49 protein-coding genes (2 of these 49 only partly in view) are annotated in these 57671 nt (G+C 60.0%); 20 read left to right on the top strand and 29 right to left on the bottom strand.

The features are described from left to right. Both cmk and rpsA read left to right on the top strand, forming a co-directional pair. Positions 1-554, top strand: the 3' portion of a protein-coding gene (cmk, locus tag N2599_RS18800; RefSeq protein ID WP_027511943.1) for a (d)CMP kinase. 91 nt of this gene lie to the left of the window's left edge; 554 of the gene's 645 nt are visible here — the last part of the coding sequence; the start codon falls outside the window, past its left edge; the stop codon is at positions 552-554. 175 nt (positions 555-729) lie between these two features. After that, on the top strand, positions 730-2430 hold the full coding sequence (gene rpsA, locus N2599_RS18795) for a 30S ribosomal protein S1 (protein WP_022713201.1): 1701 nt from the start codon (positions 730-732) through the stop codon (positions 2428-2430). Between the two features lie 74 nt (positions 2431-2504). Here rpsA and N2599_RS18790 read toward each other — a convergent pair whose 3' ends face one another. From N2599_RS18790 to N2599_RS18780, 3 genes are all read right to left on the bottom strand, one after another. Next, positions 2505-4004: a hypothetical protein gene (locus N2599_RS18790; RefSeq protein ID WP_027511944.1), complete on the bottom strand. Its 1500-nt coding sequence runs from the start codon at positions 4002-4004 to the stop codon at positions 2505-2507. A 230-nt stretch (positions 4005-4234) separates the two neighbouring features. Next, entirely contained in the window at positions 4235-4861 is a 627-nt protein-coding gene (locus N2599_RS18785) for a ribonuclease D (protein WP_027511945.1), read from the bottom strand. An 84-nt stretch (positions 4862-4945) separates the two neighbouring features. Next, positions 4946-5755, bottom strand: coding sequence for a MerR family transcriptional regulator (locus tag N2599_RS18780; RefSeq protein ID WP_027511946.1), 810 nt, complete (start codon positions 5753-5755; stop codon positions 4946-4948). 204 nt (positions 5756-5959) lie between these two features. Here N2599_RS18780 and N2599_RS18775 point away from each other — a divergent pair, with 204 nt between their 5' ends. Together N2599_RS18775 and N2599_RS18770 are read left to right on the top strand one after the other, a co-directional pair. Beyond that, entirely contained in the window at positions 5960-7240 is a 1281-nt protein-coding gene (locus N2599_RS18775) for a 4-aminobutyrate--2-oxoglutarate transaminase (protein ID WP_027511947.1), read from the top strand. A gap of 20 nt (positions 7241-7260) precedes the next feature. Beyond that, entirely contained in the window at positions 7261-8742 is a 1482-nt protein-coding gene (locus tag N2599_RS18770) for an NAD-dependent succinate-semialdehyde dehydrogenase (protein ID WP_027511948.1), read from the top strand. Between the two features lie 46 nt (positions 8743-8788). Here N2599_RS18770 and N2599_RS18765 read toward each other — a convergent pair whose 3' ends face one another. Further along, entirely contained in the window at positions 8789-8998 is a 210-nt protein-coding gene (locus N2599_RS18765) for a SlyX family protein (protein WP_027511949.1), read from the bottom strand. 168 nt (positions 8999-9166) lie between these two features. On the opposite strand from N2599_RS18765, the gene uxaC reads away from it, so the two are divergent. After that, positions 9167-10582: a glucuronate isomerase gene (gene uxaC, locus N2599_RS18760; protein ID WP_027511950.1), complete on the top strand. Its 1416-nt coding sequence runs from the start codon at positions 9167-9169 to the stop codon at positions 10580-10582. Then, positions 10579-12033 (top strand): mannitol dehydrogenase family protein, encoded by a 1455-nt coding sequence (locus tag N2599_RS18755; RefSeq protein ID WP_027511951.1) that lies wholly within the window; start codon positions 10579-10581, stop codon positions 12031-12033. Before uxaC ends, N2599_RS18755 begins: the two co-directional genes overlap by 4 nt. A gap of 107 nt (positions 12034-12140) precedes the next feature. Here the strand turns inward: N2599_RS18755 and N2599_RS18750 are convergent, their stop codons facing one another. The 7 genes from N2599_RS18750 to N2599_RS18720 all read right to left on the bottom strand — a co-directional run bounded on the left by N2599_RS18750 (position 12141) and on the right by N2599_RS18720 (position 20861). Beyond that, positions 12141-14591, bottom strand: a complete 2451-nt coding sequence (locus N2599_RS18750; protein ID WP_027511952.1) for a GcvT family protein — start codon at positions 14589-14591, stop codon at positions 12141-12143. A gap of 1 nt (position 14592) precedes the next feature. Further along, on the bottom strand, positions 14593-15468 hold the full coding sequence (locus N2599_RS18745; protein WP_027511953.1) for a phosphotransferase: 876 nt from the start codon (positions 15466-15468) through the stop codon (positions 14593-14595). 69 nt (positions 15469-15537) lie between these two features. After that, positions 15538-16614, bottom strand: a complete 1077-nt coding sequence (locus N2599_RS18740) for an ABC transporter ATP-binding protein (RefSeq protein ID WP_027511954.1) — start codon at positions 16612-16614, stop codon at positions 15538-15540. A 21-nt stretch (positions 16615-16635) separates the two neighbouring features. Then, the gene (locus tag N2599_RS18735; protein ID WP_027511955.1) at positions 16636-17709 is read right to left on the bottom strand and encodes a Gfo/Idh/MocA family protein; all 1074 of its coding nucleotides are present in this window, start codon (positions 17707-17709) and stop codon (positions 16636-16638) included. 17 nt (positions 17710-17726) lie between these two features. Continuing rightward, positions 17727-18605 carry a carbohydrate ABC transporter permease gene (locus N2599_RS18730; protein ID WP_244915024.1) on the bottom strand — a complete coding sequence of 293 codons (879 nt, stop codon included), beginning with the start codon at positions 18603-18605 and terminating at the stop codon, positions 17727-17729. A gap of 1 nt (position 18606) precedes the next feature. After that, the gene (locus tag N2599_RS18725) at positions 18607-19569 is read right to left on the bottom strand and encodes a carbohydrate ABC transporter permease (protein WP_027511957.1); all 963 of its coding nucleotides are present in this window, start codon (positions 19567-19569) and stop codon (positions 18607-18609) included. Between the two features lie 5 nt (positions 19570-19574). Then, on the bottom strand, positions 19575-20861 hold the full coding sequence (locus tag N2599_RS18720; RefSeq protein WP_027511958.1) for an ABC transporter substrate-binding protein: 1287 nt from the start codon (positions 20859-20861) through the stop codon (positions 19575-19577). A 208-nt stretch (positions 20862-21069) separates the two neighbouring features. Here N2599_RS18720 and N2599_RS18715 point away from each other — a divergent pair, with 208 nt between their 5' ends. From N2599_RS18715 to N2599_RS18695, 5 genes are all read left to right on the top strand, one after another. Then, a complete protein-coding gene (locus N2599_RS18715; protein ID WP_027511959.1) occupies positions 21070-21747 on the top strand; it encodes a TetR/AcrR family transcriptional regulator in 678 nt (225 codons plus the stop codon). A 125-nt stretch (positions 21748-21872) separates the two neighbouring features. Next, on the top strand, positions 21873-23021 hold the full coding sequence (locus tag N2599_RS18710) for a Gfo/Idh/MocA family protein (protein ID WP_027511960.1): 1149 nt from the start codon (positions 21873-21875) through the stop codon (positions 23019-23021). A gap of 3 nt (positions 23022-23024) precedes the next feature. After that, the gene (locus tag N2599_RS18705) at positions 23025-24188 is read left to right on the top strand and encodes a dihydrodipicolinate synthase family protein (protein ID WP_027511961.1); all 1164 of its coding nucleotides are present in this window, start codon (positions 23025-23027) and stop codon (positions 24186-24188) included. 27 nt (positions 24189-24215) lie between these two features. Then, positions 24216-25046 (top strand): sugar phosphate isomerase/epimerase family protein, encoded by an 831-nt coding sequence (locus N2599_RS18700; RefSeq protein ID WP_027511962.1) that lies wholly within the window; start codon positions 24216-24218, stop codon positions 25044-25046. Positions 25047-25082: 36 nt separating this feature from the next. Further along, complete coding sequence (locus tag N2599_RS18695) at positions 25083-26357, top strand: Gfo/Idh/MocA family protein (RefSeq protein WP_027511963.1); 1275 nt, start codon at positions 25083-25085, stop codon at positions 26355-26357. Between the two features lie 2 nt (positions 26358-26359). On the opposite strand, the gene N2599_RS18690 is transcribed toward N2599_RS18695, so the two are convergent. From N2599_RS18690 to N2599_RS18680, 3 genes are read right to left on the bottom strand one after another with little or no spacing between them, the layout of a single operon-like run. Continuing rightward, the gene (locus tag N2599_RS18690) at positions 26360-27370 is read right to left on the bottom strand and encodes a hydroxyacid dehydrogenase (protein WP_027511964.1); all 1011 of its coding nucleotides are present in this window, start codon (positions 27368-27370) and stop codon (positions 26360-26362) included. Next, positions 27367-29220, bottom strand: a complete 1854-nt coding sequence (locus N2599_RS18685; RefSeq protein WP_027511965.1) for a DUF2264 domain-containing protein — start codon at positions 29218-29220, stop codon at positions 27367-27369. Before N2599_RS18685 ends, N2599_RS18690 begins: the two co-directional genes overlap by 4 nt. 9 nt (positions 29221-29229) lie before the next feature. Next, positions 29230-30258 carry a LacI family DNA-binding transcriptional regulator gene (locus tag N2599_RS18680; protein WP_027511966.1) on the bottom strand — a complete coding sequence of 343 codons (1029 nt, stop codon included), beginning with the start codon at positions 30256-30258 and terminating at the stop codon, positions 29230-29232. 139 nt (positions 30259-30397) lie between these two features. On the opposite strand from N2599_RS18680, the gene N2599_RS18675 reads away from it, so the two are divergent. Next, positions 30398-31687, top strand: a complete 1290-nt coding sequence (locus N2599_RS18675) for an ABC transporter substrate-binding protein (RefSeq protein WP_027511967.1) — start codon at positions 30398-30400, stop codon at positions 31685-31687. Positions 31688-32137: 450 nt separating this feature from the next. On the opposite strand, the gene N2599_RS18670 is transcribed toward N2599_RS18675, so the two are convergent. From N2599_RS18670 to N2599_RS18640, 7 genes are all read right to left on the bottom strand, one after another. Beyond that, a complete protein-coding gene (locus N2599_RS18670; protein WP_027511968.1) occupies positions 32138-33634 on the bottom strand; it encodes an amidase in 1497 nt (498 codons plus the stop codon). Between the two features lie 13 nt (positions 33635-33647). Beyond that, on the bottom strand, positions 33648-34469 hold the full coding sequence (locus tag N2599_RS18665) for a sulfite exporter TauE/SafE family protein (protein WP_037142931.1): 822 nt from the start codon (positions 34467-34469) through the stop codon (positions 33648-33650). A 3-nt stretch (positions 34470-34472) separates the two neighbouring features. Next, positions 34473-35855 (bottom strand): M20 family metallopeptidase, encoded by a 1383-nt coding sequence (locus N2599_RS18660; protein WP_027511970.1) that lies wholly within the window; start codon positions 35853-35855, stop codon positions 34473-34475. Between the two features lie 9 nt (positions 35856-35864). Further along, positions 35865-37520: a dipeptide ABC transporter ATP-binding protein gene (locus N2599_RS18655; RefSeq protein WP_027511971.1), complete on the bottom strand. Its 1656-nt coding sequence runs from the start codon at positions 37518-37520 to the stop codon at positions 35865-35867. After that, complete coding sequence (locus tag N2599_RS18650; protein ID WP_027511972.1) at positions 37520-38422, bottom strand: ABC transporter permease; 903 nt, start codon at positions 38420-38422, stop codon at positions 37520-37522. The genes N2599_RS18655 and N2599_RS18650 overlap by 1 nt, the downstream gene beginning before the upstream one ends. 1 nt (position 38423) lies before the next feature. Further along, complete coding sequence (locus N2599_RS18645) at positions 38424-39341, bottom strand: ABC transporter permease (RefSeq protein WP_027511973.1); 918 nt, start codon at positions 39339-39341, stop codon at positions 38424-38426. Positions 39342-39502: 161 nt separating this feature from the next. Continuing rightward, a complete protein-coding gene (locus N2599_RS18640) occupies positions 39503-41020 on the bottom strand; it encodes an ABC transporter substrate-binding protein (RefSeq protein WP_027511974.1) in 1518 nt (505 codons plus the stop codon). A gap of 177 nt (positions 41021-41197) precedes the next feature. On the opposite strand from N2599_RS18640, the gene N2599_RS18635 reads away from it, so the two are divergent. After that, on the top strand, positions 41198-41875 hold the full coding sequence (locus N2599_RS18635; RefSeq protein WP_027511975.1) for a GntR family transcriptional regulator: 678 nt from the start codon (positions 41198-41200) through the stop codon (positions 41873-41875). A 53-nt stretch (positions 41876-41928) separates the two neighbouring features. Here the strand turns inward: N2599_RS18635 and N2599_RS18630 are convergent, their stop codons facing one another. Both N2599_RS18630 and N2599_RS18625 read right to left on the bottom strand, forming a co-directional pair. Then, the gene (locus N2599_RS18630; protein WP_084606573.1) at positions 41929-44247 is read right to left on the bottom strand and encodes a thiamine pyrophosphate-binding protein; all 2319 of its coding nucleotides are present in this window, start codon (positions 44245-44247) and stop codon (positions 41929-41931) included. Between the two features lie 201 nt (positions 44248-44448). Continuing rightward, positions 44449-45462, bottom strand: a complete 1014-nt coding sequence (locus tag N2599_RS18625; RefSeq protein ID WP_027511977.1) for a 1-aminocyclopropane-1-carboxylate deaminase — start codon at positions 45460-45462, stop codon at positions 44449-44451. A gap of 159 nt (positions 45463-45621) precedes the next feature. Here N2599_RS18625 and N2599_RS18620 point away from each other — a divergent pair, with 159 nt between their 5' ends. Then, positions 45622-46086: an Lrp/AsnC family transcriptional regulator gene (locus N2599_RS18620; RefSeq protein WP_027511978.1), complete on the top strand. Its 465-nt coding sequence runs from the start codon at positions 45622-45624 to the stop codon at positions 46084-46086. A gap of 162 nt (positions 46087-46248) precedes the next feature. On the opposite strand, the gene N2599_RS18615 is transcribed toward N2599_RS18620, so the two are convergent. The 5 genes from N2599_RS18615 to N2599_RS18595 form a co-directional block, all read right to left on the bottom strand. Next, on the bottom strand, positions 46249-47157 hold the full coding sequence (locus N2599_RS18615) for a homocysteine S-methyltransferase family protein (protein ID WP_027511979.1): 909 nt from the start codon (positions 47155-47157) through the stop codon (positions 46249-46251). A 193-nt stretch (positions 47158-47350) separates the two neighbouring features. Then, a complete protein-coding gene (locus tag N2599_RS18610; RefSeq protein ID WP_027511980.1) occupies positions 47351-48040 on the bottom strand; it encodes an ABC transporter permease in 690 nt (229 codons plus the stop codon). Then, entirely contained in the window at positions 48037-48777 is a 741-nt protein-coding gene (locus N2599_RS18605) for an ABC transporter permease (protein ID WP_027511981.1), read from the bottom strand. The genes N2599_RS18610 and N2599_RS18605 overlap by 4 nt, the downstream gene beginning before the upstream one ends. Before the next feature lie 11 nt (positions 48778-48788). Beyond that, complete coding sequence (locus tag N2599_RS18600) at positions 48789-49562, bottom strand: transporter substrate-binding domain-containing protein (RefSeq protein WP_027511982.1); 774 nt, start codon at positions 49560-49562, stop codon at positions 48789-48791. A 46-nt stretch (positions 49563-49608) separates the two neighbouring features. Beyond that, positions 49609-50388, bottom strand: coding sequence for an ABC transporter ATP-binding protein (locus N2599_RS18595; RefSeq protein WP_027511983.1), 780 nt, complete (start codon positions 50386-50388; stop codon positions 49609-49611). A 172-nt stretch (positions 50389-50560) separates the two neighbouring features. Between N2599_RS18595 and N2599_RS18590 the strand changes: the two genes are divergently transcribed. Together N2599_RS18590 and N2599_RS18585 are read left to right on the top strand one after the other, a co-directional pair. Continuing rightward, positions 50561-51046, top strand: a complete 486-nt coding sequence (locus tag N2599_RS18590) for an Lrp/AsnC family transcriptional regulator (protein WP_027511984.1) — start codon at positions 50561-50563, stop codon at positions 51044-51046. Positions 51047-51482: 436 nt separating this feature from the next. Then, on the top strand, positions 51483-52331 hold the full coding sequence (locus N2599_RS18585; RefSeq protein ID WP_027511985.1) for a hypothetical protein: 849 nt from the start codon (positions 51483-51485) through the stop codon (positions 52329-52331). 327 nt (positions 52332-52658) lie between these two features. Here the strand turns inward: N2599_RS18585 and N2599_RS18580 are convergent, their stop codons facing one another. Beyond that, the gene (locus N2599_RS18580; protein WP_167333924.1) at positions 52659-53774 is read right to left on the bottom strand and encodes a helix-turn-helix transcriptional regulator; all 1116 of its coding nucleotides are present in this window, start codon (positions 53772-53774) and stop codon (positions 52659-52661) included. 471 nt (positions 53775-54245) lie between these two features. Here N2599_RS18580 and N2599_RS18575 point away from each other — a divergent pair, with 471 nt between their 5' ends. The 4 genes in view from N2599_RS18575 to N2599_RS18560 are tightly spaced (at most 9 nt apart) and all read left to right on the top strand, a layout consistent with a single transcriptional unit that may run on beyond the window. Further along, positions 54246-56288 carry a phage tail sheath family protein gene (locus N2599_RS18575; protein WP_027511987.1) on the top strand — a complete coding sequence of 681 codons (2043 nt, stop codon included), beginning with the start codon at positions 54246-54248 and terminating at the stop codon, positions 56286-56288. A 9-nt stretch (positions 56289-56297) separates the two neighbouring features. Further along, on the top strand, positions 56298-56819 hold the full coding sequence (locus N2599_RS18570) for a phage tail protein (RefSeq protein WP_027511988.1): 522 nt from the start codon (positions 56298-56300) through the stop codon (positions 56817-56819). A 1-nt stretch (position 56820) separates the two neighbouring features. Continuing rightward, on the top strand, positions 56821-57504 hold the full coding sequence (locus N2599_RS18565; protein ID WP_027511989.1) for a hypothetical protein: 684 nt from the start codon (positions 56821-56823) through the stop codon (positions 57502-57504). Continuing rightward, positions 57501-57671, top strand: partial view of a hypothetical protein gene (locus tag N2599_RS18560; RefSeq protein WP_027511990.1) — the beginning only. The gene runs 594 nt beyond the window's last position; 171 of the gene's 765 nt are visible here — the first part of the coding sequence; its start codon is at positions 57501-57503; its stop codon lies beyond the right edge, outside the window. Before N2599_RS18565 ends, N2599_RS18560 begins: the two co-directional genes overlap by 4 nt.

Raw genomic sequence — 57671 nt, 5'->3', positions numbered from 1 at the left:
ACCATCTGGATACCGGACTGACGTATCGGGCGACAGCGAAGGCGCTGCTCGATGCGGGACTGGCGCTTGATGACGAACAGGTCGCAGAAAAGATGGCGCGCGAGGTTGAACTTGGCGGGCTGGATCGCGATATACTTTCGAAACACGAGATCGGCGAAGCCGCCTCGAAGATTGCCGTGATGCCTACAGTACGCCGGGCGCTGGTGGAGGCGCAGCGGCGTTTTTCGGAGAAGGCTCCGGGAACAGTGCTCGACGGACGGGATATCGGCACCGTCGTGTGCCCGGCTGCGACGGTGAAGCTCTATGTGACGGCTTCCCCGGAGGTGCGCGCCAAGCGCCGCTACGAGGAGATCATCGGCAAGGGCGAAACGGCGGATTTCGATGCGATCTTCGAGGACGTGAAGCGGCGCGACGAACGCGATATGGGACGGGCTGACAGCCCCTTGAAACCAGCGGAAGACGCGCACTTGCTTGATACGTCGGAAATGAGTATAGAGGCCGCGTTTCAAGCTGCGAAATCGATCATCGACGCGGCATTGAGCCGAAATAACTGAATTCGAGCGATTTGCCGTGCTTTTGCCGGGAAGCGCTTTACTAAAAGCCTGAAATTCCGTCCAAGCGCCGGATTGCTTCCTTGCAGGGAAGCGGACTGGGTTCAGGCCCGTTCAACACGAACCAACCGGCGCATACGTTGGCCTTGTCAGTATCAAAGGTCACGCAGGAGATTTTATGTCAGTAGCTACTCCCTCTCGCGAGGATTTCGCGGCCCTTCTCGAAGAGTCCTTTGCCAAGAACGATCTGGCTGAAGGCTATGTCACCAAGGGCATCGTCACCGGCATCGAAAAGGATGTCGCCGTTGTCGACGTCGGCCTGAAGGTCGAAGGCCGCATCGCGCTCAAGGAATTCGGCGCGAAAGCCAAGGACGGTTCGCTGAAGGTCGGCGACGAAGTCGAAGTTTATGTCGAGCGCATCGAAAACGCGCTTGGCGAAGCGGTTCTGTCGCGCGAGAAGGCTCGCCGCGAAGAAAGCTGGATCAAGCTTGAAGCCAAGTTCGAAGCCGGCGAGCGCGTCGAAGGCGTGATCTTCAACCAGGTCAAGGGCGGCTTCACGGTCGACCTCGACGGTGCGATCGCCTTCCTGCCGCGTTCTCAGGTCGATATCCGCCCGATCCGCGACGTTTCCCCGCTGATGCACAATCCGCAGCCCTTCGAAATCCTCAAGATGGACAAGCGTCGCGGCAACATCGTGGTTTCGCGCCGTACGGTTCTGGAAGAATCCCGTGCCGAGCAGCGTTCTGAAATCGTTCAGAACCTTGAAGAAGGTCAGGTTGTCGACGGCGTCGTCAAGAACATCACCGATTACGGTGCATTCGTTGACCTCGGCGGCATCGACGGCCTGCTTCACGTCACCGACATGGCATGGCGCCGTGTGAACCATCCGTCCGAAATCCTGAACATTGGCCAGCAGGTCAAGGTTCAGATCATCCGCATCAACCAGGAAACCCACCGCATCTCGCTCGGCATGAAGCAGCTCGAGAGCGATCCGTGGGATGGCATCCAGGCCAAGTATCCGGAAGGCAAGAAGATTTCCGGCACCGTCACGAACATCACCGACTACGGTGCGTTCGTTGAGCTGGAGCCGGGTATCGAAGGCCTGATCCACATTTCGGAAATGTCCTGGACCAAGAAGAACGTACACCCCGGCAAGATCTTGTCCACGAGCCAGGAAGTCGAAGTCGTCGTTCTCGAGGTCGATCCGTCCAAGCGCCGTATTTCGCTCGGCCTCAAGCAGACGCTGGAAAATCCGTGGGCAGCATTCGCCCGTAACCATCCGGCTGGCACTGAAGTCGAAGGCGAAGTCAAGAACAAGACCGAATTTGGTCTGTTCATCGGCCTCGACGGCGACGTTGACGGCATGGTGCACCTCTCCGACCTCGACTGGAACCGTCCAGGCGAACAGGTCATCGAAGAGTTCAACAAGGGTGACGTCGTCAAGGCTGTCGTTCTCGATGTTGACGTCGAAAAGGAGCGCATCTCGCTCGGCATTAAGCAGCTCGGCAAGGATGCAGTTGGCGAAGCCGCGGCTTCCGGCGACCTGCGCAAGAATGCAGTCGTTTCCTGCGAAGTCATCGCGGTCAACGACGGTGGCATCGAAGTGAAGCTCGTCGACCACGAAGACATCACCTCGTTCATCCGCCGCGCAGACCTCTCGCGCGACCGCGACGAGCAGCGTCCGGAACGCTTCTCGGTTGGCCAGGTTGTTGACGCCCGCGTCACCAACTTCTCCAAGAAGGACCGCAAGATCATGCTGTCCATCAAGGCTCTGGAAATCGCAGAAGAGAAGGAAGCTGTCGCTCAGTTCGGTTCATCCGATAGCGGTGCTTCGCTCGGCGACATCCTTGGCGCGGCTCTGAAGAACCGCGGCGAGTAATCGCTACAAGCCTTTCGAAATGAAGGAACCCGCCGGAGCGATCCGGCGGGTTTTTTGTTTGTTTGAAGTGCCTACTATTCCCAGCCGGCCATGCGCTGGTAGAGCGCGTAAACCGGATCGGCGACGGTGTCGCCGGATGCTCTTGCATCGACCTGGGGCAAATCCTCCGGCGCGACGCCTTCCGCTCGTTGTTCGCGTTCGCCCTCCGCGTCCTGATGCTCGCTGCCGGTGTTGGCTTGCTGCTCGCCCTCGGAGCCACTGCCTTCGTAGTCGCGGCGATGCATTTCGCCGTCACGGCGTTCGTTGCCATCTTTGGCGAACTGGTAAGGATGCTGGGCGTACGGCATCCCGTCAATTGGCTTCAGCAAACCTGACTTCTGCGCGGCCTCGACAATATCGGCAGGAAGAACCTGCGGCTGCGCCACGATTTCTTTCTGTTGACGAATGATCTGCAGGGCATCGGCAACCGGCAACGGGGCAGTCACCTCTGTGTGATGCAGCTTCGCGGGGATCGCGGCCTCGGGAATATCCGCCTGCACCAGTTCTTCCCTTGCTGCCGCTTCTGCGGCCACCGCCTCGATTGTCTCTGGCGCGGCTGCCAGATCTTCCAGGGGTGTCGACGTTTGCTGCTCGCCGATAATGGCGACGATGAGTTCCGACGCTTCTTCAGTCATCGAGGCAAGAACACCGGTCCAGACCCTCGGAATGACCGGTTCCGTATGGTCGGAGTGCACCGCCGCCATGCGAGCTTCAATGTCTATTGCCTCGTCGATCAGCTTCGGCGTATCCGCCGAAGCTGGATCTTCGGCCTGCAGATCAACCGCGTCGCGGAATTCAAGAGGGTTGTGCTCTGCGCGCGCAGGCTCGTCAAACGCCGCCTCGACGATTTTGACCGGCTGCTCTGCCAATTCGGCAATGAGCACAGCTGGCGCAAGCGGCAGCACTTTCTTGGTTGGCGGGGACGCCTGAGCTTCCCGTGCGGGCGATTGCTGCGCCTTTGCGATTGGCAGCAGTTTTTCTTCCTGGATTGGAATGTTTGGCCGTGGGTCCGGGCGCAGAGGCGAAGCGTCGTTCTGGCGATAGGAGCGAACGACGGCGCGAGCCGCCAGGTCACGATCCTTATAACGGTTCGTCTCCAGATAGACGATCACGCGGGCTGCTTCCGGACCGGCCGGATTCTTCAGCGCCTCGGCAATCAACCGCAGCGGCAGGGTATGGCCCTCGTCCGCAAGTTGAGTTTCGATCTCGTTGATCCGGGCAGCCGGAAGCTTCTGGATGGCTTCTGCGAGGCGCGCTGCAAAAACGAGGTTGCTTTCCTGTTCCCGGCGCGGCAGCGGCAGCGCGCGGGAGGCGGCATTGATGGCATCGAGCAGCGCATCAAACATGCGCTCGCGAGCGGCTGCGAGAAGGATATTGAGCTTGCCGGCAATCGCTGAATTGAGGTCTGTGGCTTCGACGGCCTGGACAGGGGTCGGCGCAACGACCGAGCGGCCGAGCCCGCTGGCAACGATCACCGCGGTCTGGCCGTGGGAGGAAAGGCTTGTGTTCGACGATGCACGAACCGGAGTCAACATGGTATGCTCCTTCTTTCACAAAGTGACGATGGAAGCAGATCACAAGAGAACCGCGCTCATCCGGCCCCTCGCATTCTCCCGCAGATCCTCCGGTCCGCATGGCGCATCATCGCGCCGTCGAATGCATAAAAATTAGCGATAATCTTACTTAAGACTCGTTAATAAAACGCTAACGGCCGGGGACAAAATCCCGGTCCAGCCGCCGCGGTCATGTTCTGGCTTTGAAGACTTCAGCTATGGGCAAAGATATCGGCCTCTTCCCAGCCGAGCAGATCGAGCTTCGCGCGGGTTGGCAGGAATTCGAAGCAGGCATTCGCATGGTCGATGCGGCCGTCGCGGACCAACCGCTCGGTCAGCTTGTCGCGCAACGCATGCAGGTAGAGCACATCGGAGGCCGCATATTCGAGCTGCGCCGGCGACAGGGTCGCCGCTGCCCAATCCGACGATTGCTGCGCCTTGGAGATGTCGACGTCGAGCATTTCCTTGAGATTGTCCTTCAGGCCGTGGCGATCCGTGTAGGTGCGGCATAGGCGCGATGCGATCTTGGTGCAGAAAACCGGCACCGTGGTGACGCCGAAGGTATGGAACAACACGGCGATATCGAAGCGGCCATAGTGAAAAATCTTCTGGCGAGCCGGATCCTTGAGCATGGCGACGAGGTTCGGCGCTTCCTTCTGTCCGGCAGCAACGCGGATGACATCGGCGGTGCCGTCACCTGGCGAAAGCTGCACGACGCAGAGCCGGTCTCGGCGCGGCACGAGGCCGAGCGTTTCGGTATCGATGGCGATCGCGCCGGTGTACCGGTCGGCATCCGCCGAGGAAATATCGCCTTCGTGGTAACGGATGGTGGCGGCCATGGCTGTCTCTATCGTTTCAATGTCTCACGTCGCGCTATAGCGCAAAGGGATGCGGGGCGATACCCGCTTCGGCCCGGCGGATGATCAGAATGTCGGCGGCGTGTTGATCCACAGAAGCACGGTCTCGCCATCATGGCGATTACGCCAGGAGTGATAACGACGGCTTTCGAAATAGAGCGAGTCGCCGGGTCCGAGATCGAAGAACTGGTCGGAATCGAGAACGAGTTCAAGGCGGCCGGAAAGCACATGCATGAATTCTTCGCCTTCATGCCGGTAGGCGCCTTCGCTGGCAGCCCCCGGTGCCAGCACGAAACGATGGCAATCCATCATCCGTCGGCCTTCCGCCAACAGTTGCACCGTGACACCGGGCGTCGTCTGCGGCCAGGTGCGCCATTCGCCGGAGCGGACGATTGCGGGAACGTCTTCGCTCTCCTCGCCGGAAAGGCGGGAGACAGTGGTGCCGTAATATTCCGCAAGGTCGTGCAGCGTCTTGAAGCTGACGCCTTGTGAGGTACGCTCCAGTGTCGAGAGCGTGGAAGAGGTAATGCCCATGTCACCGGCAACTTGATCAAGCGTCTTGCCTGCGGCATGGCGAAGGCTTCGCAGCTTGCGGCCGATATCGGAAGTGCCGATACTCTCGACGTTTTCGGCAAGTGGCTCTTCATTCTCGAGCGCCTCGCGGATTGCCGCCGGATTGAGGCCGCGCCCGACCCGATACCACGAAATCCGTTTCAGGCGAGCGACATCTTCGGCGCTATATTGCCTGTGGCCCGTCTCCGAGCGACCGGGGACAAGCAGGCCCTGGCTTTCCCAAAGGCGCGCCGTGGAGGCGGAAATGCCTGCCAACCTTGCCGCTTCGGCCACCTTGTAGCGCACCGGACCGTTATTGTTCATCAACCAATAAATCCCTGATTCCGTTTTGTTTTGGGCGCTCTGCGCCGTCAGGACCTTTTGGCGCGAGCATCCATCAAAAAGCGTGATGTTTGAAGCAAAAAATGCCGCTTGATTTCTTGCAGGAAAAATGTAGGACTTTTCTACATATCTTGCAGAAGTTATGCAAGATAATTCCTTGGCCCTTTCCAGCGCAGGAGCGCAATGATGAACGCGATCACCCTCACGGACCGGAAGAATGCCGCGATTTCGCGCGGCGTCGGCATGACCACGCAGATTTACGCCGACCGAGCGGAGAATGCCGAAATCTGGGACAAGGAGGGACGCCGCTACATCGATTTCGCAGCCGGTATCGCGGTCCTCAACACCGGCCACCGCCATCCGCGGGTGATCGCCGCGGTAAAGGATCAACTCGATCACTTCACTCACACCTGCCACCAGGTCGTGCCCTATGAAAGCTACGTGCATCTGGCCGAGCGTCTGAACGCATTGACCCCCGGCAACTTTACCAAGAAGACAATCTTCGTGACCACAGGTGCCGAGGCCGTCGAAAATGCCGTGAAGATTGCGCGTGCTGCGACCGGCCGCTCCGCCCTCATCGCCTTTGGCGGCGGCTTCCACGGCCGCACCTTCATGGGCATGGCGCTGACCGGCAAGGTGGTGCCTTACAAGGTCGGTTTCGGCGCGATGCCGGGCGACGTCTTCCACGTGCCCTTCCCGGTTGAACTGCATGGCGTGACCGGCGAGCAGTCGCTTGCCGCCCTGAAAAGGCTTTTCGCGGCCGATGTCGATCCGCAGCGCGTGGCGGCTATCATCATCGAGCCGGTTCAGGGCGAAGGCGGCTTCTATCCAGTACCGGTGGCCTTCATGAAGGCGCTGCGCGAGCTTTGCGACCAGCACGGCATTCTGCTGATTGCCGACGAAGTGCAGACAGGCTTTGCGCGTACCGGTACGATGTTTGCGATGGACCATCATGAAGTTGCTCCCGACCTGATGACCATGGCGAAGAGCCTTGCCGGCGGCTTTCCGCTGGCTGCCGTCACCGGCCGCGCCGAAATCATGGATGCGCCAGGCCCTGGCGGCCTTGGCGGCACCTATGGCGGCAATCCAATCGGCATCGCGGCTGCGCATGCCGTGCTCGATGTCATCAAGGACGAGGATCTCTGCAACCGCGCCAACCAGCTCGGCAGCCGCCTGAAGCAACGGCTGGAATCGCTGCGCGACAAGGTGCCGGAAATCGCCGATATTCGCGGCCCTGGCTTCATGAACGCCATCGAGTTCAACGACAAGGCGACGAAGCTGCCGAGCGCGGAGTTTGCGAATAAGGTTCGCCTGATCGCGCTGGAAAAAAGTCTCATTCTTTTGACCTGCGGCGTGCACGGAAACGTCATCCGTTTCCTTGCCCCGATTACCATCCAGGACAATATTTTCATCGAAGCGCTCGATATCCTCGAAGCCTCCATCCTTGAAGCAAGTGCGGGCAAGTAACCACCCTCGGAGTAAATGACATGGCATTCACGACTGCACTGACCAAGCATGTGCCCTTTTCCTCGCCGTTCCTCCGCGACTGCGGGTACATCAACGGCGAATGGACGAAGGGCGAAGCAACGAGAATTTTCGATGTCCTGAACCCGGCAACGGGCGAAGTGCTCGCGTCGTTGCCGGACATGGGTGCTGCCGACACCCGCAAAGCGATCGACGCTGCCTATGCTGCGCAGCCTGCATGGGCAGCACGCCCCGCGAAGGAGCGCAGCGCCATCCTGCGCAAATGGTTCGACCTGATGGTTGCCAACGCCGATGAGTTGGCGGCGATCCTGACGGCGGAAATGGGCAAGCCGTTTCCTGAAGCGCGCGGCGAAATCCTCTATGCCGCCGCCTATGTCGAATGGTATGCCGAGGAAGCCAAGCGTATCTATGGCGAAACGATTCCCGCGCCCTCCAATGACAAGCGGATGATCGTCATCAAACAGCCGGTCGGTGTCGTGGGTACCATCACGCCCTGGAATTTCCCGGCGGCGATGATCACCCGCAAGATCGCTCCGGCGCTTGCTGTCGGCTGCACGGTGGTTTCGAAGCCGGCCGAGCAAACCCCGCTTTCGGCGATCGCGCTTGCGGTTCTCGCAGAGCAGGCCGGTGTTCCCACCGGCGTCTTCAACGTCATTGTCGGTGAGGACGGTCCGGCGATCGGCAGGGAGCTTTGCAGCAACGACAAGGTGCGAAAGATCAGCTTCACCGGATCGACGGAAGTCGGCCGCATTCTGATGCGCCAGTGCGCCGATCAGATCAAGAAAGTGAGCCTCGAGCTTGGCGGCAACGCGCCGTTCATCGTCTTCGACGATGCTGATCTCGATGCCGCCGTCGAAGGCGCGATCGCCTCGAAATACCGCAATGCCGGTCAGACCTGCGTTTGCGCCAACCGGCTCTACGTCCAGTCAGGCGTCTATGACGCATTTGCGGCCAAGCTGGGCGCAAAGGTCGAAGCCATGTCCGTCGGGGACGGCTTCGAGGCGGGCGTCACGATCGGCCCGCTGATCGATGCGCAGGGCCTTGCGAAGGTCGAAGATCACGTCAGCGACGCGCTTTCCAAGGGCGCCAAGGTGCTGACCGGTGGCAAGCGCATCGAAGGTGCCGGCACCTTCTTCACGCCGACGGTTCTGACCGGCGTCGCCCGCGGCATGAAGGTGGCGCGTGAGGAGACCTTTGGTCCCGTAGCCCCACTCTTCCGCTTCGATACCGTCGAAGAGGTGATTCAACAGGCGAATGACACCGAGTTCGGCCTTGCGGCCTATTTCTTCGCCGGCGATCTGAAGAAAGTCTGGAAGGTTGCCGAAGCACTGGAATACGGCATGGTCGGCATCAATACCGGCCTGATGTCCACCGAGACGGCACCCTTCGGCGGCGTCAAGCAATCCGGGCACGGCCGCGAAGGTTCGCGTCACGGTGTGGATGACTACCTCGAAATGAAATATCTCTGCATCGGCAATCTCTGAACCGAACGCAAAAGGACGCCACGCACGGCGCCCTTTTTTCTGCCGGTCAATAGTGCGGCGGGCGCGTAATCGGCGGGGCTTCGAGGGAATGCTCCTCGAGCGACAGAAAGCGCTCCGTCAGCCGGTCGAGCTTGGTGCGCATCTGCTCGACCACCTTCCATTGCTCCGCGAGTTGGTCGGAAAGCTCATCGATCGTCTTTGCCTGATGGGCGACCATTTCCTCAAGTTTGGTGATTTGACCTGCTTCGTCAGACATTGGTTTTCTCCCGGCAATTGCTCCCTTTCCAAAGCGGAAATAGGTCTTTGCGTCAATGCTTTCGAGGTTCGCGAAGAACGATTCCGAAAGTGAACCGTTTAGTTACTAATAGGGCTTGCCGTCCTTGCTCAGGTGGGGTAGGCCCTGTGCTATCAGGGAGGAAATCTGATGGATGTAGGAAAAGGCCTTCTTCATCCGGACCGGCTCTTTCCGGCCGATCCGGCAACGCGGACCATCGCACGCGACCTTTACGAGACGGTTCGCAATCTGCCGATCGTCAGCCCGCACGGACACACCGAACCCTCATGGTTTGCCGAGGACAAGCCTTTCGAGGATGCGGCTTCGCTGCTTGTCATTCCCGATCACTATCTTTTTCGAATGCTACACAGCGTCGGCGTTAAGCTCGACGACCTCGGCGTGCCGCGGCTCGACGGCAAGCCGGTGGCATCGGGCCGGGCGATCTGGCGGGCCTTTGCGGCGCAGTATCACCTTTTCCGCGGCACGCCATCGAGCCTCTGGGTCGATCATGCGATGTCGTCCGTTCTTGGCTGCGACGAACCGCTGACGCCGGATAATGCCGATAAGCTTTATGACCACATCAACGCACAATTGGCGCTTCCCGAGTTCCGCCCGCGCGCGCTGCACAAGCGCTTCGGGATCGAAACGATTGCGACGACGGAAGGCGCGCTCGATCCGTTGACGCATCACCAGAAGATGGCGGCGGAGGGCTGGATCGGCCGCGTGCGCACCACGTATCGGCCGGACAGTGTCACCGATCCAGATGCCGTCGGCTTCCGCGCTAATCTCCTGCAATTCGGCGAGATCACCGGCGCCGATGTTACCCGGTGGGATGGGATGGTCGATGCGCACCGCAAGCGCCGCGCCTATTTCCGCCAGTTCGGAGCGACAGCCACGGACCATGGCGTGCCGACGGCCTTTACCGCCGATCTCCCGCTTGCTGACAAGCAGGCGCTGCTCGACACAGCGCTGAAAGGCCCTCTTTCTTCCGCAGATGCCGAGCTCTTCCGCGGCCTGATGATGACGGAGATGGCCGGACTCTCCGCCGAAGACGGTATGGTGATGCAAATTCATGCCGGCTCGCGCCGAAACACCGACGGCGGGCTTTTCCAGACGCGCGGCCCGAACATGGGCGCTGATATTCCGACACGCACGGACTGGGTCGGCGGCTTGAACGCCCTGCTTTCGAAACACGGCCACGCGCCGGGTCTCAGGGTTCTGCTCTTCACACTCGACGAGACGACCTATGCCCGGGAACTGGCGCCGATGGCCGGACACTGGGAGTGCCTGATGATCGGCCCGCCCTGGTGGTTCTATGACAGCCCGAACGGCATCCGCCGCTATCTCGACCAGGTCGTTGAAACGGCAGGCTTTGCCAATCTCGCCGGCTTCAACGACGATACGCGGGCACTGCTTTCAATCCCCGCCCGCCACGACGTCTGGCGCCGCGAGGTCTGCCGCTTCCTGGCGCAGCTCGCAGTGGAGCACCGGATTTCAAAGAAGGACGCCGAAATCGTGGCCCGCGAGCTTTCTTATGACAATGCGAAAAAGGCGTACAAACTGTGACGGAGCGACTGCAAAACCTGACCGGCCTTGCGCCGACGGCAAAGCTTCCGGCCTATGACCGGAGCAAGCTGAAAAGCGGCATCCTGCATCTCGGCCCCGGCGCCTTCTTCCGTGCGCATTTTGCGCCCTTTACTGATAAGGCACTTGCAGCCACCGGCGGCGAATGGGGCATTGAAGTCGCAAGCCTGCGCACCGCAGATGTTGCGGATCACCTGAACGAGCAGAACGGCCTCTATACGATGCTGATCCGTGATACCTCGGGAACGACAGCGCAGGTGATCGGCCCCATCCTGAAGGCGCACGTCGCAACGCGTGATCCGGCAGGGCTGCTTGAGCGGTTGGAAGATCCGGCAATCCGCATCGTCAGCTTGACAGTGACGGAGAAGGCCTATGGTCTGGATACCCTTACCGGGGGTCTCGATCTCAACCATCCTGACATCGCCGCCGATCTTATCCATCCGCATACGCCGCGCGGCGTTGTCGGCTATCTTGTCGAAGGGCTGTCCCGGCGGCGGAAAAAGGGGATCGCACCCTTCACGGCGCTCAGCTGCGACAACCTGCCAAGCAACGGCGCAGTCCTCAAGCGTCTGGTTCTCGAATTCGCGAGCCGTGTCGATCCTTCGCTGCACGACTGGATCGAACAGAAGGTGCCCTTTCCCTCCACGATGGTGGATCGCATCACCCCGGCCAGTACAGACGTTACCTATGCCGATGCCGAGCGCCTGACTGGGCGCCAGGATCTCGCGGCAATCGAAACCGAACCCTTCACGCAATGGGTAATCGAGGACCATTTCGCCAATGGCCGCCCGACCTGGGAGAAGGCTGGTGCGTTGATGGTCGAAGAGGTTTCGGCTTACGAGAAGATGAAGCTTCGGATGCTGAACGGGGCGCATTCCCTGCTCGCTTATCTCGGATATATAGGCGGCTATGAATATGTCCGCGATGTTATGGAAGATGCCGGATTGGCAGCGCTTGCGCGACGGCACATGAGCGCGGCAGCTGCGACCCTGGATCCCGTTCCAGGGATCAATCTCGAGCACTATGCGGACGAACTCATAGCACGCTTTGCAAATAAGGCGATCGCGCACCGCACCTATCAGATCGCCATGGACGGGACGCAGAAACTGCCGCAGCGTCTGCTGGAGCCGGCAACGGAAGCCCTTGCTCAAGGCGGCAAGGCGGAGACTTATGCAATCGCAGTCGCTGCCTGGATGCGCTACGCGCTGGGCATCGACCGGAACGGCAAAGGCTACGAGTTGCGTGATCCGCGCGCTGGCGAAATCGCGGCTCTGCTTGCAGATGTGCCACGAAACGGCGGCGCCGTGTCAGGGACACTTTTCCACTTGCCAGGGCTCTTTCCGGCAGCATTGACGAAGAATGTCGCGTGGACCGAAGATGTGGCGAACAAGCTGGAGATTTTGATCCAGGACAATAGGCTGCCGTTGATTTGAGTGGTTGGCTCATCCGCAATACCTGATCCTCACCTGTGCTTGTCACAGGATGAGGAGCTTGTGGTAGACGTCCCGTCGACATTTGAGGGACTGCTGAGTGGCGAGAGCTAAACCTTGATGCGCTTCATCTCCGGGTCATAGAGCGGTTTCAGCGAAACCGTGCAGGGGACGCGCTCCCTTGCAACGTCCAGTTCATAAGTTCCCGACAGCACGAAATCCTCAGTCACGCCGTCGGGATTGCGGATGTAGCCGTAGCCGATCGGCTTGCCGATCGTGTAGCCGAAGCCGCCGCTGGAGAGCCAGCCGACGCGCTTTCCATTCCGATAAATGGTTTCGCGGCCGAGTAGGACGGTCTCCGGATCGTCCGGCACGACGCAGGCGAGCACCTTCTTTACGTCACCAGAGAGCTGGCGCTCAATCGCTTCACGGCCGCGGAAGGCCATATTCTTTTTCGTCTTGACGGCCCAGGCGAGTCCCGCCTCGACTGGCGTGTGATCGGGGCCAATATCCAAGCCCCAGGCACGATAACCTTTTTCCAATCGGCAGCTTTCGATGGCACGGTAGCCGGCATTGATAAGGCCGAAATCACGGCCCGCCGCCATCAAGGAATCATAGACTGTCGTTGCATATTCGACGGGGACATGGAGTTCATAGCCCAATTCGCCGACATAGGTGATCCGCAGCGCCCTGACGGGGCAGCCGGCGATGCCGATGGTCTTCACCCGGCTGAACGGAAAGGCGGCATTGGACACATCACTGGCAGTGACTTTCTCGAGGACAGCGCGGGAATTCGGCCCCATCAAGGAAAGAACCGAATAGGCTGATGTCACATCGACAAGCTCGGCCTGCATGTCCGCCGGGATGCTGCGGGAAATCCAATCGAAATCGTGGGTAGCAAAGCCGGTGCCGGTAACGATGTAGAATTCGTTCTCGGCAATGCGAGCGACGGTGACGTCGCATTCGATGCCGCCCCTGTCGTTCAGCATCTGCGTGTAGGTGAGCGATCCGGCCGGCTTGGCGACGTCGTTCGAAGCGATCCACGAAAGGGCGGCCTCCGCATTCCTCCCCTTGAGAACAAACTTTGCAAAAGATGTTTGATCGAAGATGACAGCCGCTTCGCGAACGGCCTTGTGTTCGCGGCCGACGGCATCGAACCAGTTCTGACGGCCATAGGTGTAGACGTCCTTCGGCTCCTCGTTGGCGAAGAGATCGGCAAACCAGTTCGGACGTTCCCAGCCGAGCTTTTCACCGAAGCAGGCGCCTTGCGCCTTGAGGCGATCGTAAAGCGGCGATTTGCGGCAGGGGCGGCCGCTCAAATGCTCCTCGAAAGGCCAGGCCATCGTATAATGCTTGCCATAAGCTTCGAGCGTCCGGGTGCGCACCCAGTCGGTATCGAAGTGGGGGCGGCCGAAGCGGCGGATGTCGACCGGCCAGAGATCGTAAGGCGGCTCACCTTTGGCCACCCACTCGGCAAGCGCCATGCCGGCACCGCCGCCGGAGGCGATGCCAAAGGCATTGAAACCGGCACCGACGAAGAAATTCTTCAGTTCCGGCGCTTCGCCGAGAATGAAATTGCCATCGGGCGTGAAACTCTCAGGCCCGTTCAAGAGTTGTTTGACCCCGGCCTTCTGCAGGCCCGGAACCCGCTCCAACGCCTGTTCCATGATCTGCTCGAAATGATCAAAGTTGCTGTTGAGCAGCGTGTAGTGGAAACCTTCCGGAATACCGTCCACGGCCCAAGGGATCGGGTTCGGCTCATAGCCGCCCATGACGATGCCGCCGACCTCCTCCTTGTAATAGGTCAGACGATCAGGATCACGCAGCGTCGGCAAATTCGACGGGACGCCGAAGGATTCGGTGATGATGTATTGGTGCTCGACGGATACGAGCGGCACGTTGACGCCAAAACGGGCAGCGAAAGCCCGGGTCCATTGGCCAGCGCAGACTACGACGCGCTCGCATTCGATGCGACCCTTTTCGGTGATGACGGCGCGGAGCTTTCCCTTGTCGATGTCGAGGTCGAGGACTTCCGTATCTTCGAAGATCGAGACGCCGGACATGCGTGCGCCTTTCGCCAGCGCTTGCGTGATATCGGACGGGTTGGCCTGGCCGTCGGTCGGTAGATAGGCCGCGCCGACAAGGTCGTCGATCGTCATCAATGGCCAGAGTTCGAAGGCTTCCTGGGGAGTGAGCAACCGCATGTCGAGGCCGAAAGACTGCGCCGTCGTTGCCTGCCGCTTCACCTCCGTCCAGCGCTCCTCATTGCAGGCAAGCCGTAAGCCGCCGTTCATCTTCCAGCCGGTGCCGAGACCTGTTTCAGCTTCCAGTTTCTTGTAGAGATCGACGGAATAGCCAAGCAGCTGGGTGATGTTGGCACTGGTGCGGAGCTGGCCGACAAGGCCTGCGGCATGGAAGGTGGTTCCCGAAGTGAGCTTCTTGCGCTCAAGCAGCACCGTATCCGTCCAGCCAAGCTTGCCCAGATGATAGGCAGTCGAGCAGCCGATGATGCCACCGCCGATGACCACGGCCTTTGCTGTCTTCGGTAATTCCTTCGTCATATTACTGATCCCGTTCAAATGCCTTATAGGCGCGCTTGAAGCGCGCGAGGTTTTCGGCCGTATAGGCGGCGTAGTCGAAATCGATGGTGGAGTGGATTTCCGAGACCATGCTCCACAGCGTCTCGCGCAGCAGCGATGCACACTTCATGGCGTTATAGCGCCGCCAAAGATCCCCCGTCAGCGGCCGGTCGAAATAGGTCTCCAGCATTTGCCGCTCGGCATCTTTCGAGAGTTCGTTGTTCGACGCGAGACCGCCGAGATCAAAAAGCGGCGTGTTGAAGCCCGCGTAGTCCCAATCGATCAGCCAGAGACGCTTGCCGTCATCGAGGAAGTTCGCAGCAAGAAGGTCATTATGGCCGAAGGCGATATCGAAAGGCCCGGCGGCCTGCTCGAGGATTTCGGCCTTTTCGAGAAGCGCTGGCAGCATCTGCGTATAGCCGCTTTCGGCGGCAGTCAGAGTGGCGGCATAGTCGCGGATGACATGGAAAACCCAGAAAATCATCGCCTGGCCGCGGAAATGGCGGGCGACGTGCCGATGGCAGGCGCGGACCAGAGGCACGACGCGCGCGAGCACCCGCACATCCTGGATGTCTGCCGCCGTCAAAGCCCGCGCTTCGATGAAATTGAGGACGAGCACGCCGGGTTCATGATGGATGACTGCGGGTGAAAGTCCCGCGGCGTGGGCTGCCAAGCTCGCCGCAAGCTCGTTGCGGCGGTTAATGTGGTGGATCGCGATATCGTCACCGAGGCGCACGACGCGGCGGCAAGCGCGATCCGTTACGAGATAGTTCCGGTTGGTAATGCCGCCGGCAATCGGTGCAATTTCGATCGGGCCCTGCCAGATGCCAAGTGCATGAATCCTATCTTCAGGCGTCACGCTTTCCCCCTCGCAACCCGCCCTCGAAGGATGGGCCAGAGCAGGCTTAGCTGTCAAGCAGCACAGGCTTTATATCGTGGCGCCCGAAGCCGCGAAGACGTGACAGCGAGCGGGGTCGAAAGAGGCCGTCACATTCGCGCCGCGCTCGACCTTCTGCTGGCCATCCAGAGCCACCGTCATTTGCTGACTGTCCGGTGTCTTCGTATAGAGCATGGTGGCTCCGCCGAGGTGTTCGACCAGGTCGATATTGACGGTCGCAAGTGCAATACCACCATCGGCCACCGACAAGTGTTCCGGACGGATGCCGAAGGTAACCTCCTGACCGGCCGAACCTTTCAGGCGGCGCGGCAGGCGGATCGAACCGCCGCAGACGTTGATCGTCGTGTCACTGTCATTGACCTGCTCGATCTTCGCCTTCAGGAAATTCATCTTTGGGCTGCCGATGAATCCTGCGACAAAGCGATTTGCCGGATTGTTGTAGAGGTCGAGCGGAGCTCCGACCTGCTCGATGCGGCCCGAATTCAGCACAACGATCTTGTCCGCCATGGTCATGGCTTCGACCTGGTCGTGCGTGACGTAGATCATCGTGTTGCCGAGATTGCGGTGCAGGCGGGAAATTTCGACGCGCATCTGGACGCGAAGTTCCGCATCAAGGTTCGACAGCGGCTCGTCGAAAAGGAAGATGCGCGGTTCACGCACGATAGCGCGGCCGATCGCGACGCGCTGGCGCTGACCGCCAGACAAAGCCTTCGGCTTGCGCTCCAAGAGCTTTTCGATCTGCAGGATTTCAGCGGCACGGCGCACCTTCGGCTCGATCTCAGCCTTCTTGTAGCCGGCCGTCTCCAAACCGAAGGCGAGATTTTTGTAGACCGACATATGCGGATAGAGCGCATAGGACTGGAAGACCATGGCGATGCCGCGCTTGGCAGGCGCCACTTCGTTCATGCGCTCGTTGTCGAGCAGCAGGCCGCCGCCGGAAATCTCCTCCAGGCCCGCAATCATACGCAGCAGCGTGGACTTGCCGCAGCCGGACGGGCCGACGAAGACCACGAACTCGCCGGGATCGATCGTGAGGTCGATGCCATGGATGACATCCAGCGACCCGTAGCGCTTTTCGACCTTCTGAAGAACGACACCTGTTGCCATCTTCTAAACCCTCCTGGTCCGTTATCTCGTTTTTGCACGCCAGTCGGCGTACTTCGGGCTGTCCGGTCCGATGGGCAGCGCAATGTCTGCGCCGCTATCGGACGATTGATAAATTGCAGTTACTAGTTCCAGCGCACGCCGCGCATCGGCGCTCGTGACCGGCAACGGACCCTTGCCGCTGAGGTGTTCATGAAAGTGGGCCATCTGCGTGTTGAACCGCGGCGCAACCGGCGGCAAGTCGCCAATGGCAGCGTCGATCCTTGCCTGCACTTCGTCATTCGCGGCGATGATCTGCCACGGCCCCTTGCCTGGCGCGTAGGGATCGTGGTTGCTTTCGAAAGTAACGTTTTCGAAATGCAGCCGCAGCCGGCTGATCTGCTGCTGCGAACCCAGCGTGCAGGAAAGTGAAACGAAAGCGCCATTTTGCATCAAAAGGCTGACGGAGGCGCAATCTTCCACCTCGATGTCATTGACACGAGTGGCAACCCTGCCAAAGACGCGGGCGGCGGGACCTGCGAGATGGAAGAGCATGTCATGCAGGTGCAGCGCATGGGTTACGAGCACGCCGCCGAGTTCAGTCGCCCATTTGCCGCGCCAGGGGACCGTGTAATATTCCGGCTTGCGCAGCCAGAAGGTTTCGACGGCGCCCATGTAGAACTTGCCGGCTATGCCGGCATCGATGATGTGTTTCGCCTTCTGAATGCCATCGCCGTAGCGATACTGAAAGATCGGCATCAGAGTGCCCTTGGCGCCCTTTTCCGCCTCCATGATCTCGTCGACAGCGGCAAGCGAGCCGGTCAGCGGCTTTTCGCAGACGACATGCTTTCCCGCAGCAAGCGCTGCCACCACCTGTTCACGATGGATGCCAGGAGGTGTGCAGATATCGATGATGTCGATACTCTCATCGGCCAGGAGCTCCGCAAAGGAGGCCGTCCGGCGCTCAATTCCAAACTCGTCGCCGACGGCGTTCAGGCGCTCCTCGTTGAGATCGCAGACGGCTGCGACCCTAAACTTATCCGGATGCGGCAGATAGCCCTCGACTATATGAGAACGCCCGATACCGCAGCCGACAATGGCGACCGTCTTGATGCTCATCTCACTTCCCATCCGCATCAGCGTTTCATGCCGGTCGTGGCGATGCCTTCGATCAGCAGACGCTGGAAGAAGAGGAAGAAGAAAAAGACGGGCACCAGCGTGAGCGTCGACATGGCGAATAGGCCGCCCCAATCCGATGCACTGGTCGAATCGACGAATGTGCGCAGACCGAGCTGGATCGTGTAGGTGTTCATGTCATTCAGGTAGATCAGCGGGCCGAAGAAATCATCCCAGGTCCAGATGAAGGAGAAGATTGCGGCCGTCGCCAGCACAGGTAGGGAAAGCGGCAGCATGATCTTCCAATAGATGCGCCACGCGCTGCAGCCGTCCATCATCGCGGCCTCATCCAGTTCGCGCGGGATGCCGCGGAAGAACTGCACCATGAGGAAGATGAAAAAGGCGTCGCTTGCCAGGAACTTCGGCACGACCAGCGGCAGGATGGTGTTGACCCAGCCGAGGTTCAGGAAGAGCACATATTGCGGGATCAACGTCACATGATACGGGATCATCAGCGTGCCGAGCATGATCGCGAACCAGAAATTCCGGCCGGCAAAGCGAAGGCGCGCAAAAGCGAAGGCAGCGAGAGAACAGGCAATGACGTTGCCGATCACCGTCAGCACCGAAATCACCAGCGAGTTCCAGAAAAACCGGCCGAAGCTGACATCGAGACCGACCCAGCCACGAAGATAGGACGAGAAATCAATGGACGATGGAAAAATCGACGTCGACGTGAAGATTTCGTTTTCCGGGCGCACCGAAGCCGAAAGCATCCAAAGCAACGGATAAAGCATCAGCAGCGAGCCGCCGATCAGCAGGGCGTGAACCAGGATCGAACCCGGCAGGCTGCGCTTGTTGACGTCCGAGGGCGGCGGCGGGGCGGTGACAATGGCGGTCATCTCAGTCATCGTAGTGCACCCAGTAACGCGAAGACAGGAATGAGAAGGCGGTGAAGATCGCGATGATGATCACCAGGATCCAGGCAAGCGCCGAGGCATAGCCCATGCGGAAGTTGCCGAAGGCTTCCTGATAGAGATAGAGCGTGTAGAAGAGTGTCGAATTGATCGGGCCACCGGTGCCGCCGGAAATGATGAAGGCGGGGGTGAAAGCCTTGAAGGCGTCGATCGTCTGCACGACGGCGTTGAAAAAGATGACCGGCGTCAGAAGCGGCAGCGTGATCTTGTAGAACTGCCGGAACTTCGAGGCGCCGTCGAGGCTGGCGGCCTCGTACATATCCTGCGGGATCTGGCGCAAACCGGCGAGGAAGATGATCATCGGTGAGCCGAATTGCCACACGCTGAGCGCAACCAGCGTATAGATCGAATAGCTCGGATGCGAAATCCAGCTCGGCCCCTGTATGCCAAATTGCGCAAGTGCCGCATTGACCAAGCCGTCACCGGCGAAAAGCTGGCGCCAGAGGACGGCAATCGCCACGCTCGCGCCAAGCAACGAGGGCAGGTAGAAGATGGCGCGGTAGATCGGTAGGCCTCGCACGCCGCGGTTCAAGGCCAGCGCGACCATCAGCGCAAAAGCAAGCTTGAAGGGCACCGACAGTGCGACATAGGTCAAGGTGACCGACATCGCAGAGGCGAATTTCGGATCGGCGGTGGCGATGCGCACGTAATTTGCCGCGCCTACCCAGCCCGGCGACCTCAGCATGTCGAAGTCGGTGAAGGATAGGTAGAGCGAGATCAGGGCAGGTCCGAGCGTCAGCCCGAAGAAGCCCAGAAGCCACGGCAGCAGGAAAAGGTAACCGGGAGCATTGGCATTCCACAGCCGCTTGAACCGGCTGTCGGCCACCACACCCTGATACCGTTCTACCGTCGCTGCCTCTGCAGGCATCGTGCGCATCGCATTATTCATTTGGATCAGCCCCGCGCGAGAATACGCGTAAGTTCGTCCACGAGCTGCTTGCCTCCATCTGCCGCTGTCAGCTGACCAAAGCCGACCTGCTCAGAGATGTTTCGAAGCGTGAGCTCGCCCTCACCTGCACCCGCAGGCGGCGGTGGCGGCAGCTTGCCGGCGAGATCGCCAAGACCAGAGACGTATTCCAGCGGCACTTTCCCAACAGCATCGAGCTTGGCTGCTACGACCTCACGCATCGCCGCCGATTCCGGAATACCGCGTTCAACACCCAGCGCCAGCGCGGCCTCAGGGTTTGTGACGAAGAAATTCACGTAATCGACTGCCTGATCGACCACCTTCGACTGGGATGAAACGGAGAAGAACATAGAAGGTTTGCGGTAATGCCCGCCCTTCGAATCTTTTGTCACTCGCATGTGGTTTGCCAGAGTGAGCTTGTCCTTGTTCATCTGCTGATATGCCACGAATTGGTTCGAGTGTGCGAAACCAGCGGCTGACTTGCCAAGGGTCAGCGTATTGGTCTCGATGTCGTTCTTGTCCAAAGCCTGAATGTCAGGCGGAACGCATGCGCCGTTTTCACGGAACTTGTTCCACATATCGAACCACTCGGTCGCTTCTTCGACGCCAAAGCCAACTTTCGCATCGGCCGTGTAAAGCGCCTTTCCGCGTTGGCGAAGGTAGTTTTCGAAAAGCGGCTCACCACCACTGCCATCGGCCATTCCGAACAGGCCTTTACGCTTGCCGGCCTTGGTCAGCTCGGCGGCCATCTTGCCGAACTCCTCCCAGGTCGTTGCCTTCGTCGGAAGATCGATGCCCGCTTCCTCGAAGGCGATCGTGTTCAGCATGGTTGCTGCCGAATTCGCACCCAGGCTCACGCCATAAAGATGCCCGTCGACGCTGCCGCCCTCGATCTGTGCCTTGTCGAAGTCAGCGAGATTAAGCTTCGAAGGCATATAGGAATCGAGAGGCGCAAGTGCGCCGCGGTGTGCATACTCGACGATGTAGCGGTAATCCATCTGGATAACATCGGGGGCATTCTTGCCAGCGACCTGCGTCGCCAGGCGAGGCCAATAATCGCCCCAGCCGAGAAACTCGCCGGTAATCGAAATGCCCGGATTCTTCGCCTTGTAGAGTTCCGATACCTTATTGGTGCGGTCAGCGCGCGGCTGGGATCCCCACCAGAGCAGGCGCAGGCGTGCATCCTGCGCAAAGGCACTGGAACCCAGTGCCGAAAGCGAAAGAAGCGTTGCCCCGCCCGCCATGAAATTACGTCTGCTTACCCGTAGTGTCATCTGTTTTTCCTCCTCCCTTGGGGAGCGCCTCCATACGCTCCTTGCTGGTTTCTCTTGCAACAAATAACTAATTGGTTACAAGTTATGGACAAGCATCGGGCCTGTCAAGCGGTGATAATTTCGCGAGGTTCTCCTCCCGGATTTTCGCTTTTACAATCTCGCACCGAAGCCTTATGAGCGCAACAGAGCGTCTGGGGAGATGAAGCGGATGGATACTCGCGGCAAAAGCACGGAGAAGAAAAGAATCGCACGCGCTTCCGGCGAACGCGTATTGCAGCGCGACCCCGAAAGGACCAAGGCCGCGATCCTGGAAGCCGCTACCCGCGAGTTTGCAGAAAACGGCATGGGCGGGGCACGCGTCGATGCAATTGCCGAGCGAGCGGGCACCAACAAGCGCATGCTCTATCACTATTTCGGCGACAAGGAGCAGCTCTACCTGCGGGTGCTGGAGGAGGCCTATGTCGGCATCCGTACAGCGGAGCGTGCCCTGCATATCGGCGACCGCAGCCCGGAGGAAGGAATCGGCGAACTCGCTCTCTTCACCTGGCACTATTTCCTCAAGCATCCGGAGTTTCTCAGCCTTCTCGGCACGGAAAACCTGCACCGCGCCCGCTGGCTCCGCCAGTCCGTCCGGCTCAAGGAACTGCATTCGCATCTGATCGGCGAGCTGGCGCAGGTTCTCGAGCGCGGCAAGAAAGCGGGCGTCTTCATCGAGACCGCCGACCCCCTTCACGTCTACCTGACGATCGCGTCGCTCGGCTATTTCTACCTTTCAAACCAGTACACACTTTCGACGATCTTCGGCCGCGAGCTGCTCGAGCCCTCAAGTCTCAACAGTTGGGAACAGCATATCGTCCACGTGACACTCGCCTCCATCAAGCGCTGAAAATCAGATTGACTATTGACAGCCCCGCTTCCGATCTGCCATCAAGTAACCGTTTAGTTACTGGTTTTGGGAGGACCGGGCGACGCCCGCTCCGGCCGTTCGATAATTTGGCAGGGAGGAATGAGATGGCTCGTCTGGGGATCATTTTGCACGGCGTCACAGGCCGCATGGGATACAATCAGCACTTGGTGCGATCGATCCTCGCCATTCGCGATCAGGGCGGCTTGCTCCTGAAATCCGGCGAACGGCTGGAGATCGATCCGATCATCGTCGGACGCAACCGCGACAAGATGGAAGAGCTGGCGAAAAAGCACAGCATCAAGCGCTGGTCGACCGATCTCGATGCCGCACTCGCCAATCCGGACGACCAGATCTTTTTCGATGCCGGAACGACGCTGATGCGCGCTGAGTTGCTTTCCAAGGCACTCGATGCCGGCAAGCACGTCTACTGCGAAAAGCCTATCTCCGACGACCTGCAGATAGCCGTCGATCTAGCAAGAAAAGCACGAGCCTCCGGCCTCAAGCACGGCGTCGTGCAGGATAAGCTCTTCCTGCCGGGGCTTCGCAAATTGGCCTTGCTGCGCGAGTCCGGTTTCTTCGGCAAGATTCTCTCGGTGCGCGGCGAGTTCGGCTACTGGGTTTTCGAGGGCGATTGGGGCGTTCCGGCGCAGCGACCGTCCTGGAACTACCGCAAGGGCGACGGCGGCGGCATCATCCTCGACATGCTGTGCCACTGGCGCTATGTGCTCGACAACCTCTTCGGCGAAGTCAAAGCTGTCTCCTGCCTCGGCGCCACGCACATCGGCAGCCGCATCGACGAGCAGGGCAAGACTTACGACTGCGATACGGATGATGCGGCCTATGCAACCTTCGAGCTCGACGGCGGTGTGATCGCGCAGATCAACTCGTCCTGGGCCGTGCGCGTGCGTCGCGACGACCTCGTCACATTTCAGGTCGATGGCACACATGGTTCCGCTGTCGCCGGCCTTACGAAATGCTGGACTCAGCATCGCGTCAATACGCCGAAGCCAGTGTGGAATCCGGACCAGCCCCAGACGATCGACTTCTACAAGACCTGGGACGAGGTGCCGGATACGCAGGTATTCGACAACGGCTTCAAGGTGCAGTGGGAGATGTTCCTGCGCCATGTCGCCGAAGACGCGCCATGGCCCTACGGCCTGGAAGCCGGCGCCAAAGGCGTCCAACTTGCGGAACTGGGCCTGAAATCCTGGGCCGAACGGCGCTGGCTCGACGTTCCGGCATTGGAGTTCTGATATATGCAAACGATCAATCTCCCCCTCGACGGAAGGATCGCCCCCTATACGCTGGCTGGGACGCCGATCGAGATCAAGAAGCGCGCCGCGAAGGATTTTCCGCGCGTAGTCTTTGCCGCTGCCCATGTCGTTGCCGATCCGTTGGCTGACAACGACCCATGGCTGACGCCTGCCATCGATTGGGAACGGACGCTCGCTTTCCGCCACCGCCTTTGGGACCTCGGCCTCGGCGTTGCAGAAGCGATGGACACGGCACAGCGCGGCATGGGACTTGGCTGGCCAGAGGCCCGCGAGCTCATCCGCCGCGCACTTGCGGAGGCACGCACTCGCAAGGATGCGTTGATCGCCTGCGGCGCCGGTACCGATCATCTGGCTCCTGGTCCCGACGTGACGATCGACACGATCATCAAGGCCTACGAAGAACAGATCGAAGCCGTCGAGGCAGAGGGCGGGCGCATCATCCTGATGGCAAGCCGCGCACTTGCGGCCGCTGCGAAAGGGCCTGATGATTACATTCGCGTCTATGACCGTATCCTGCGACAAGTAAGAGAGCCGGTCGTCATCCATTGGCTGGGGGAGATGTTCGACCCGGCACTCGAAGGCTATTGGGGCAATCCGGATCACATTAAGGCCATGTCCACCTGCCTGCAGGTGATCGAAGCCAATGCCGCAAAGGTCGACGGCATCAAGGTGTCGCTGCTGTCGAAAGAAAAGGAAGTGGCGATGCGCCGGCAACTGCCGAAAGGCGTGCGCATGTATACCGGCGACGACTTCAACTATGCCGAATTGATAGCCGGCGACGAACAGGGGCATTCCGATGCACTACTCGGCATCTTCGATGCCATTGCTCCGGCGGCCTCCGCCGCGATGGAAGCCCTCGGCCGCAAGGACAATCACGAGTTCTTCGACTTGCTCGATCCAACCGTTCCGCTTTCACGCCACATCTTCAAGGCGCCGACGCGCTTCTACAAGACCGGCGTCGTCTTCCTGGCTTATCTCAATGGCCTGCAGGACCATTTCACGATGATCGGCGGCCAGCAGAGCACGCGTTCGCTGACGCATCTCGCCGAGCTTTTCCGGCTGGCGGACAAGGCGCGGGTTCTTGCCGATCCCGATATGGCGGTCAGCCGCATGAAGCAGGTGCTCGCCGTTCATGGCGTTCACTGACGCCGATCGGGAGTGGGAGGAGTTTATATGCAGGTCGAAGGACTTTCGATCAATCTTGCGACGATCCGCGAACAGTGCGGGTTTGCCGAAGCGGTCGACATCTGCCTGAAGCACGGCATCACCAGGATCGCGCCCTGGCGCGAGCAGGTCGCGAAAGTGGGACTCGGCGAGGCCGTTCGTATCGTCAAGTCGAATGGATTGAAGCTGACCGGCCTTTGCCGCGGCGGCTTCTTTCCGGCAGCCGACGAGGTGGGATGGCAGAGGAACCTGGACGACAACAGGCGCGCAATCGATGAGGCGGCAGCACTCGGCGCCGATTGCCTTGTCCTTGTCGTGGGCGGCCTGCCGGGAAGCTCGAAGGACATTGGCGCAGCGCGCCAGATGGTGTCCAACGGTATCGCGGCGATATTGCCGCATGCAGAAGCCGCCGGCATGCCACTGGCAATTGAACCGCTGCATCCAATGTATGCCGCGGACCGGGCTTGCGTAAACACGCTCGCTCACGCGCTCGATATATGTGAGCAACTGGGCGAGAACGTCGGCGTTGCAATCGACGTCTACCACGTCTGGTGGGATCCGGATCTCGCCAACCAGATCGCACGCGCCGGCCGGATGAAGCGCATCTTCGCGCATCATATCTGCGACTGGCTGGTACCCACCAAGGACATGCTAACCGACCGCGGCATGATGGGCGACGGCGTGATCGATCTCAAAGGTATCAGGCAAATGGTTGAGAAGGCAGGCTTCTTCGGCGCGCAGGAAGTTGAAATCTTTTCGGCAGAGAATTGGTGGAAACGGCCAGCGGACGAGGTCATCGCAACCTGCGTCGAACGGTATCACAGCTGCTGCCGAGCATAGTTCGATATATTTCAGGACGCATGAGGAGGATCATCGATGGAGAAACGCCGTTTTGCACTGATCGGGACGGGAAATCGCGGAACCACCATGTGGGGCAAGGACCTGCTCGCCGGTTGGCGCGAGCATGTCGATCTCGTCGCAATCGTCGAAAAGAATTCCCTGCGTGGTGAGCGCGCCCGCACGATAATCGGCAGCAACGCGCCGATCTACGAGGATATCGATGCGATGCTGGCCGAGGTCAAACCGGACCTCGTCATCGTCTGCACACCAGATCACACGCATGATGCGATCGTCGTGCGGGCGCTGGAGGCCGGGATCGACGTCATCACCGAAAAACCGATGACGACCGCAGTCGACAAGATTCGCCGCATCATCGACGCCGAGAAGCGGACAGGCAGGCGCGTCGACGTGTCCTTCAACTACCGTTATGCGCCGACGGCCGCCAAGATTAAGGAACTGCTCAATTCCGGCGAGATCGGCCGCGTCACTTCGGCCGATTTCCACTGGTACCTAAACACGAAACACGGCGCAGACTACTTCCGCCGCTGGCACGCCTATACCGAGAATTCCGGTAGCCTCTTCGTCCATAAGGCAACACACCATTTCGATCTGCTGAACTGGTACCTCGACAGCGATCCGGAAGCTGTGACATCCTTCGCCGACTTACAGAATTACGGCCGCAAAGGCCCCTTCCGCGGCCCGCGCTGCAAGCTCTGTCCGCACACGGGTGAATGCGACTACTATCTCGATCTGGAGGCCGATCCCTTCCTGGATACGCTCTACGAGGAACCGTCGAAGATTGACGGATATTTTCGCGACGGATGCGTGTTCCGTGAGGATATCGACATTCCAGACACCATGGTCGTCAGCATCCGCTATCGAAACAACGTGCATGTCTCCTATTCGCTGAACACCTTCCAGCCGATTGAAGGCCACCATCTGGCATTCAACGGCACCAAAGGCCGGATCGAAATTCGCCAGCACGAAGCCCAACCTTGGGAGGTAAAGAAAGAGGACGAGATCCTGCTGATCCGGAATTTCCCCAATGGCAAGGAGGCACTTGAGCGCATCGTCGTGCCGCATTTTTCCGGGGGCCACTACGGTGGCGACGACCGGATGCGCAACATGATCTTCAAGCCGGACATGCAGGACAAACTGCATCAGCGCGCCGGAACGCGCGCCGGCGCCATGTCCGTTCTTTGCGGTATTGCAGCGCTGCAGAGTTCCCGCACCGGCAAGGTCGTCAATCTTGCCGATCTGATGCCTGAGCTTACCAATGACGGCTCACCGAATTCCCGCAGAGTCGAATAGGCTCAGGCGATCTTTTCGAGGTCCGCGAGCGTGACGCCGTAAAGCAGCGGCTCGCCCTTCAGGAAACGCTCGATCTCGTCCACCGCCATTTCGCCGAGGCGCATGCGCTCCAATCCGACGGCGCCTGCAATATGGGGCGTCAAGAACACATTCGGCAGATCGTAAAAGGCCGACGACGGCTCGGGGATTTCCGGGTCGGTGACATCGATGATCGCATCGATGCGGCCGGTTGCAAGTGCCGCCAGCAGGGCGGCTTCATCGATGATGGCACCTCGCGCCGTGTTGATGAGCGTTGCGCCATCCTTCATCAGAGCGAGCCGGTCCGCATCGATCATATGCCGCGTGGAAGGCAGGGACGGGGCATGGATCGAAACGATGTCCGAGACCTTCATGAGCGTATCCAGATCGAGCTTCTCGGCTCCAAGCCCTCGCGCTTCGGCCATGCTGATCGTCGGGTCAAACAGCACGAGCTTATAGGCGAACGGCTTCAGCAGGTCGATGACGCGGCGGCCGATCCGCGATGCACCGATAATGCCGACAGTACGGTGGTAGTTGCCAATCGCCAGGCGCTGCATCGGATGGGTGCGGTGACGACTGCGGTCCGCTGCGTAAACGTCGCGAAAGCGGAAAACTCGTTTGCCGGCAAATAGAATGGCTGCAAGCGTAAACTCCGCAACCGGAATGGCATTGGCTTCCGCCGCGTGGCTGACTGCGATCCCGGCCTTGAAAATCTCTTCGCCGATTATGCCTTTGACCGTGCCTGCCGCATGAGCGACGATCTTCAGGCCACTTGCCGCAGCGAGCACCTCGCTGCCCACCTCGGGCACCCCCCAGCCTGTGATGAGGATTTCCGTCTCCGGAAGCATGCGCCGGGCGCGCTCGTCAGAAAAATTCTGCAGTGGCTCGCGGTCAAGCAGGCGACCGATGCCTTCCAGACGTTGAAGCAACTCATCCGAGACGACATGTTCGGTGCGCTCCGGATGCATGGCAAGCGCGATGCCGAGACGGCTCATGGCATCTGCCCTGGTGTTGCAATGGCGCTGACGGTGACACCGTATTTCCTTACCTGTTCCTCCAAGGCGTCGATATCCGGCACGCTCGGCGGTTTCGTCCAGATCCCGGAAACGGCTTTCGGATCATCGATTGCAAGCACTGCCGTAACCAGTACCGTTTCGCCTGCCGGGATTTCGCCACGCAACTGCGGCACCAATGTCTTTGCAACAATCAGGTTGGTATTCGGCAGAGCCTTCTGCGCAAGGCCGGTGCGCTTCACGGATGAGCCGAGATCGGCGATGCCGGAAAAATCAGCTTCGCCGATAACATGCGCGGCACCTGCTTCCGCCGAAAGCATATCGAGGTCGAAATCCCGCTTGGCAATCGCGAAGCCGCCTTCGGCCGTCTGCAATACACGTGGCGTATTGATCCTGTGAACGCGGATATGCCAGGGCGCGGCAGGCACGAGCCATGTCTGGACGGAGACATCTTTGAACGGCGACCACTTCGAGTAAAGTACATTGCCGGCAATCTTGGCTTCCGTATTCGTCTCGCGAACACGGTAGTGCAACCCGTCGTCACTAAAGGCCAGCGCCGAATCAAAGGCACCGCCGGCAAAATTGCGCTCGTCGGCTTCAACGCTGAAACCGTATCGCGCTGAATAGGCGAATTTTGCGTATTTTTCCGTCCCAAATCGCATCTGGAGATTTTCCTGGCCAGAGGAAAGCGCCACAACATCGCCGCCTGTCCGCATCACGACCATGCCCGGGTGGCGCTGCGGAGAGACCGCGACCGCTTCCGGCATCTTCTCCTTTGCCGTCCAGAACGGATGATCCCCAGGAATTGCGAGCGGCAGAAAGGCCTTGAAAGCCCAATAGGGCGAGCCTGCGGAATTATAGCTTTCCGACATCAGCAGATTGGGATAGCCGAAACCGATCGACAGGACGCCGTCGCGGTTCGTTATCGGCCTGTCCCCCCACCAGCGCAGATGCTGAAGGCAGAGATGCTTGACCTCGCCCCAAGGCAGGGCTTCGAGATCGGCGAAAGCAAGCGCCGACCAGAAACCGGCACAGGCGAAGCGGTATGTCAGGCTGCGGCCAAACGGTACTGTCGCCCCGTCGGCCGCAAACCAGTTCTTGAAATCCTTTGCAAAGAGCACTGCCCGTTCGCGATAGCGCTTGGCATAGTCATCATCGACAAGTTTCGAATAGATCAGGCCGTAAAAGTGCATCGCGAAGGGAATGTAGTGATCGACACGGCGGACATTGCCGTCGCGATACCAGCCGTCGCCAATATAGAAGCCTTCCAGCTCTTCCAGGTACTGTTTGGTGAGGCTGCGGTCGAAGTCCGCGCCCAATCGGTTAAGCGCGATATCGACGAAGATGCGGAAGAACTTCCAGTTGTTGTCGGCATAATCGAACTGGCGCGCATGCTTGAAATAGGCGATGACGTTGTTTCGGGCACGCGCATCGAGCGGCTCCCAGATCTTTTCCGGGACAAGCGCCAGCGCGAAACCGAGCGCGGCAAGCTCCACCATGCGCTGGTCGCGGCCGTTGACCGTGCCCCAATATTCCGGATGCTCCGGATCGGTGCCGTTGGCGAGGCCCTCAGCGAAGCGATCCCAATGCTCGAAGCGGCCGTTTCCCGCACCCAAAGCAGCAAGACCCCACAGAGGCCGGGCGAAGCCTTCCAAGTCGGCGGCGGCGCGATCGAAATGCGCGCCGGCGCCATCTAGCCGCACGCGGGCATTGCCCTTCGAAAAATAGGGCAGCAGCGGATCGAAGAGATCGAGAAGCGCGCGGCTCATATCCTGACGCGTTTCAAGCGGATTGCCTGCAAGCGGATTGGCGCTGGCCGGATCATAAGTCATAGGAATCACTCAAGAGGTTACGACTTCGGGCACGGTACCCCCGGCAACGGGGATGACCGCATGGCATACATGACGGGCGGGGGCCGCCCGGTCGCGGAACCGGGACATCATCAAGCCGATCGCCTCCCGGCCAAGTGCTGCACGATCGACTCGCATGGTGGAAAGCGGCGGATTGGTCATCAGTGCGCAAGGCAGATCGTCAAAACCGACGATTGCGAAGTCTTTCGGCACGCGAAGGCCCGCTTCCGTCACAGCCTCCAGCACGCCGACCGCGATAAAATCGTTCATGCAGAAGGCAGCCGTGAAACCGGCGTTCTCTGCGAGGACCGCCGCCGTCAGTTCATGCGCCTCGCGGCTGGCACTGCCGTGAAAGTTCATCGGCACAAGCCTGCTTTCTGCGCCTTGGATTGACGCCACCGCCGCCTCGAAACCGCGGATACGCTCGCGGATCGTATGACGGTGGGAGCCGGTCAGATGCAGGATGCGCCGGTGACCGGCGTTCAGCAGCCGTTCGGCAGCCTGGAAGGCGCCGAAAAAATTGGAAGGTGAAACACCGTCGAGGCGAAGCTGCGGGTCCGTGCCATTGACGAGGACGACCGGAACCCTTTCGTCCTCGATCCAGCCGCGCAAGCTTTCGTTCGGATCGATGCCGACGAGAAAGAGACCCTCGGCACGCGCCAACTTCAATTGGTCTCGAATGACTTCGGGCGTCGCGCGGTCTTCCCGGATCAGCCGAACCTCGAAGGGCATTCCGTTCTCCGCCGCCGCTGCTCGCAGCCCCTCGACGATGGACTCGTAGAAAACGCTCAGTCCGCCCGTGACGCCGTCGCTCGCAATCAGCGCAAGTCCGCCGGGAACCGCTTCTTGAGGTGATCTCACCTGGTATCCATACTCGGCCGCCACCTTCAGAATATGCTCGCGCACGCTCCCGCTAATGCCGGGTTCGTTGGCAAGCACGCGTGAGACCGTCGAAACGGAGACGCCCGCCAAGGCTGCAATATCGGCCTGACGCGGCCGCCTGGGTTTGATTTCATTCATGGCTCAAAATTATGCAAATTACGCAAATTTGCAAGTGAAAGATAAAATGTTGCAAACAGAAATTTTTTGCGTACTCTGCTCGTGACATGCCGGAGAACCGTTGGAGGACGGCGCTGGCAGCCGACAAAGGAGGACAATCATGCAGATCAATCGACGTTCATTTTTGAAGGGCTCGGCCGGTGTGGCTACGGGGCTCGCATTCGGCGCAGGCAGCGCCATTCCGGCTTTCGCCGAAGACACGCAGCTGCGCGCCATGTGGTGGGGCTCGAACGACCGCGCCAAGCGTACGCTGGAAGTCGCAAAACTCTATCAGGCCAAAACGCCGGGCGTCACGATCGTCGGCGAGTCGCTCAGCGGCGACGGTTATTGGACGAAACTCGCGACGCAGATGGCCGGCCGCGCGATCGCCGATGTGTTCCAGCTCGAGCCCAGCACGATCTCCGATTACTCCAAGCGCGGCGCCTGCATGCCCCTCGACGAGTTCGTTCCCTCGGCTCTCAAGGTCGACGCCTTCGGCAAGGACATGCTGAAGCTGACGACTGTCGACAGCAAGCTCTATGGCATCGGCCTCGGCCTGAACTCCTTCGCACTCTTTTTCGACCAGACGGCCTTCGAAAAGGCAGGGTTTGCCTTGCCGACGCCGGACCTCACCTGGGACGAATATGCCAAACTGGCCGTCGAGCTCACAAAGGCCGCCGGCAAGGACAATTACTGGGGTGGCCCCTACGGCGCGCGCTATGCCTATGTCTTCGATGCCTGGCTGCGCCAGCGCGGCAAGAGCCTCTACGCCAATGGCAGCCTGGGTTTCGATGTCGAAGACGCCAAGGAGTGGTACAGCTTCTGGGAGGAACTGCGCAAGAAGGGCGGCACGGTCGCGGCCGATGTCCAGACGCTCGACCAGAACACCATCGACACCAACTGCTTGGCGCTCGGCAAATCGGCGATCGGCATGGCCTACTCGAACCAGCTCGTCGGCTATCAGCTGATCTCGAAGAGCAAACTGGCGATCACCATGTTGCCGCGTGAAAGGAAGAGCGGTCCCTCCGGCCACTATTACCGCCCCGCGCTCATCTGGAGCATGGGGGCGACAACGAAGAACGCTGAAGCGGCCGCCAAGTTCATCGACTTCTTCGTCAACGATACCGAAGCCGGCAAGATCCTCGGCGTGGAACGCGGCGTGCCGATGTCGGCGACCGTCCGCGAAGCAATCCTGCCGAACCTCAACCCGACGGAGCAGGAAACCGTCAAGTACGTTGAGCTGCTCAAGGATCAGGTCGGGGACTACCCGGCACCGGCCCCGCTCGGTGCGACGGAATTCGACCAGCGCGTCCTTCGCCCGATCGCCGACGAACTCGCCTTCGAACGCACGACGCCCGCAGACGCCGCGGCCCGCCTGGTGGAACAAGGCAAAGCAACGATCAGAAGCTGAATCGAACTTCTCTTCCTCGAAGGCCCGGTTTCGTGAACTGACCCGTAAAGTTGGACGGGTTAAAAGGCTGGGCAGATTTAAGGGCTGGGTTCTGTATTGCACAGGACTCAGCCTTTTGAGTTTCTATGCCGTCCGTGAGGCTTTGGTGGTATCAAAGCTGCTCGTGCTGCGGCTCGGGCAAGCTTTCCAAGCTGAGAGAGGAGATGGCGGTTGTCGTTCGCCGGCCACTGTTCGCGGTCCAAGCTATCGCTGAAGAGATCCCAATCCCGAACCGCGCCGCTGCAGACCGCGCTCACATTCCATCTGCCGAGCCGCCAAAACGCGGCTGCGAAGATCATCGCTCAATGCTCGTGTCATTCGCTCCCTCCGACAAATCAGTCGGGGGCATGGAATCATTGAAATCACAAAGAGGGAAATCCCCACGTCGATTCCGTGTTCAAGGGATGTGCTTTAGAAGCCCATGAACCCCTCGCAGTCGGCCAGTTTTGGAGCCGTCTTCAGCGTCTGCACGTCGACAATGGGAACCCCAAAAATCAGGTCGTCCGCAAAGATCTCCTCAATCGCGGCCGCCACCTGCAGAACGCCGGCGTCATCATGCCGCCTGCCGACGATCTGCAGACCGAAGGGCATGCCGAGCGCGTCTCGGCCGACGGGGATGGTGATCGACGGATGGCCGGCCAGCGTTGAGGCATAGGCCATGGCCAACCAGTGATAGTAGTTTTTCGTCGGCTGACCGTCGATCTCGGTCGGATAAAGCTCGTGCCAGTCGCGTGGGCTGATGGTCACGGCCGGGCAAAGCACATAATCATGGTCTTCGAAAAACCGCTGCCAATCGCGATAGAACCGGCCCTGTTTCACCAGTGCATCGGCAATATCGAGCGGCCCATAGCTTAGGCCCTCCTCAATATTGGCGCGGACATTCGGGCCGATCTTGTCCGGGTGGGTCTGCAACAGCGTGTGGTGCATACCGAGAAACATCACGCCGCGAAGAACGGAGAAGATGCGATCGGCATCGGTACAATCGGGGTGGGTCTCATCGACCCTGCCGAGATGGTCAGACAGCCGCGCCACCACCCGGCCAAAAGTCTCGCGGATCATCATGGAGGTCGGCGCAAAGCCGAAATCCTCGGTCACGACAATCCGAAGGGCAGCCAGGTCCGGACGCCGGCCCTGGCTGAAGCGGTCGGCCTGCCACGGAGTCTGCCCATCGACGACCACCGTATAGGGGTCGAGCCGATCGGGCCGCACCATAACCGACAGCATCAGAGCCACATCCGCGACGCTACGCCCCATCGGCCCGCTGGTCGACAGATGCATCAGCGCCATGGCGCGTGTATCGCCGGGAACAACGCCGGGAGATGGGCGGAAGCCGACAACACCGCAGAAGGCGGCAGGATTGCGCAGGCTGCCGCCAGTGTCCGAACCCGTGGCCAGCGGTGCCATTCGGGCCGCAAGAAGGGCTGCCGAACCGCCCGACGAGCCGGCTGCACTTTTCGTCGTGTCGTGAGGATTGGCCGTGACGCCATAAACGGCGTTGCGGGTATTGCCGCCGGCGCTCCAGTCCGGATTGTTGGTCTTGCCAAGAGGAATGCCGCCGGCCCGGCGCATGGCGGCAACGATGGCATCATCCTTCTCCGCGATATTGTCGCGAAAGATTTCCGAGCCGAAGGTGGTCGGCAGGCCCTGGACGTCGATCATGTCCTTGACGCCAAAAGGCAGGCCGTGCAATGGACCGAGCGCCTTATGACGCATCACGCTTTGCTCGGCCTGCCGCGCCTCGTCCCGGATACGGTCGAAATCCTGCGCCACCACCGCATTGATCGCGGGATTGATCTGCGTGACGCGCTCGATACAGGCCTCTGCCAGTTCAACCGGAGACAGGCGGCGCTGCCCAATCAGCCGGCGAGCTTCCATCGCATCGAGATCGGCGGGATGGGTCTTGCTCATGGCGATACCTTTTTTACATCGAGAGAGCGACAAGGCCCTTGGTCAGCATATTGAGGGCCAACAGCGAGATGAACACGGCGAAAATCCGCTTGAGCATAGCAGCCGGCAGGTAATGCGCCAGCCGGACGCCGAGGGAGACCGTGGTCATCGATATGGCAACGATGACGACCAGAGCCGGCAGGTTGACGAAACCGATCGTGTAGGGCGGAAGACCGGGAAGGCCCCAGCCGGCGATCAGAAATCCGGCAAACGATGGCACGGAGATCAACAGCCCGAATCCCGAGGACGTGGCCACCGCCTTCTGCACCGGCATGCCATAGAGCGTCATGGCCGGCACGCCGAAGGAGCCACCGCCGATGCCCATCATCGCCGAGAAAAAACCGATGACCAACCCGTAGGCACTGGCCAGCACCCGGCCCGGCATCGTGTCCGACAGTTTCCAGTGCGGCCGGCTGATCAGCATGTAGAGCCCTATCACCATTCCAATCACCCCGAAGATCACCGACAGATTGGCCGAGCGCAGCGAAGCGGCACCCACCACCCCGGCCAGCGCGCCGAGGGAAATCGCGGGTCCCCAGCGCTTGAGCACGGACCAGTCGACCGCATCACGCCGATGGTGCATCAGAACCGAACGCGCTGAATTGAAGATGATTGTGCCGCCAGACGTCGCGACACAGACCTGCATCAAGCGGTCACTCTCATAGCCGAGGAACTCGAAGACGTAATAGAGCGCTGGCACCAGGACGACACCGCCGCCGATCCCGAGCAGGCCGGCAATCAGGCCGGACAAGGCGCCTGTCGCGGCCAGAAAGACAAAGAGCAGAACGAAATCCATCGATCAGGCAATCGCTTTCAGGCTTGCGGCATTCTCGGCGATATCGAGGAACAGCGCTGTCATCACCTGCACGCCTTCGCGTGCAATCGGCACGAGCGCATGCTCGTTGGGGCCGTGCTGGCCACATTCGGCATGGGAGTGCGGAATCCAGATCGTCGGCAGCCCGAGGATGTCGGTAAAGGCATCGTTGGGCAGGGAGCCGGCCAGATTGGGCAGTACATGCGGCTGCTTTCCCGCCGACTGCGCCAGCGAGTTTTGGACAAAACGCACCCAGGGATGATCAGGCGAAAAGCGGGTGGCCCGGAAGGCCTCACCGCGCGCGGGACGAACCTCGACCATGGGAAAGCCTTGGGCATCGAGATGGCGGCGCAGCGCCGGGATAATGTCCTCAATGTCAGTGCCGACGACGAAGCGCAGCTGGCAGGTGGCCTGCGCCGAGCCCGAGATGGCATTCTGCGGCGCGTCGATATTGCCAGAGGACATGGCGAGCACGGCAAAGGAATTCCAGCCGAAAACGCGTTCGCTCGGCGTCAGATCGCTCTCGCCCCATTCGCTATCGTGGTGACGCGGCGGCAAATCGCGGAGGGTGGCACGGATATCGGGCGTCAGGCTCGTCGGGCGCCATTCGGGGATCCGGATCTGACCCCGCGCATCCGTGATCGTCGCGATCGCCTGGGCCAGGATGATGGCGGGATCGGCCAGCAATCCGCCGAAGTTGCCGGAATGGTGGTCGCCGTCACGCAGATTGACCATCAGATTGATCGACATGCCGCCGCGCGACCCCATGAACATGGTCGGCGTGTCGACGGCCAAACGCGGGCCGTCCGACGCGATCAGCACATCGGCTGCCAGCCGCTCCCGGTTGGCGGTAAAGAATTCGCGCAGCCCGAAGGAGCCGGTCTCCTCGGCCATTTCGAGAATGATCCTGGCATTGAAACCGAGCCGGCCATTTTCGCGGATCAGCAATTCCAGCGCCCTGATGTTGATCAGATGCTGGATCTTGTTGTCGGCGGTGCCGCGGCCATAGAGCCTGTCGCCCTCTTGGATCAGCGTGAAGGGCTCAAGTCCCTCCCGCCAGCGATGGGCCTCCCCGTTGCAGACATCGCCATGGCCATAGACCAGAACCGTCGGCAAGCTCTCGTCCTCAATGCGGCTGGCGATCAGCAGGGGAGCGCCGCCCTCGCGGGGATTGTCGAAAATCTCGACGGCAAAGCCCATGGCCGACAACAGGGGCTGCATATCCTCCTGCAGATAGGCGTAGAGATCCTCGATCCGCCCTTCCGACTGGCTGACGGAGCGGCGCGCCACGAGCGCGGCCAGATCCGCGACCAGCCCTCCGCCGTCGACATAGTGCGCGGCGGCTTCGATCAGGTGTGTTCTGTCCATGGGATGCATTTACCTCGCTGCGTCGGCAGGGCCAAGCGCTGCCATATCTGGCGCTTCCCAGCCGCGGCCGGGCATGGCGGCGAGCAGTTGGCGCGTATAGGAATGTTGCGGTTTGCCGAAAACGTCGTCGACCACGCCATATTCCACCACCTCGCCTTTCGACATGACGAGAATATGGTCGGAAATTTCGGCCGCCACCCGCAGATCGTGGGTGATGAAAATGACGGTCAGGCCGACGGCCTTGCGGATGTCGTCGAGCAGCTTCAGCACGTCCTTCTGCACGGAAACGTCGAGCGCCGACACCGCTTCATCGGCGATCAGGATTTTCGGCTCGACCATCAGGGCGCGGGCAATCGAAATGCGCTGGCGCTGGCCACCGGAAAACTGCGCCGGATACCGATCGAGCGCATCCTCCTCCAGTCGGACGATCTTCAGAAGCGCTCGTGCCTTCTCCATGGCCTGCTTGCGCGGCACGCCGAAATTGACCGGCCCCTCGACCAGCAGGTCGCCAATCTTGCGGCGCGGATTGAGCGACCCATAGGGGTCCTGAAAGACGATCTGGATATGTTTTCTGAAATTGCGCCGGCCGGCGGCCGTGGTCGTTTCCAACCTCAAATTGCCGATCCAGACGGACCCCTCGTCAGGCTCGACAAGCCCCATCAGGCAACGCACCAGCGTCGTCTTGCCGGAGCCGGATTCTCCGACGATGCCAAGCGTCTGGCCTTCCAGGACGGTAAAGTCCGTCGGCTTGACGGCATGCACCTTGCGGGCCGGCTTGAACAGCGTGCGGGCGGTCGAATAGGTCTTTTCAATGCCTGCGACCCTCAGCGCGATCGGCGCAGACGTATCAGGTTTGCCCTTGATGCCATGGCGTTTCGGCACGGCATCGATCAGCATGCGTGTATAGGGATGGCTCGGGCTATTGAGCACCTGTTCGGCGGTGCCCTGCTCGACGACCACGCCCTTCTGCATCACCAATACACGATCGGCCAGTTCGGCCACCACGTCGAAATCATGGGTGACGAACAGGATGCCTGCCTTACGGCTTTCCTTCAGCGCCTTGAACATGTCGAGGATCTGCGCCTGCGTCGTGACATCGAGCGCCGTCGTCGGTTCGTCGGCGATCAGCAGGCGCGGCTCCATCGCGAGCGCAATGGCGATGACGATGCGTTGGCGCTGGCCGCCCGACAGTTGATGCGGATAGGCATGATAGAGGCGTTCGGGGTCGGGAAGACGCACTTCCTTAAGAAGAGCCAATGTGCGAGCCCGGCGCTCGGCACTGGATATGTGCGTATGCGCCTCGAAGACTTCCTCGATCTGGTCGCCGACCGTATAACACGGATTGAGCGCACTCATGGGCTCCTGGAAGATCATGCCCATGCGGCTGCCGCGCAAGCGGGCATGCTCGGCCTCGGAGAGCTTCAGCACATCGCGACCTTCAAAGAGAATTTCGCCTGACGACGGCTTCAGGATTTTTGGCAAGAGACCCATGGCGGCAAAGGATGTGATCGATTTTCCGGAACCGGATTCCCCGACGATGCAGAGGATTTCCTTCTCGTGGATATCGAGCGACAGGTTGCTGACGGCATGCGGGCGATCGCCGCCCTTCGGCAGGTCGATGGTCAGGTTGCAGATCGATAGGACGGGCGTGGCAGGGTGGGTCATCAGTTTCTGCCCTCCGGCGCGGTCACGTCGCGAATGCCGTCGCCCAGCATGTTGATTGAAAAGACCAGGATGAACAGGGCGATACCGGGAATGGTGATCAGCCAGCTCTCGAACAGCAGCATTTCCTTGCCCTCGGAGATCATCAGCCCCCAGGATGGGGTTGGCGGCTGAACGCCGAGCCCGAGGAAGGACAATGCCGCTTCCAGGATAATGGCGTGGGCCATTTCGAGCGTGACGATGACGATCAGCGCATTCATCACATTCGGCAGCACATCCTTGAACAGAATGCGTGGCAGGCTGGCGCCCAGCACTTCAGCCGCCGCGATGTAGTCCATCTGCCGCACCTGCATGGTGGCGCTACGCAGCACCACCGCAAAACGGTCCCAGAGCAGCAGTCCGAGCACCGAAACGACGACGGTCAACGATCCGCCGAACAGCGCCACCACGGCCAGCGCCACCAGCGTTGCCGGCAAAGCCAGCCGCACCGAGACGATGAACATGACCACCGCGTCGACCTTGCCGCCAAAATAGCCGCCAAGAACACCGAGTGTAGTGCCTATCACGGCGGAGATGAGAGCCGCGGTAAATCCGATCAGCAGCGAGACGCGAGCGCCGTAGATCAGCCGCGACAGGTAGTCCCGGCCCAGCGCATCGGTGCCGAGCAGGTGCTTCCAATCTCCGCCCAGAAAGACCGGCGGGGCGAGCCGCGCCAGAAGATCCTGCTTGTAAGGATCGAATGGAGCGATCAGCGGCGCGAAAAGCGCGACGAGGCCAACGAACAGCAAGATCAGGAAGCCGACCATGAAACCGCGATGTTTCAGGGCCTTGCGGGCGAGCACACGAGATGGCGCCGGCAAGGCCGCGGGAACACCAAGGCTGATTGTTTGGGACGTATCGCTCATGTCAGGCAGTCCTCAGACGGGGGTCGAGCCATGCGTTCAAGACATCGGCCAGGAAGGTGAAGACGATATAGAACATCGCGAAGATCAGGATGAGCGCTTGCATGGTCGGCAGATCGTTGCGGGAGATCGATTCCCAAGCCAGGAAGCCCGCTCCATGCAGCGCGAAAATGGTTTCCACCACGACCGACCCGCCGAACATGAAGCCGAGTTGCACGGCGGCCAGACTAACCACCGGGATGATTGCATTGCGCAGCGCATGCTTGAACAGAACCCGCCGAGGCTTGATGCCCTTGGCTCTTGCTGTACGGATGTAGTCGGCGGACAGCACTTCCAGCATGCCGGCCCGTGTCAACCGCATGATAGCCGGCGTCGCGTAGTAGCCGAGCACGATCATCGGCAGGATGTAGCCGGTCCATTGCCGCGTTCCCGAGGCCGGCACCCATCCGAGATTGACCGAGAAGACAACGATCAGGATGAGGCCGAACCAGAAGCTCGGGATCGCCTGTCCGACAACAGCAATGCCGAGGGCCAGCCGGTCGATCAACGTATTGGGAAAGGCGGCGGCAAGAACGCCCACGGGAATGGCCAGCAGCAGGGCGAAGCTCATGCCAAGGAAACCAATGGTCAGGGTGACCGGTAGTCGTTCGGCGATCATGCCTGAGACGGGGGTCTTGAAATAGTAGCTCATGCCGAAATCGCCGGAGAGTGCGCGCATCAGCCAGTCGACATATTGAACGAGCAACGGCCGGTCGAAACCGTATTGGCTGCGGATCGCCACGATCACCTCTCCGGAAGCCCCCTCTCCGGCAATGGCGATGGCGGGATCTCCTGCCATGAACAGAAGAGTGAAACTGATGAAAGAGACAGTCAGCGCAACCAGCGCCGCCATGCCAATCTTGGTCAGGACAAATTTCAACATCTGAAACCCTCAAGCAGGCGGTGTCGTGCCGTGGCGACACCGGGCCAATGCATGTCTTAAGGTGTGCAGCGGTTTTGCGATCACGACATGCCTCGAAAACAAGAAGCTCAAACCCAGGCCGGGCCGCCAGCAAACGACGTTCCGGCCCGCGGATGCGGATGTCACTTCCAGCCGATCTCGTAGAAGCGGACCAGTTCGTCCGGCGTCGGCATGAAGGAAATGTCGCCGCTCATGACGTAGTTGGTGGAATAATTCCACAGCGGCACCCAATAGGCCTTGTCGGCGATCACTGAGAGCGCCTGCGTGTAGAGCCTCTTGCGCTCGGCCGAATCGATGGAGGAATCGGCCTTCTCCAGCAGATCGGACAGGTTCTTGTCGCGCGCGTCATCTTCACCGCCCAGGGTGAAGAATTCGCTGGTGATCGCCGAGACATCGGCAATCGAGTTGGAGCCCCAGGTCAAGAAGGAGATCGGGACGCCTTCCTTGATGCGCTTTTCGCGCAGCGCCGCGTATTGCATATAGTTAAGGTTGGCCTTGATGCCGATTTCGGCCAACATGCCAATCATCGCTTCGGCCAGAGGCCGGTCACGATAGGCATAGAATTCAATCTCAAAACCGTCGGGATAGTTGGCTTCCGCCAGCAGCGCCTTGGCCTTTGCCGGATCGTAGGCATAGGTCGCAACGGCCTTGTCGCAGCCGAACTGGCTGGGCGAGCAGGCGCTGTTGATCACTTCCGTCGTGCCCTTCATCAGCGCCTCGACGATACCGTCGCGGTTGATCGCGTGGTAAATCGCCTGCCGCACCTTGACATCCGTCAACGGGTTCTTGTCGCCTGAGCGGCCAGCCGCATCGAGCGACAGATAGCCGACGCGCATGGTCGGGGCATTGATCACCTGGAAGCTGTCCTGGCCGGCCATCTTGTCGGCCTGGTCGGAAGGCACCTGCCAGACGAGATCGATCGTGCCATTGAAAAGTTCCGCCATCTGCGTGTTGATGTCCGGAATGGTGCGTATATCGATGGTGCCGACCTTGGCTTTCGGTTTGGCGGCTGCAAAATAATCTTCGTTGCGCTTCAGCACGAAATGTTTGCCGGGTTCGACGGCCTCGAATTTGTAAGGACCTGTGCCGATCGGTTTGGTGGCAACGCCGGCCGGGCCGACGGCTTTGTAATATTCATCGGGATGGATGATGACGGGGCCGGCCAGATATTCGAGCGCGGCCGGGAACGGCCCATTTGTGATGATGCGTACCTTGAACTGATCGACCTTTTCGACCTGCTTGATCCATCCCGTCGCCACCTTGTTCTTCGTGCCATTCTTCGGATCGACGGTGAAATTCAGCGTATAGACGACGTCATCGGCATCAAAGGCCTCGCCATTGTGGAACTTGACGCCTTCGCGCAGCGTCAGGTCCAGCGTCGTGGAATCCACCCAGTTCCAACCGGTTGCCAGATTGCCGACATATTCGCCGGTTGCCGGATCGCGATAGAGAAGGCCGTCCCAGACGGCATTTCCGAGCAGGATACCCTCGCGCGCCGTGTTGAAATAGGGATCGACATGTTCGAGTTCCTTCGCAAAAGCGATGGAGACCGTGTCGTCCGCCTTGCCGGCCCAGGCGGCGCTTGCAAACAGGAATGCGGGCAGGAGAGCGGCCACAGCCGCAGTCTTTGTCAGTTTCATTCTCGTTCCCTTTTTCAATTCGCCTATTTTTTAGGCTTTTGCAGTGCATGGCGTTATTGTACTCGTTTTTAGATGTTTGTATACAACATTATCCAATTGCGTACTTATTCTAAAGGTTGCATACGTCTCGCTTGCCAAATCCCGCACCTCGCACCACAATGCGCGTGGAGGACTGATATGAATTTGCCCGCATCAAAACCGCCGACAGCCGATGTGCTGTATGAGCGCATCGAGACGCTGATCGCCGAAGGTCATTTCAAAGATGGCGAGCGGCTTGACGAAATGCGCCTCGCGCGCGACTTCGGTGTATCGCGCACGCCGCTGCGCGAAGCTCTGCGCCTTCTGTCCGCAACCGGACTGGTAGGACTCATTCCCAATCGTGGCGCCTTCGTGCGCCAGCCGGATTTCACCCGTCTTGTGGAAATGTTCGAAGTGATGGCCGAGGTCGAAGCCTGGTGTGCCCGGCTTGCCGCCGGCCGCATCACCAAGGCCCAACTGCTGCTTCTGCGTCAGGCCGCCTCTGCCTGCGAAGCAGCCCTTCAGGCGCAAGATTATAAGCGCTACTATGTCGAAAACGCCACGTTTCACACGATGATCTACGAAGCGTCTGGCAATGGCTTCCTGGCTGAAGAAGCCCGTAGCCTGCACAGGCGCCTCAAGCCCTTCCGACAGGCCCAGCTTTCCTTCGGCGACCGTCTGTCGCAGTCGATGATCGAACATCGCGAAGTCCTGCTGGCGCTCGAAGCGGGCGATGCGGCGCGCGCCGATTCCGTGATGCGTGACCATATCCGTGTCCAGGGCAGTATCTACGAAGAATACCGCCAATCCATGAACGGTGCGCGAGATAGCGCCTGATGCCAGGCCTCGTGAGACCTGACGCCAAAGTCGGCGATCTACGCCATTGGACATCATGGGAATAGCAGAAGCTCGGACACTGCAGCACCCCGAGTCAGGCCGGATATCGTCCTGACGATCCCCGCCTTGTCGATGCCGTAGTGGCGATAGAGATCCTGCACCGTGCCGGTCTGACCGAAATGCTCGACCCCGAGCGGTACAGTCCGATGGCCGTGAACGGCACCGAGCCAGGCAAGCCCTACGGGATGTCCATCGGTGACAGTGACAAGGGTGCAATGGGAAGGAAGGCCGGCGAGCAAGGTCTCGACATGACCGGACGCTCGATTGACGCCCCGGCGTCGCGCCCTTTGGGCCGCAGTCCAGCCGGCGTTGAGACGATCGGCGGAGGTCACGGCCAGCACGCCGATATCCCGCCGGCTTTCGCCGAGCAGCCCGGCCGCCGCAATCACTTCCGGTGCAATGCAGCCTTGGTAGACCAGGACGACATCGGCATTCGGCCCGGGCGGCTTCAGCCAATAACCGCCATCGATGACGCCTTGACGGAAGCGCGGATCGCTGCGCGGCGCCGGCTGCTCGAGCGGCCGCGTCGTCAGCCGCAGATAGACGGAGCCGCCCGTCTCGTCGCGCAGCCAAGTGCGCTCGTCCGGCTGTCCGTCGCCATCGCGCTGCATGTAATCGAAAGACCAGTCCATGATGATTGCGAGTTCATCGAGGAAGGCCGGCTCGAAACTCGCCAGCCCGTCCTGGCTGATGCCGATCAGCGGCGTGGCGATCGACTGATGCGCGCCGCCCTCTGACGCCAACGTGATGCCGGACGGCGTGCCGACGATCATGAAACGGGCATCCTGGTAGCAGGCATAGTTCAAGGCATCGAGACCACGGGAGATGAAGGGATCATAAACCGTGCCAACCGGCAGCAGGCGCTCGCCGAACAGGGAATGGGAGAGACCGCAGGCGGCCAGAAGCAGGAAGAAGTTCATCTCGGCAATGCCGAGTTCGATATGCTGGCCCTCCGGCGAGAAATGCCATTTCTGCGCGGACGGCACCCGCTCGTCGCGAAACGTATCGGCCCGCGCATCGCGCGCAAACAGGCCACGCCGGTTGACCCAGGGGCCGAGATTGGTGGAGACGGTGACATCTGGGGCGGTGGTCACGATGCGGGCGGCGAGTGCGGTGTGGGTTTTGGCCAATGCATCGAGGATCTTGCCGAAGCCGGCCTGGGTAGACAGAACGCGATCCTGCATCTGAACCGGACCCTCTGTCGCGATCCGCTCCGCCTTGAAACGTCGCGGCCCCGCCTCGAAGAACCGCACATCGGCAAGGAAAGCCTTTACGCTACGGCTATCGACAATGGTCGAAAACGGGTCCCATTCCGTTCCGGGCGCGACCTGCATTGCCGCCTGGAAATCTGCCATCTGGCTCGTTGTCATCAGCCCGGCATGATTGTCCTTGTGGCCGGCGAGCGGTGTGCCCCAGCCTTTGATCGTATAAGCCAGGAAGACCGTCGGCCGGTCGTGATCGACACTGTCGAACACCTCGGTCAGCGTTTCCAGGCAATGGCCGCCCAGATCGTTCATCAGTTCGGCCAGTTCGGCATCGGACCGGCGCTCGATCAGCGCCGCCACATCGCGCCGGTCGCCGATCTCGTCGAGCAGCCGACGTCGCCAGGCGGCACCGCCCTGGAAGGTCAACGCCGCGTAGAGCTGGTTCGGGCAGGCGTCGATCCAGTCCTTCAGGCGCGATCCACCCGGCTCGCCAAAAGCGGCCTTCTGCAGCGCACCGTATTTGACGATGACGACATCCCAGCCGAAGGCCTTGAAAATGGCCTCGATGCGCTGCCATAGACCTTCGCGCACCACGCCATCGAGGCTCTGGCGATTGTAGTCGATGACCCACCAGGTATTGCGCAGATCGTGCTTCCAGCCTTCCTGCAGGCACTCGTAGATATTGCCTTCGTCCAGTTCGGCATCGCCGACCAGGGCGATCATCCGCCCGAGCGGACGCTTCTGCGCCCAGGGTCTGGCGGCAATGTAATCCTGCACCATCGAGGCAAAGGCCGTGACGGCCACGCCGAGACCGACCGAACCGGTGGAGAAATCGAGATCGTCAATATCCTTGGTGCGGCTCGGATAGGATTGCGCGCCGCCGAAGCCACGGAAATTCTCGAGCTTGTCACGGTTCTGGTTGCCCATCAGATACTGGATGGCATGAAATACCGGCGAGGCATGCGGCTTGACCGCGACGCGATCTTCCGGCCGCAGCACGTGACAATAGAGCGCCGTCAGGAGGGAGGCCATCGAGGCCGAGGAGGCCTGATGTCCGCCGACCTTGACTTCGCCCTTTTCACGCAGGTGATTGGCACTGTGGATCATCCAGCAGGCAAGCCATAGGACCTGCTTCTCGATGGATTTCAGAATTGCGATATCGGTGCTTGTCACGGTCGTCTCCCAGTCACGCGTTCATGCCTGATGAGGATCCGCCGGCGGCTTCTCGCTTTGCTCTGTTCGGATCCCGTTCCCATGTCTGCTACACCCGGCCGGATGATCTTCCCGCCGGGTGGCTTTGGCAGGACGTCAGCCGTTGCGGAACGTGTAGGCATAGCCGTTGATGGCCGGTGCGCCGCCGAGATGGGCGTAAAGCACCTTGGAGCCTTCCGGGAAGTAACCCTTCTTGACCAGGTCGATCATGCCCTGCATCGACTTGCCCTCATAAACCGGGTCGGTGATCATGCCTTCGAGACGGGCGCAGAGCCGGATGGCGTCCTTGGTCTCGTCGGAGGGCACGCCATAGACCGGGTAGGCATAATCCTCGATCAGGATGATATCGTCCAATGTCAGGTCCCGGCCAAGGTCGACCAGTTCGGCGGTGCGCTGGGCAATCTCCAGCACCTGGGCCTTGGTCTGAGTCGGCGTGAAGGAAGCGTCGATGCCGATGACATTGCGCTCGCGGCCATCCTTGGCAAAGCCAACCGTCATGCCGGCATGCGTGGAACCCGTCACCGTGCAGACGACGATATAGTCGAACTTGAAGCCGAGTTCGGCTTCCTGGGCCCGGACTTCCTCGGCAAAGCCGACATAGCCGAGACCACCATATTTGTGCACGGAAGCGCCGGCCGGGATCGGATAAGGCTTGCCGCCCTTGGCCTTCACGTCCTCGATGGCCTCCTCCCAGCTCTGGCGGATGCCGATATCGAAGCCCTCGTCCACCATCTGCACATCCGCACCCATGATGCGGCTCAGCAGAATATTGCCGACGCGGTCATAGACGGCATCTTCGTGCGGTACCCAGCTTTCCTGCACAAGCCGGCACTTGAAGCCGATCTTGGCCGCGACCGCGGCGATCATGCGCGTATGGTTTGACTGCACGCCGCCGATCGAGACCAGCGTGTCGGCATTGGAAGCAATCGCATCGGGGATGATGTATTCGAGCTTGCGAAGTTTGTTGCCACCGAAGGCCAGACCTGAATTGCAATCCTCGCGCTTGGCATAAAGCTCGACCTTGCCGCCGAGATGTTCGGATAGCCGTTCCAGCTTTTCGATATGGGTTTGTCCGAATGTGAGCGGATAGCGCTCGAACTTCTCCAGCATGGGATCCCCTTCTGCTTGTTATGACACTGGGGAAACGCTACCATCACACGCATGAAAGGTGCTCTCAAAGTTGCGTTCGATATTTCTGCTTTTGCACTAGAACGTCGAATAGATGGGCGATATCTTTCATTCTTATATTAATTTTCGGATGATTCTTTCATGGCCCCGGAATTGGACCGCATCGACCTGAAAATGCTCCGCCTGCTGCAAAACAACGGCCGGCTCAGCAATGCCGAATTGGCGCAGATGGTCGATGTCAGCGCCGCAACCTGCCATCGCCGCACGCAGCGGCTTTTCGAAGAGGGCTATGTCCAGTCGGTCAGAGCAATGGTCGAGCCGCAGAAGGTCGACCGCGGTGCGCTGGTTATGGTCGGCGTTGTGCTAGATCGCTCGACGCCGGAAAGCTTCGGCGCCTTTGAAAAGGCGGTCGCCAAGCTGAACTTCGTGCTGGATTGCAATCTGGTTGCGGGCGATTTCGATTACTTCCTGAAGATCCGCGTGCGCGACATGGCGGATTTTAACCGCATCCATGGCACGCAATTGATCGCCCTGCCCGGCGTGCGCCAGACCCGCACCTTCTTCGTGATGAAGGAAGTGGTGGACAATGCTCCGCTGAACTTTTGACAAATGCTTTCCGGCCCTCGACCAGGCCGGAAGAATGTCGGGCTCAGCCTCAATTTCCTGGTCGCTCAAGCATCGACTTCTTGCCTTTACCGTAGGCAACCCCGCCCCTGCAAAGCACCTCAGCAGGAGGTCGACGGCAATGACGATGGTTGACATACAGCTTCACCCCAACAGGGTCTTCTTGAGGCGATGGATATGCCCGGCGCCAATGCCGCAACAGCCGCCGATTATTGTTGCACCAGCCTCCGCCCAAGAGCAGGCGAAGCGCGAATAGGTATCATCGTTCAGATCATTGCGGGTGGTATGGAGACCCTCATTGGCGCCGGAATCATTTTGCTCCCCTTCGAAGGCATTGGCATAGACACCGATCTCTACCGTGGAGCCCCTATCCTTGAATACACGAGACCCTGTTTCGACCGCCGCCCGCATGACTTCTGGCTTGCTGCAGTTGAACAAGAGCGCCTGCGCGCCAGACGAAGCTGCCCAATTCGCCGCATCGTCGACCCGCTCGCCGGAACGCAGCTTCGGTTCACCTCCTCTTACCTGTGCCTCGTCATCGGCCAGCGTGAACGAAATCCAGAACGGCTTCCCGTTTGCGGCGACTGCAGTGCGCACAGCCTCGCCCTCGGCGATCAGGCTGAGGGTTTCCCCGAGCCACACGTCCACGAAGGGATTGAGTTGTTCAACTAGCACCTTGAGATAGTCCTGGACCCGCAAAGGATCAAAGTTTTGGGGTTCGTAGGACCCGAAGATTGGCGGCAGCGAACCAGCAACCAGTACTTTCCGATCCTTGACGGCATCGGCGGCTTGGCGCGCCAATTTGCCCGAGAGCGCGATAAGCGCCGCCCCTTCCCTCTGAAACCGCTCCTCGCCAATGTGGAAAGGCACCAGCGCATAGCTGTTGGTAGTGACGACGTCCGAGCCGGCGGCGATGAATTCTTCGTGGACCTTTCGGACAATGTCTGGCGAATTGACTAGCGCCAGTGCCGACCATTCCGGCTGCTTCAGTTCGGCACCGAGGCGCAGGAGTTCGCGGCTCATGCCGCCGTCGAGAATGCACAGTCTGCTCATGGATGGGTCTCCGTAAAGGGAATCAAGAAGCGGCAAAGCGTGGTCGCGGTTGGCGGTGATGTCGGCCGCGGTCTCGAGCCGATTGGCAACCGCAAGAGCCTCCGGCGGATGGCCTTCCAGCACTCATTTCTGCCAGCACGGCGAAACGTTCCGGAAAGGCGTGGAGTCATGACCGTTCATTTCCCCGTTTGCGTTAGCGTCGCGATGGCACCTGCGCCTCGATGAGGCGGAAGGCGCGGGCGATGATCGCCGTAAGAATGAGATAGAAGACAGTAACGACGATCAGCGGCTCATAGACGAGCAGCGTGTCCTGGCGCACCTTGCTCGCCACCGCGTAGAGATCCATCACTGTGACGGTGAATGCGAGCGGCGTCGCTTTGAGCTGCATGACGATTTCACCACCGATTGTCGGCAATGCGATGCGAATGGCGCGGGGCAGCCAGATGCGCCGGATCAGCGTGAAGGGCCGCATGCCGAACGCTCGGCCGGCTTCCAACTCGCCCTTCGATACTGCGAGCAGCGCACCGCGCAGCACCTCTGCCTCGTAGGCGGCATAGTTTAGCGTAAAGCTCACCGCCGCGAAGAAGAAGCCCTCACGCAGGATCGGCCAGAACAGGCTCTGGCGAAGGCCGGGGATCATAGGCAGCAGCGCACCGACACCGTAATAGAGGAGCCAGAGTTGGATGAGCAGAGGTGTGCCGCGGAAAAAGGTGCAGTAGCCGCGAGCGAGATATTGTGTCAGCGGACCGCCGCTCACCTGCGCAAAGGCGAGGCCGATCGCGACGACGAAGCCGAAGGCGACCGAGATCACCAGCAGCAGCACCGTCTGCCCGGCGCCTGCCAACAGAAGCGGCCAATAGGAGACTATCCATGAGAAGGTCATGCCGTGTGCTCCTCATGAGGCTTCGGCTGTCCGCGCCGCACATGACGCTCGATCAGGTTGAAGACGATGTTGGAGACGAGCGTGATGGCAAGATAGAGAAGGGCCGATGCCAGGAAGAAGATGAAGTAATGCTTGGTGCTCGCGCCGGCCAGGCGAGTGGCGAGCGCCAGTTCCTGATAGCCGACAACTGCAACCAGCGCGCTGTCCTTCGTGATCGACATCCACAGATTGGCAAGGCCCGGCAGGGCATTTGGCAATAACGCCGGCAGGATGACGCGGCGGAAACGCAGCATCGGCCCCATGCCGAAGGCCTTGGCTGCATCGATCTGGCCAACGGGGATGGCGAGGATCGCGCCGCGCAGCACTTCCGTCACGTAGGCGCCCTGCACGAAACCGAGCACGGCGACGGCGACGACGAAGCCGTTCACTTCGATCGCAGGCAGATTGACCGCGGTCAGGAGCCGGTTGAGGCCGTCCATTCCCGCATAATAGAGCCCGACGATCAAAATCAGTTCCGGAATGGCGCGGATAGCTGTCGTATAGAGACTGAGCAGCAGGCCGAGCGGCCTGTTGCCGGAAAGTTTGCCAAACGCGCCTCCTGTCCCGAGCAGGAGGCCGATCAGGAATGCGCCGACGGAGATGGCGATCGTGGAGGCGGCGCCCATAAGCAGGGTTCCACCCCATCCGGGGGGATAGGGGGAGAGCAGATCCAGAACACCTTGTGGGGCAGCCGCCATCGATTGGGCGCTTACTTTGCGCCATAGATGTCGAAGTCGAAATACTTCTTGGTGATTTCGTCGTATTTGCCGTTGGTACGCACGGCTGCGATCGCGGCGTTCAGCTTTGCCTTGAGCTCGGTATCCTCCTTGCGCAGGCCGCCGGAAACACCAGCCCCGAGAATCACTTTGTCGTCGGCAACGTCGCCCATCTTCGCGCAGCAGTCCTTGCCGGCGTGACTCTTGAGGAAGGCATCAAGGGCAAGCGAATCGCCGAACACATAGTCGATGCGGCCGGCGGCGAGATCCTGGAATGCCTCGTCAAGCGTCTGATAAGTCTTCTCGTCGGCGACATCGGCAAAATACTTCTTGTAATAGTCCGACTGAATGGTCGAGACCTGAATGCCGATGGTTTTGTCCTTGACGTCATCGGCCGCAGCACCCGGCTTCTGGTCCATTGAGCCGATCAGGGTGCTCGGCGTGTTGTAGTACTTGTCGGTGAAGTCGATGACCTTCGAGCGCTCTGCGGTGTTCGACATCGATGACCAGATGACGTCGAACTTCTTGCTTTGCAGGGCCGGAATGAGCCCGTCCCAGGAGAGCTCGACGATCGAGCATTTCTCCTTCATCTCGTTGCAGACGGCATTCATCAAGTCGATTTCCCAACCTTGCCACTCACCGGAGGCATCCTTGGCGAAGAAGGGTGGGTACGATTCGTTCATAATGCCGAAGCGGACCTCGGCCTGAGCCGTGATAGCGGAAAGAGCAAGCGTGGTGCCGGCGAGAAGCAGGGCGAGCAGTTTCATTCGTGGAATTCTCCTGTTTGGATTGTCTGGCTAATGAAGCGGTGCATCAATTCGTAAGCATGCCGGTGAATTCCCGGCAGCGGGCACTCAAGGGGGCGTCGAAAATCTGTTGAGGCGGACCCTCCTCCTCGATCCGTCCCTGACGCAGGAAGAGAACGTGGCTGGAGACGTCGCGGGCAAAGCGCATTTCATGGGTGACGAGCAGCATGGTGCGGCCCTCCTCCGCGAGGTCGCGAATGACCCTGAGTACCTCTCCGACCAGTTCGGGATCGAGTGCGGAGGTCGGCTCGTCGAAGAGCATGACGGCTGGATCGACGCAAAGTGCACGGGCAATGGCGGCTCGCTGCTGCTGACCGCCGGAAAGAAACGCGGGATAGGCGTCGCGCTTTTCGTAAAGCCCGACCTTGTTGAGCAGTGCTTCCGCCTTCTCGATAGCCTCGCGACGGTCAACGCCCATGACATGGACCGGCGCTTCGATGATGTTCTCAAGAACGGTGCGATGTGCCCAAAGATTGAAGTTCTGGAAAACCATGCCAAGGCCGGTGCGCAGCCGCTCGACCTGCCGCCGGTTCACCGGCTGCATCTTCCCGCTGCGGCTGCGTTTCAAGGTAATTTCCTCGCCGTTCACGACGATGCGGCCCCGATCGGGCATCTCCAGCAAATTGATGCAGCGCAGAAATGTGCTCTTCCCGGAGCCCGACGAACCGATGATCGAAATCACATCGCCTTTGCGGGCCGTTGTCGAAATGCCCTTGAGGACTTCATGTGGGCCATAGCTCTTGTGAAGATCATCCACACGAAGTGCCTGGGGAGACGATTCTGTCATGCGCGGTACCGGTCCAAATAATGTTCGGAGAATATCGCGGATAGATGCGGTTTTTACGCGCAAATTATGATTGTTTTGCATATATAATGCAGAAATCTATTTCTGATGCATTTAATACGACAGAACGCCGGTATCGCCGGGTAATTTCGCCGCCGAAATGGAAGGAACAGGGATGGAAAGACTGGATGCCTTTGATCGCGATATTCTCGACATCATTCAGCGCAATTGTCAGCTGACGGCGGAAACCATCGCCGAAAAGGTCGGGCTTTCGACCTCGGCGGTGCAGAGGCGGCTGAAACGCCTACGCGAGGACGGCATCATCAAAGCGGAAGTAGCCGTCGTCGATCGCAAGGCGACGGGCACGCCGATGGTGTTCATCGCCGGATTGGAGATCGAGCGTGACAACTACGATGCACTCGCGAAGTTCCGCCTCTGGGCGGAAAAGCAGGATCACATCCAGCAGGTTTACTATGTGACCGGAGCGGTGGACCTGATCGCCATTGTCACGGCCCGCGATGTCGAACATTACGACGATATCGCGGCCCTGATCATGAAGGAAAACCCGCAGATCCGGCGCATGCATACCAATGTAGTGCTGAGGGACGTCAAGCTAGGCCTGTTGGTTCCGCTGAGCGGTTGCGATGATCCAAGCAGATAGGCGACCAGAGCGGCAGACGCTTGAGCGCCTCGGCGTCGGAGGCCAGATCTAAATCCATGACGTCGAGACCAGTCTTCGTCATCGATGGCGTTGACTATCAGTGCCCGGCCGCCGACCACCCGCCGACGCTTGCGCGCGGTGATGCCGGAAGGATCCAACGCTAGCCGTGTGCTGGGCCTTAAACGCAAGAAAGCCCTCCACGATGGGAGGGCTTTGTTGTTGGTATAGCTCGTAAATTTTGGTTGCGGGGGCCTGAGTCCACAGAGACTTGTAAAATTGGAGCCCAAATTCCGATAACATAAGCGGAACGGCTTCGAGAAGAAGCACTCGAGATATCTGACCCGCTGTTTGGGAACCCCAGATTGAGTGCAAGTAACGATATATTGGTGATGCCCTTGATATGTCTCTGTCGGGCAATCTTAGGGGCATTTGGGGAATGCAGGTTCTTACTCGTTTTACATATCCGACGTTCATCGGTCTCTGTGGATTACTTGGCACGTTTTCTGACATTCTCCAAAATTCAAACATAGCGATAGGTGCAATTGCTGGCCTTCTGATGTTGGGGCTTGCTTGTCTTCTGCTGCCCAAAGAGCTGGTTGTTGACCGCTTCTGGAGTGGATTGCTTGGCAACGATGTGAGTGAACAGTTCTCGGCGCGTCCATTCGGACTCTCATGCGCTCTGCTCGCAATGCTATTGTATGGCTTTTCAACTCTCTCAACAAAGGCCGGCGAAGAGGGCGGTGTGATTGCTGCTCAATTTCCAGAAGTCCGGCAGTTCCAAATTGCCTTAGGCGTCGCCCAGCAGGATATCGCTGCCATCAAGAATATCTCCGCCGAGATAAGGGGAGACACATCGAGATTGCTCGAGAGCTCAGAGCGATGGCTGAAGTTCGAGTTGTTCCTATTACACGAAGCAAATGGCCATAAACCCAACGGGGAGTGGAATTACGTTCCCTCTGGTGCGAGCATATTCCTGTTCAATGAAACACCTCTTCAATACGAAGACCTACTCATTGTACTGTCGGTGCCTGGACAAGGGGAGATATACAGAAAATCCTATCCCCGTGTTCTTGATCGCGAACAACGGCAGGAACGGAACGCGATCAATGTGGCCTATGAAAGTGTTGACGTCTGCATATCCGCGAAACGTCGGGGACAGGAAGAGTGGTTGACGGACAAGCACTCGCTGGCGATACATCATGGACCCGATCAGTATACAACCGAGTACCAAAAATCTGATTCCTCGGGAGTTCAGATTTTTGCCTCTGCAACCAGGTGCGGGTAGATATGCGAATTGGCACCTAGCTCACCTCCGCTTTCAATCCTCGATATTGAAATTCTGATAACCGGGTAACTGTCCCGACCGGACGCGAGGCGTAACGATCCAGTTGTGAGCGACCTCTGAGGTGACGACGCTTGCCCTCCGCCGTCTAGGTGCCAGAAGCGACTATAATTTCCCGTTGCGACGGTCACAGGTGCTGACCTCGGGCCTGATCCGCTATCAGCGTGTCTTCACCTCCTCTTTGTGAGCGGTCGCAGCCGCCGTGCCCCTTAGCCCCCTGCAGCTAACTCGGATAAGTTGCTGTAATCGAAAGGCTTTCAATGCGAACGACTAGGTTCGCGCTCCCCCTGCAATAACCAACCGGACAAGTTCCGCCTGTCGGTGCACACCCGTCTTCTCGAAGATACTGCTTAAGTGTGCCCTAATCGTATTAGCCGAGACCCCAAGCCTCGCAGCGCATGCCTCGCGCCCGTCTCCCTTCACAATTTCAAACGCGACGTTGGACTCCGCAAACGTGAGCCCGAACCGATGACGCAGGTTCTCCCTCCGCAAATCCCGTTCTTTAGCGGGATCAGTGACAATGATAGCTGCTACCGGTCGGGCTTTACTGGGTCGGAGGGTATTTGTATATGCAAACTCGGTTCGCAACGGAGCGACAATGACATGCAACGCACCGCGCCCGTCCGAATCTACAATCTCAAGGCTGCCCCCAGGCGCATTGCGCAGCACGGTCAAATCGGCGCAACTTGCGATCATTCGGCGCAAGACGCGAGTTGCAGATGGATCGCGGGTTCGCAGACCCTTTCGATCGATTTCGAGAGCCTTTTTTCCGGAGAGGATCGCTTCGGCGGTTTCACTGGCTGATACGACAGTCGCCGCAGCATCTACCAGCAGAACACCTGCTCCCAACCTATCCAGCGCAACCGCGGCACCCATCGCAAACAAATCAGCAGCCGCCAGTTTATTGGCGACATTGAGCGCAGCGGCGAGGTGCGGCGTAAGCGTTCGAACGGTAGTCTCGTCTCCAGGGTCGTATTTCGCGCGGCCTAAGCAGCGGCTAACGCTTAAATAAACATCGCGCTGTTGCGTACGGAGAGGCGAAACGATGACCCCGGCATACGAGAGTTCTTGCCGCGTTGCCTTGTTGTCGCGGATGGGACGAGGGTACTTATCGGCAAATGATGCCGGCGCAACGACGTTTTGCATCCATTGTGAAAACGAGCGGGCTCTAGCTGCAGCAGCACAGGCCGCCAAATGTTCAGACGCTACGCCGAACCCGGCAACGAATTCAACGGCTCCGGTGAGCGCGTCCTGAGCCAGAAAGATTGACTGTTGACTGCCGGCTGCGATTGCGACCGCCTCCAATGCACGCGCCCAACCGTCAGGCGAGAACGCTGCTTCGTGAATGCACTGCACTGCCATAAGAACAGCGTCTTCCCGTGCCAACAGCGCCCCCATCAGCCCCTACAGGCTAACGCCTGCAACTGAAACGTGAAAATAGAATACAATCCTTCGGCGCGCCACTTTATTTTGAGGCTCGTTCCATTACGTCATCTGCCTAGCATCCTCTCTTCCCGGTGTAGGCCACCGTCCTTAGGCGCTTGGACAAGAACGCCTCCTATCGTCGTCCACAAAAGCGCGAGAACAAAGCAGCAGGCGATTGCACAAGCGTAGAAAATGGCCCGCGACCGCGATGATTGCCAGCGAAACGCCTCGCAAGTTAGCCCGCCCTCTTGTTAGCAACCCTCCAGCTCAACCAGACAACAATCATATAGGACGAATGACCGATGCGTTCGCGAGTGGCCTATGGAAACATCAACTTTCCGGATGCAATTTTCGCGCCGAAGACGTGTTCACTCAGCAGCATCGGCTGCGCTTTGCGCTGGCCGAGCATCTGGGCTGCATTGCGAGGACTCCATGCTCCAACTCACGTTTCCTGGTGTCTATACCCAAGAGCTTGCTTCGGGCGTCCGTTCCATTGCCGGGGCGCCGACGTCGGTCGCCCTTTTCGTCGGTCCCACAAAGGCAGGCATCGATGGATGGAGCGCCAAATCACCCAAAGAGTTAAGGCCCATCCGCCTCCAGAATTTCGGCGATTTCGAGCGGAATTTCGGCGGACTGTCACAGACTTCCTCTCTCTCATATTCCGTGCTGCATTTCTTCGCCAATGGCGGGGGAGAAGCCTATGTCCTGCGCGTTCCCGCCAGCAACGCCAAGGCCGCGTCCTCGGGCTTTCGCCAGGACGACGGCGGCGCGACCCTGTCCCTGACGCTTACGGCCTTGTCTTCCGGAGAAGCCTCCAAGGAGATCTTCGTCGAGTTCGATTCCTTCGGCCTGGGTGCCAATCCAGACAAGAAGCTCTTCAATCTCAACATCAGCGATCGCTTGACCGGTCGGATCGAACGTTTTTCGAACCTATCCACGTCGTCGGCATCCGCCCGTTTCGCCCCCTCGGTGGTCAACGATGCCGCCACGGGCTCGAAGCTCGTGGCGATGAGCCTGACCGGCATTGACAAGCAGGCGCCCCAGGCGACCGGATCCATCTACTCCATCGGCACCAAACCCGCGGCAGGGTCCTTCGCCTCGGCACAGAAACTGAAAGTGAACATCGAGTTTCGTGACGCCAACGGCGCGGTCGATGCGGGGGCCGCCGTCTCCATCGACGTCGTCGCCTTCGAGAAGGATGTTGCCAAGCCCACGACGCCTCTGGAACTCTGCACCCGTTTGACGGCGGCGCTCAATGCAGCGCTCCGGGCCGACGCCACCGCCGCCGGCAAGCTGGAGACATTGTCCATCGACGGAGGAATATTCGAGGGCGGCACGCTTATGCGGTTTCGCATCGCCCCGGTTGGCACGACGGTGACGCCAAGCCGCCGTGCCGACGGCGCGGTTACCCTAGCCGCGCCGACATCCGGCACATCGCTGCTGAACACCTATTCGCTGACCGAGAACGTGGCGAACCCGTCGCGTTTCCAACTCGGCTGGGCCTATGCGTCGAGCCAAATCAGCGGCGCGCCAACCGCCGGTGACGACGGCGACGCTCACGGTCAGCCCGTTTCGTCGAACTTCAAGGATGTGGTGACGGCCCTGATCGAGCCGGACCCGTTCTTCAACATCCTGTGCCTGCCGGACGCAGTCCGCTCGTCGGCCGCCGATCCACTGGTGCCGCAGCACGCGAATTGCTCTTCGATCTATTCGGAGGCGGCGTTCGTCTGCTCCAAGAAGTTCGCCTTCCTCATCATGGATCCGCCGCCGAACGTGCAGGACGTCGGCGGTGCCGAAGCTTGGAAGACGACGGGCATCTCGTTCCAGTCCAAACACTCGGCCGCCTATTTCCCAAACATCCGAGTCGATGATCCGCTCGAGCCGGGAGCGATCCGCAGCCATCCGCCTTCAGGCGCCATCGCCGGCCTCTTTGCCCGAACCGACAGCGCCACGGGTGTCTGGCAGGCACCGGCCGGAACCGAGTCCGTCCTATCGGGTGCCTATGGCCCCTCGGTCGTGCTTTCCGACGAACAGCAAGGCATCCTGAACCCGCTCGGCCTGAACGTCATCCGCAAGTTCCCGGTCTACGGAACGGTCAGCTTCGGATCGCGCACGATCGACGGAGCCGACGCGATGAACTCCGAATGGAAATACATCCCGGTCCGCCGGACCGCCTCCTACATCCTGCGCTCGCTGTCCGAGGGGCTGCGATGGGCCGTGCACAAGCCGAATGGCGAACAACTCTGGTCCCAGCTCCGGGTCAATGTGACGGCCTTCATGCAGGGCCTCTTCCGCCAGGGCGCCTTCAAGGGTGTCTCCTCCCGGGAGGCCTACTTCGTCGCCTGCGATTCCTCCACCACCACCGCCGACGACATCAACGCCGGCGTCGTCAACATCGTCATCGGTTTCGCGCCGCTGAGACCCGCGGAGTTCGTGGTGATCAGTCTGCGCCAGATCATACAGTCCGGCCAATAGGAGGCGCTCATGGCTCAGTTCTCCGTCAATGCCCAACGCCTCGACCCCTACAAGAACTTCAAGTTCAAGGTGAAATGGGACGGCGCCTATGTTGCCGCCGTCTCCAAGGTCTCGTTGCTGAAGCGCACGACCGAAGTCGTCAAGCACCGCTCGGGCGGCGATCCTTCCACGTCGTTCAAGGCGCCCGGCCGGACGGAGTACGACGCCATTACCCTCGAGCGCGGCGTGACCCACGACCAGGCTTTCGAGGCCTGGGCGAACAAGGTCTGGAATTTCGGCTCGCTGCCGGGCGGCGAAGTCTCGCTCGCCGATTTCCGCAAGGACATCATCATCGAGCTTCTGAATGAGGCGGGCCAAGTCGTGCTCGCCTACAACGTCTACCGCTGCTGGGTGTCCGAGTTCCAGACATTGCCGGACCTCGACGCCAACGCCAACGCCGTGGCCATCGCCAAGTTGAAGCTCGAAAACGAAGGTTGGGAGCGCGACTACGCGGTAGCTGAACCCAAAGAGCCCGTGTTCGCCGAGCCCTGAGATGACCGACGCCGACCTCCTCAATGCGTGGCCGTTCGATGCCGGCCCACCGCTCCCTCGCCTTTTGCGGTTCGTGGACGCTCTGGCAGCCGGCGCCGGGAGCGCTACGGCAAAATCGTCCGGGACGATGGAAAGCCTCGGGACCTTTAATCGCCGGCTCGCGCGCCTTCATCTGCAACTGGTCGGGCGGCCGCTGGAGGCCAAGGTGGTCTGCGCCTGTGGCGAGGAGCTGGAACTCGCCCTGCCGATCGAAGCCGTTGCCGCCACCGCGGATCCGCCGGCGACTGTGGGGATAGACACCCCCAACAGGCGCAGCTTCCGGCTCCCATGCCTTTCCGAGATCGCGCTTGCCCGCGAACCCCGGGCTTTGGCTGAGGCCTGCGCCCTGGAGGAGGGTGACGCGCTCAGCGACGAACATCTCGCTACGCTCGACGCCGTGTGGTCGGCGGCTGACCCGGCAGCGGAAATTACGCTTGATTTTGCCTGTACCGCCTGCGGCGTTCCGATCCACGCGCAGGCGGACCTGGCTCTCTTTGTGGCCCGCGAGCTGGACATGAAGATGCGCGGATTTCTCGCCGAGATCCACAATCTCGCTGGCGCTTACGGCTGGAGTGAAGCGGAGGTGCTGATGGTGCCCGCCGCCCGCCGCCGCCTCTATGCGGCCCTTATCGGAGGGCGGTCATGAGCTACTTCAAAACCCTGCAGCGCGCGGCGACCGGGATCTCCGAGGCCCAGCCGCGTCCTGTCTCCCTATATGAGCGGTCGGACGCCGAGTGGGAGATCGAGGCAGATCCGCTCACTTCCCCTACCGTCGCTTCAAACTCCCCGCTGAAACCCGCCATCACGGAGAAA

The sequence above is a fragment of the Rhizobium sullae genome (genome assembly GCF_025200715.1).
GTDB classification, from domain to species: Bacteria; Pseudomonadota; Alphaproteobacteria; order Rhizobiales; family Rhizobiaceae; genus Rhizobium; species Rhizobium sullae.
Note: the sequence above shows the minus strand (reverse complement) of the source record. Positions and strands in the feature narration are given on the sequence as shown.

Excerpts from the sequence above, each read along its gene's own strand:
- N2599_RS18725 (WP_027511957.1), bottom strand. The coding sequence starts at position 19,569 with ATGAATAATGCGATGCGCACGATGCCTGCAGAGGCAGCGACGGTAGAA.
- N2599_RS18570 (WP_027511988.1), top strand. The coding sequence starts at position 56,298 with ATGGCTCAGTTCTCCGTCAATGCCCAACGCCTCGACCCCTACAAGAAC.
- N2599_RS18625 (WP_027511977.1), bottom strand. The coding sequence starts at position 45,462 with ATGCTGGAGAAGTTCGAGCGCTATCCGCTCACATTCGGACAAACCCAT.
- N2599_RS18605 (WP_027511981.1), bottom strand. The coding sequence starts at position 48,777 with ATGGCGGCTGCCCCACAAGGTGTTCTGGATCTGCTCTCCCCCTATCCC.
- N2599_RS18595 (WP_027511983.1), bottom strand. The coding sequence starts at position 50,388 with ATGACAGAATCGTCTCCCCAGGCACTTCGTGTGGATGATCTTCACAAG.
- N2599_RS18645 (WP_027511973.1), bottom strand. The coding sequence starts at position 39,341 with ATGTTGAAATTTGTCCTGACCAAGATTGGCATGGCGGCGCTGGTTGCG.
- N2599_RS18750 (WP_027511952.1), bottom strand. The coding sequence starts at position 14,591 with ATGACGAAGGAATTACCGAAGACAGCAAAGGCCGTGGTCATCGGCGGT.
- N2599_RS18610 (WP_027511980.1), bottom strand. The coding sequence starts at position 48,040 with ATGACCTTCTCATGGATAGTCTCCTATTGGCCGCTTCTGTTGGCAGGC.
- N2599_RS18640 (WP_027511974.1), bottom strand. The coding sequence starts at position 41,020 with ATGAAACTGACAAAGACTGCGGCTGTGGCCGCTCTCCTGCCCGCATTC.
- N2599_RS18680 (WP_027511966.1), bottom strand. The coding sequence starts at position 30,258 with ATGAATGAAATCAAACCCAGGCGGCCGCGTCAGGCCGATATTGCAGCC.
- N2599_RS18785 (WP_027511945.1), bottom strand. The coding sequence starts at position 4,861 with ATGGCCGCCACCATCCGTTACCACGAAGGCGATATTTCCTCGGCGGAT.
- N2599_RS18615 (WP_027511979.1), bottom strand. The coding sequence starts at position 47,157 with ATGAGCAGACTGTGCATTCTCGACGGCGGCATGAGCCGCGAACTCCTG.
- N2599_RS18635 (WP_027511975.1), top strand. The coding sequence starts at position 41,198 with ATGAATTTGCCCGCATCAAAACCGCCGACAGCCGATGTGCTGTATGAG.
- N2599_RS18790 (WP_027511944.1), bottom strand. The coding sequence starts at position 4,004 with ATGTTGACTCCGGTTCGTGCATCGTCGAACACAAGCCTTTCCTCCCAC.
- N2599_RS18770 (WP_027511948.1), top strand. The coding sequence starts at position 7,261 with ATGGCATTCACGACTGCACTGACCAAGCATGTGCCCTTTTCCTCGCCG.
- N2599_RS18590 (WP_027511984.1), top strand. The coding sequence starts at position 50,561 with ATGGAAAGACTGGATGCCTTTGATCGCGATATTCTCGACATCATTCAG.
- N2599_RS18585 (WP_027511985.1), top strand. The coding sequence starts at position 51,483 with ATGCAGGTTCTTACTCGTTTTACATATCCGACGTTCATCGGTCTCTGT.
- N2599_RS18685 (WP_027511965.1), bottom strand. The coding sequence starts at position 29,220 with ATGACTTATGATCCGGCCAGCGCCAATCCGCTTGCAGGCAATCCGCTT.
- N2599_RS18565 (WP_027511989.1), top strand. The coding sequence starts at position 56,821 with ATGACCGACGCCGACCTCCTCAATGCGTGGCCGTTCGATGCCGGCCCA.
- uxaC (WP_027511950.1), top strand. The coding sequence starts at position 9,167 with ATGGATGTAGGAAAAGGCCTTCTTCATCCGGACCGGCTCTTTCCGGCC.
- N2599_RS18775 (WP_027511947.1), top strand. The coding sequence starts at position 5,960 with ATGAACGCGATCACCCTCACGGACCGGAAGAATGCCGCGATTTCGCGC.
- N2599_RS18620 (WP_027511978.1), top strand. The coding sequence starts at position 45,622 with ATGGCCCCGGAATTGGACCGCATCGACCTGAAAATGCTCCGCCTGCTG.
- N2599_RS18700 (WP_027511962.1), top strand. The coding sequence starts at position 24,216 with ATGCAGGTCGAAGGACTTTCGATCAATCTTGCGACGATCCGCGAACAG.
- N2599_RS18710 (WP_027511960.1), top strand. The coding sequence starts at position 21,873 with ATGGCTCGTCTGGGGATCATTTTGCACGGCGTCACAGGCCGCATGGGA.
- rpsA (WP_022713201.1), top strand. The coding sequence starts at position 730 with ATGTCAGTAGCTACTCCCTCTCGCGAGGATTTCGCGGCCCTTCTCGAA.
- N2599_RS18765 (WP_027511949.1), bottom strand. The coding sequence starts at position 8,998 with ATGTCTGACGAAGCAGGTCAAATCACCAAACTTGAGGAAATGGTCGCC.
- N2599_RS18665 (WP_037142931.1), bottom strand. The coding sequence starts at position 34,469 with ATGGATTTCGTTCTGCTCTTTGTCTTTCTGGCCGCGACAGGCGCCTTG.
- N2599_RS18690 (WP_027511964.1), bottom strand. The coding sequence starts at position 27,370 with ATGAGCCGTCTCGGCATCGCGCTTGCCATGCATCCGGAGCGCACCGAA.
- N2599_RS18715 (WP_027511959.1), top strand. The coding sequence starts at position 21,070 with ATGGATACTCGCGGCAAAAGCACGGAGAAGAAAAGAATCGCACGCGCT.
- N2599_RS18780 (WP_027511946.1), bottom strand. The coding sequence starts at position 5,755 with ATGAACAATAACGGTCCGGTGCGCTACAAGGTGGCCGAAGCGGCAAGG.
- N2599_RS18675 (WP_027511967.1), top strand. The coding sequence starts at position 30,398 with ATGCAGATCAATCGACGTTCATTTTTGAAGGGCTCGGCCGGTGTGGCT.
- N2599_RS18730 (WP_244915024.1), bottom strand. The coding sequence starts at position 18,605 with ATGACCGCCATTGTCACCGCCCCGCCGCCGCCCTCGGACGTCAACAAG.
- N2599_RS18705 (WP_027511961.1), top strand. The coding sequence starts at position 23,025 with ATGCAAACGATCAATCTCCCCCTCGACGGAAGGATCGCCCCCTATACG.
- N2599_RS18655 (WP_027511971.1), bottom strand. The coding sequence starts at position 37,520 with ATGACCCACCCTGCCACGCCCGTCCTATCGATCTGCAACCTGACCATC.
- N2599_RS18575 (WP_027511987.1), top strand. The coding sequence starts at position 54,246 with ATGCTCCAACTCACGTTTCCTGGTGTCTATACCCAAGAGCTTGCTTCG.
- N2599_RS18670 (WP_027511968.1), bottom strand. The coding sequence starts at position 33,634 with ATGAGCAAGACCCATCCCGCCGATCTCGATGCGATGGAAGCTCGCCGG.
- N2599_RS18695 (WP_027511963.1), top strand. The coding sequence starts at position 25,083 with ATGGAGAAACGCCGTTTTGCACTGATCGGGACGGGAAATCGCGGAACC.
- N2599_RS18660 (WP_027511970.1), bottom strand. The coding sequence starts at position 35,855 with ATGGACAGAACACACCTGATCGAAGCCGCCGCGCACTATGTCGACGGC.
- N2599_RS18650 (WP_027511972.1), bottom strand. The coding sequence starts at position 38,422 with ATGAGCGATACGTCCCAAACAATCAGCCTTGGTGTTCCCGCGGCCTTG.
- N2599_RS18740 (WP_027511954.1), bottom strand. The coding sequence starts at position 16,614 with ATGGCAACAGGTGTCGTTCTTCAGAAGGTCGAAAAGCGCTACGGGTCG.
- N2599_RS18630 (WP_084606573.1), bottom strand. The coding sequence starts at position 44,247 with ATGATCCACAGTGCCAATCACCTGCGTGAAAAGGGCGAAGTCAAGGTC.
- N2599_RS18735 (WP_027511955.1), bottom strand. The coding sequence starts at position 17,709 with ATGAGCATCAAGACGGTCGCCATTGTCGGCTGCGGTATCGGGCGTTCT.
- N2599_RS18720 (WP_027511958.1), bottom strand. The coding sequence starts at position 20,861 with ATGACACTACGGGTAAGCAGACGTAATTTCATGGCGGGCGGGGCAACG.
- N2599_RS18600 (WP_027511982.1), bottom strand. The coding sequence starts at position 49,562 with ATGAAACTGCTCGCCCTGCTTCTCGCCGGCACCACGCTTGCTCTTTCC.